Origin of the sequence: Pseudomonas sp. Q11 (assembly GCF_024494355.1) — a bacterium.
Lineage (GTDB): Bacteria > Pseudomonadota > Gammaproteobacteria > Pseudomonadales > Pseudomonadaceae > Aquipseudomonas > Aquipseudomonas hefeiensis.
Genome location: NZ_JAKNQY010000026.1, coordinates 1 through 55,972, shown reverse-complemented (window position 1 = coordinate 55,972; position 55,972 = coordinate 1). Strand labels below are relative to the sequence as shown.

Below are 55,972 nucleotides of genomic sequence, written 5' to 3'. Positions count from 1 at the left end.
CAGCGGGCTTTTACCGGTCTGCACCAATGTCAGGACTTCCAGCGCTTCATCGAGGGTGCCGAAACCACCCGGACAGAGCACCAGGGCGTCGGCCTCCTTGACGAAGAACAGCTTGCGAGTGAAGAAGAAGTGGAACGGCAGCAGGTTTTGCGTGCCTTCAACGGTCGGATTCGCATGCTGTTCGAAAGGCAAGGTAATGTTGAAGCCCAGGCTGTGGTCCCGGCCAGCGCCTTCATGGGCGGCGGCCATGATGCCACCGCCGGCGCCGGTGATGACCATCATGTCCGAGCGGGCCAACTCAGCGCCCAGCTCTCGGGCCAAGCCGTACAGCGGGTGTTCGATGGGCGTGCGGGCCGAGCCGAAAACGGTAACCTTGCGTCGCCCCTTGAATTGTTCGAGCGTGCGGAACGCGTGCTCCAGCTCCCGCAGTGCCTGCAGCGTGATCTTGGCATTCCAGCGATTGTGATCTTCCTGGGCCATGCGCAGGACGGTCAGGATCATGTCGCGGTAGATGGGGAGGTTCGGGCTGTTGGGTGATACCAGGTTGAGTTGCTCTTCGACCTTGCGGGTGAGGTCGTGGCCATGGCTCTCAAAATGACGGCTCAGCAGGTCATTCGGTTTATAAGGCATTCAGCTTCTCCTTCTTGACAGAACCCTGGCCCGAACGAGAGATTCGTCAGGGCCACGACACTCCGTGTGTCGTCGTCAGTCCAGGGCAGTGCCTGGACGTTCGGCCTGGCTCGGCGCGGTGTACGACAGGCGATCAAGCCATCCCGCGGGTTCTGCGTTTCCCTTGTATGAAAGAACTATCACACGCAAGGTATCGGCAGGGCAGCCTCGTTCTGCCCAAAGCAAGAGAGATACTTTTGAATCTAGACCCTCGCGCGGATTTTCGCTGCCTCTGATCATGGCGCTCAAAAAACAACGTTGGCAACCGCTCAAATGCCTTGCCGCTCGTCAGATTACCTACCTGGTGCGTGACGCTCTGATTTACTGATTAGCAAGGATTCAATGCAATGGGTCGTCCAGGACTGGGCGCCACTCGACGGATTGAAGCGGATCGGGCATGGAGGCGGGACTGATGAACAGGGTAACGTTGGAACTCGACAAGCAGCTGTACATGACGCTGTTGGAAGCGGCTCAGGCTAATCGAGTAAGCCTCGAGGAGGAGTGCTGTCGCCGGCTGGAAGGCCGGGCGTGGCGCTCACGCTACCTGCAGGCGCTGGTGGCGGAACTGCGCGCCGACGATGAGCAGCGGCGCGCAAGCTCGGGTTGATTATTTCTTGGTCTTGGCCGGTTTCGGGCAGTCCGATTCCCGGAAGCGCTCGGACGCGATAGGGCGATTGGTCTTCACTTCGGTGAATTCGTAGCGCATGGTCGCACCTTGGGCCATCAACTTGCGCAAGCCTGGGTTGGTGCACACCGTGGCGCCCAGTTGGAAATAGACGGCCTTGGGGTCGGCGCGCATTTTCTGGGCGTGGCTGCTTTGCACGCTCAGGTGATTGATCAGCTCAGTGCCTTCTACGGTATAGCCCTGGTCGAGAATGTCCTCGTTGATTGCCCGGGGCGTGCCGGCGCTGCTTTGCGCGGCTACATTGCGCAGCATCTTGTTCAGTTCGAGTTCTTTCAGCGAAGCGGCCTGTGCGCTGACGGACGTCGCCAGCAGCACGGCAACGGTGGGGACGATAAGGCGCAGCATGAAACTCTCCTGGTTCAGTGACTGGTGGTTCGACCGGTCACATGGCTGTGCGTTCAGTGGCGGCGAATTATAGGGCAGGCCGGGTGGACGGTACAGGTTTGCGGGCTCTGGTAGACTGCCGGCCTTTATCCTGCCGAGTCTTGTACGTGTCTAGTTTTCCTGTCTGGCGGCGTCACCTGCGATGAACCATGCCCCTAACGCAGTAGCCCGTCTGCGCGACCAGCGCATCGATGAAGGTATCAAGCCGATTCAGGCCCGTGGCTGGCGCGCGCCCCGTTGCAGTGCCTGCCGGGTGATAGAGAGTCATTGCCTGTGCGCCTGGCGTCCGAGTGTCGAGGCTCGCTCGGGTGTCTGCCTGATCATGACCAACAAGGAAGTGTTCAAACCGAGCAACACGGGTTGGCTGATTGCCGACGTGGTGCGGGACAATCACGCTTTTATCTGGTCACGCACCGACGTCGACGAGCAACTGCTGGCGCTGCTCAACGACCCGCAATGGCAGCCGTATCTGGTGTTTCCCGGTGAGTACGTCGAACCCTCTCGGGTCACACATACTGTCAACCTCGATCATGGCAAGCGTCCCTTATTCATTCTGCTGGATGCGACCTGGACCGAGGCGCGCAAGATTTTCCGCAAAAGCCCGTATTTCGACCGTTTGCCGATTCTGAGCCTGCTGCCCGACAGGCTGTCGCGCTATCGCTTGCGCCGCTCGACTCGCAGCGAGCATCTGTGCACCGCCGAAGTGGCGGCCTTGTGCCTGGAACTGGCTGGAGACAGTGGCGCTGCGTCGGCCCTGGATGCCTATTTCGATGTGTTCAGCCAGCATTACCTGGGCGCGAAACGACAGCAGGAGGTGGATGTGTCCACTGCGGCCCATGCCGAGTTGCAGCCCTTTATTCGTACCGCGCCGCCAGTGTTGGTTTAATAGTGGCCCATACTGAACACGGCAGTGGCCGTGCTGCTTGACCACCCCGGTTTCGCTGGGCATGCTTGGCGCCGATTAGGGTACGGCCAAGGTTTGAAACGCCGTGTTGCTACGTGTTGGCGTTGAACGTACCCCTTTGATGCCGCTGCATGACGGTATCTTGAGTTGCTTGGACGAGGCGCGAGCTCATCGGGTCTACCATAAAAACAGGATCATTTGAAAAATGGCCACATACGAAATCCTGATAGCCGATGACCATCCGCTCTTTCGCAGCGCGTTACATCAGGCAGTGACCTTGGGACTTGGCCCGGATGTTCGTCTGACGGAGGTGGCCAGTATTGCGGAACTGGAGGCCAGACTGACTGAAAAGGCCGACTGGGATCTTGTGCTACTGGATCTGAATATGCCGGGCGCCTATGGTTTTTCCGGGCTGGTGTTGCTACGCGGCCAATACCCGCAAATTCCCGTGGTGATGGTCTCGGCCCAGGAAGAGGCCTCGGTGATGGTCAAGGCCCGGGAGTTCGGGGCCAGTGGTTTCATTCCTAAATCCAGTTCCCTTGAGATGATTCAGGTTGCCGTCAAGGCCGTCCTGGATGGCGATGTGTCCTGGCCTCCCCAGGCGTTCGAAGCGGTCAGCGTATCCGACGAAGCCAAGGCCGCCAGCGAGGGGCTTGCCAGCCTCACCCCGCAGCAGTTCCGCGTGTTGACCATGGTCTGCGAAGGTTTGCTGAACAAGCAGATTGCCTATGAGTTGAGCGTGTCGGAAGCCACCATCAAGGCCCATGTCACTGCAATCTTTCGTAAACTGAATGTGCGCACCCGGACCCAGGCGGCCTTGCTGCTGCAGCAACTTGAGTCTATTTCACCGCAATCGTAGCGTCTTGTTCACGCTTTTTTGACCGGGTTTGAATTAGCTTCTCCACTTCTTTTGATCAGTTGCCCACTCTATGTCGCCTTTTAAAGGCCAAACCGGCCTGAAACGCATCCTCAACGCCTCCGGCTACTCTCTGGATGGCCTGCGCGCGGCTTTCGTCGGTGAGGCCGCGTTTCGTCAGTTGGTCTTGCTCAACGTCATCCTGATTCCGTTGTCGTTCTTCTTGAATGTCAGTCGTGTCGAGCAGGCGCTGCTGATTGCTGTCTGCCTGCTGGCGTTGATCGTGGAGTTGCTCAACTCGGCGGTGGAGGCGGCCATCGACCGCATTTCCCTGGAGCAGCACCCGTTGTCGAAAAATGCCAAGGACATGGGCAGTGCCGCTCAGTTTGTTGCTTTGACAATGATTGCGTTGGTGTGGGGCCTGGTGCTGTTCTAGTGTCTTCAGGCGATGGCCGGCAGCACGATTTCGTCGCTGCGCTGCACACCCGCGGTGAATGCCCGGCACAGCTCGAGGAATTCGCGCATGGCCGAGGTCTGGTATTTCTGTTTATGCCAGATGAAATAAAACTGCCGGGCCAGGTCCATGTCCGGGGTTTCCACTGCTACGAGGCTGCCGCGCCGGAAGGCGTCACGCAGGGCCAGGCGTGAGATGCAGCCAATCCCCAGGCCCGACTCCACGGCTCGCTTGATGGCTTCGGTGTGTTCCAGTTCCAGACGCACGTTCAGCGCACTGCGATGGTGACGCATGGCCTGGTCGAAGGTCAGGCGGGTGCCGGAACCTTGCTCTCGCAGAATCCACGCTTCATGCGTCAGCTCCTCCATGGTCGCTTGGCCGCGTTTGGCCAACGGATGTTGAGGGGCGCAAAACACCACCAGTTCATCCTCGACCCAGCTCTGGACCTCGATGTCCGGATGGCTGCAGTCGCCTTCGATTAGACCCAGATCAATTTCATAGTGGGCAACCTGGTGCACGATATTGGCAGTGTTTTGCACGTGCAGCTTCACCTGGCTTTCGGGATGGCGCTGCATGAAGCTGCCGATCAGCAAGGTCGCCAGATAATTGCCGATGGTCAGGGTCGCGCCGACTGCCAGTGAGCCGAAACCGGACTTGCCGTTGAGCAGGTCTTCGATCTCCTTGGACTGGTCCAGCAGCGCCACCGCCTGGGGCAGCAGTTGTTTGCCCAAGGCGTTGAGACTCAGGCGTTTGCCGGCGCGGTCGAATAATTGGCAGCTGGATTGGCGCTCCAGTTCGGTGATGGAGGTGCTGGCCGCCGACTGCGAGAGGTTGAGCAGGCCCGCAGCACGGGACACGCTCTCTTGCTGGGCAACGGCGACGAAGACTTGAAGTTGACGGAGAGTAAATCGCATATCGATATAACCGATAACCCTTATCTTAATAATTCATTTAACAGATATTGTCGCCGCCATTAGAATGCGATGCAATTGCGCAAATTAACGACGCAGGCATCATTCCCAGGAGTCCCCGTACATGAGCAACATGAACCACGAGCGTGTCCTCAGTGTTCATCACTGGAACGACACTCTGTTCAGCTTCAAGTGCACCCGTGATCCGGGCCTGCGCTTCGAGAACGGTCAGTTCGTGATGATCGGCCTGCAACAGCCCAACGGCCGCCCGCTTATGCGCGCTTACTCGATCGCCAGTCCGAACTGGGAAGAGCATCTCGAATTTTTCAGCATCAAGGTGCCTGACGGCCCGTTGACTTCCCAGTTGCAGCATCTGAAGGAAGGCGACGAGATCATCATCAGCAAGAAGCCCACCGGCACCCTGGTGCTGGACGATCTCAAGCCTGGCAAGCATTTGTACCTGCTCAGCACCGGCACCGGCCTGGCGCCGTTCATGAGCGTGATCCAGGATCCGGAAACCTACGAGCGTTTCGAAAAAGTGATCCTGTGCCACGGCGTACGTTACGTCAATGAGGTTGCCTACCGCGAGTTCATCACCGAACACCTGCCGCAGAACGAATTCTTCGGCGAAGCGTTGCGGGACAAGCTGATCTACTACCCGACCGTGACCCGCGAGCCGTTCGAGAACGAAGGCCGCCTGACCGACCTGATGCGTAGCGGCAAGCTGTTCCGCGACATCGGCCTGCCGCCGATCAACCCGCAGGACGACCGCGCCATGCTGTGCGGCAGCCCAAGCATGCTCGACGAGACCAGCGAAGTGCTCAACAGCTTCGGCCTGACCGTTTCGCCGCGCATGCGTGAGCCGGGTGATTACCTGATCGAGCGGGCGTTTGTAGAGAAGTAAGCCTCGATTTACGCGGTGGTTGATCGATCGTCATCGCGAGCAGGCTCGCTCCCACAATGGAATATGTGTAAACACAAATCTTGTGTCCACTGCAGTTCAAATGTGGGAGCGAGCCTGCTCGCGATAGCAGCAACCCGGTCTGCAGTAACCATGAAAAAGCCCGCGCCGCCTGTAAGGGCAGCGCGGGCTTTTGCGTTTCCGGCGCTTATCCCGCTGCGGGTATAACTTCCAGCACCTTGATCACCCCCGTCTGCGGATAATGCCAACGCACGTCCAGATCCCAGAACTGCGCGCCATATTCCCGCTCTGGCGTAGGAATCTGGTATGCCGGACGTGGGTCTTGGGCCAGGCACTGTTCAATCAGCTCTACCAGGGGTTCTTCCAGGCGCTTGGCGTGGTCGCGGGCCTGATGCAGGGCAGAGCTGGCCCATCGCACCGCAATCAGCTCAGGCGCTGCGCTGGCGATGTTGTTGTGCGCCGAGCCGATGATGTCTGCGTAGGGCACGTAGGGTTTGATATCCAGCACCGGGGTGCCGTCCAGCAGGTCGATGCCCGATAGCCACAGTCGACCGGCTTCGACCCGTTCCAGCTTCACCACCGATTGGCCGATGCCATTGGGGCGATGGGTGGCGCGGGTGGCGAATACGCCCATGGACTTGTTGCCGCCCAGACGCGGCGGGCGCACCTTCAGTCGTGGCTTGTTTTCCAGGGCCTGGTGGAACAGGAACAGCAGCCAGACATGGCTGACCTGCTCCAGGCCCTGCACGGCATCGCCTTGATCAAATGGCGCCACCAACTCCAGCACACCGCGCGCGGCCGGGGCCAGTTGCGGTTGGCGGGGAATGGCGAACTTCTCCTTGAAGCAGGAGCGGACGTAGCCGATGGGGGAGACGTTGTAGGCCATTTCAAGCGCTTCAAGTTGCAAGCTGCAAGCTGTAAGTTTTGAACTTGTCGCTTGAAGCTTTTAGCCGTTGTTTAAGCTCTGACGCGCAGCGTCAGTCCCTTGAGGAAGTTGCGCAGCAACTGGTCGCCGCACGGGCGGTAGTTGGTGTGGCCGAACTTGCGAAACAATGCGCTCAGTTCCGGCTTGGACACCGGGAACTCCGCCGCCTTGAGAATGGCGTGCATGTCGTCTTCCTTCAGTTCGAAGGCCACCCGCAGTTTCTTGAGGATGATGTTGTTGGTGACCGGTACTTCGATTGGCTGCGGCGGACGACTTTCGTCCTTGCCGCGCTTGAAGATCACCAGGCCGTCGAGAAAATGCGCCATGACTTCGTCAGGGCAGAACACGAAGCCTTCTTCCTCGTCTTTCTTGAGGTAACCCACCAGATCCGCCATGGGCACTTCCAGGCCGCCCAGCTTGATGATCTCGATGACTTTCTTGTCGCTGATGTCGAGCATGTAGCGCACGCTGCGAAGTACGTCGTTGTGAACCATGTGTGCAATCCTGATCAATCGGCAGTGGGCGCCCCAGCTCAGTGCGGCGCCGGAAAAAGAAACTAGAACTTCTCTTTGGTGGACAGGTAACGCCACTGGCCCGGCGGCACCTTACCGATGGACACGCCGCCAATGCGGATGCGACGAATGGCCACCACCTTGAGGCCGACCGCCTGGCAAAACAGCGCGATCACCCCCGGTTGCGGGTTTTTCATGGCAAAGCGCAAGCGGTTCTCGTTCTGCCAACTGGCCTTGACCGCCGGCAACTCCTTGCCTTTATAGGTCAGGCCATGGTTCAGGCGATTGAGGCCATGGGCGACCATCTCACCTTCGACTTCCACCACGTATTCTTGCTCGATCTTGGCGGCGTCGGCGGTGAGCTTGCGCAGGATCTTCCAGTCCTGGGTGAACACCAGCAACCCACTGGCGGTGGCCTGCAGGTCGGCGCTGGCGGTCAAGCGCAGAAAATGGCCCTTGAGGGGGCGCTTGCCGAAACGGTGTTCTTCGCTCAGGGTCTGTGGTCCAAGGGAGGCCATCGCTGTGTCTGCATCCATGCCCGCCGGGGCGTTCAACAGGAGGGTCACCGGCTCTGGCGCGGTGGCCTTGGCTTCGGGGTCGAGTTCGACTTTCTGGGTGGTGACCTTGAACTGCGGCTCGTCGATCACTTCGCCATCCACGGTGACCCAGCCGCCCTCGATGAACAACTCAGCCTCCCGACGGGAACAGCCGACGAGTTCGATGAGGCGTTTGGAGAGACGAGTCGGGTCAGTCATGACGGGGGCCGTAACAAAAAGAGGGTGGGCATTGTACCTGCCTGGGACCGGTTAATCGCGGGTCCATTTGCCTCATGCAGCTTTTAGCCGCGTCCGGCCTTCAGGTCAGGCTGCTTGTAGCGCATGTGCAGCAGTGGGTAGGGCTGGTTCATGCCATCTTTTGCTGAACGCCCGACCACTTCGAAGCCTTGCTTGAGGTAAAAGCCCAAGGCTTGCGGGTTCTGTTCATTGACATCCAGTTGATCGGCGTTCATGTGCTCCATGGCATAGCGCAATAGCTGTTTGCCCAGGCCCTGGCCACGGTGTTGCGGGTCGATGAAAAGCATCTCGATCTTGCCGGCCGCGACACCGGCGAAACCGGTAATACGCTGGCGAGCGTCCCGGGTGCAGATGAGCATGACCGCGTCCAGGTAACGGGTGAGCACCAGGTTCTTCAACAGTTCGATGTAGCTGTCCGGCAGAAAGTCGTGGGTGGCGCGTACCGAGGCCTCCCAGACCCGGGTCAGTTCCTGGTAATCGCTCGGTTTCGGTGTGTGGATGACCGAATGCTGGCGCATGTCCGCCTGTTCCTTGTGCTGGATGTCTTGGGTTTCTCCATACGATAGCCGTAAAAAAGCCCCGTATCTTGTCGCAAGAGCGGGGCTTCATGATTTTTTTGGGGGCTGATAGGTGAGTGGCTGAAAAACAACCTGTGGCGAGCTTGCTCCTGCTGGGGTGCACTGTAGGAGCTGCCGAAGGCTGCGATCTTTTGATCTTTCGCTTGAGATTCAAGTAGGAGGGGAAAGATCGCAGCCTCGCTTCGCTCGTCAGCTCCTACAGGCCCAGCGGGAGCAAGCTCCCTCGCCACAACAGCGGCCCCGCTTTGTGTGGATCAACCGATCTGTTCAGCCCACAGATCGTACTCGTCGGCGTCGGTCACCTTGCACCAGACCTTGTCGCCCGGCTTGAGGTTGCTGCCGTTGTCGATGAATACGTTGCCATCGATTTCCGGGGCGTCGAAGAAGCAGCGGCCCACGGCGCCTTGTTCATCCACTTCATCCACCAGCACTTCGATTTCACGGCCGATGCGCATTTGCAGGCGCGCCGAGCTGATGGCCTGCTGGTGCGCCATGAAACGCTCCCAACGGTCCTGCTTGACGTCGTCCGGTACGATGTCCAGGTCCAGGTCATTGGCCGGTGCGCCTTCGACGGGCGAATACTGGAAGCAACCGACGCGGTCGAGTTGGGCTTCGGTCAGCCAATCCAGCAGGTACTGGAAGTCTTCCTCGGTTTCGCCAGGGAAGCCGACGATAAAGGTCGAACGGATGATCAGGTCCGGGCAGATCTGGCGCCAGTTCTTGATGCGGGCCAGGGTCTTGTCTTCGAAAGCCGGGCGCTTCATGGCCTTGAGGACTTTCGGGCTGGCGTGCTGGAACGGGATGTCCAGGTACGGGAGGATCTTGCCGGCGGCCATCAGCGGGATCAGTTCGTCGACATGCGGATACGGGTAAACGTAATGCAGACGGACCCACACGCCGAGGGTGCTGAGGGCTTCGCACAGTTCGGTCATGCGGGTTTTCACCGGCGCGCCGTTCCAGAAACCGGTGCGGTATTTCACGTCGACGCCGTAGGCGCTGGTGTCCTGAGAGATCACCAGCAGCTCCTTGACGCCGGCCTTGACCAGGCGTTGGGCCTCGTCGAGCACATCACCCACCGGGCGGCTCACCAGTTTGCCGCGCATCGAGGGGATGATGCAGAAGCTGCAACTGTGGTTGCAGCCTTCGGAAATCTTCAGGTAAGCGTAGTGGCGCGGGGTCAGCTTGATGCCTTGCGGCGGCACCAGGTCGATCAGCGGGTTGTGGTCCTGGCGGGGCGGCACTACGTCGTGCACGGCATTGACCACCTGCTCGTATTGCTGCGGGCCGGTCACGGCCAGCACGCTGGGGTGCACGTTGCGGATATTGCCTTCTTCCACACCCATGCAGCCGGTGACGATGACCTTGCCGTTTTCCTTGATGGCTTCGCCGATCACTTCCAGGGATTCGGCCTTGGCCGAATCGATGAAGCCGCAGGTGTTGACCACTACCACGTCGGCGTCCTGGTACGTGGATACGACGTCATAACCTTCCATGCGCAGTTGGGTCAGGATGCGCTCGGAGTCGACCAGAGCCTTCGGGCAACCCAGGGATACGAAGCCAACCTTGGGGTTGGCCGGCGCGGTAGTGGTGGACATGTCTAACCTCGGTGTAGGGGAGATCGTCTCTTGTGGAGACAGGACGCTTGACGCGCCTCTGATCAAAAAGTGCGCAATTCTAGCGGTGCTCGAAGCGCTTGACCAGCTTTATACGGGGAAAAACGACGAGTGCTGCGCTATGCTTCGCGCCGTCAAGCGCAACTTAGTCTCTACAGTCAATCGTTCGTCTGTAACAAGAAGTAAAGCGGCGCGGGTGCAAGGTCAATCAGAGTGCTTCTTTCCAGCAACGCGGATCAGGCAGTGGGAGTGTTGGATGGAGCAGGCAGAGAGTCAGGTGTCGGGTGCCGGGCGTGCAGCGGCCAGACCCGTGGGGATGTTGGTGGCCGCCGCAGGGGTAGTCTATGGCGATATCGGCACCAGCCCCTTGTACACCATCAAGGAAGTGTTCTCCGGTCAATACGGTGTGCAGGTCAACCATGACGGAGTGTTCGGGATTCTGGCGCTGATCTTCTGGTCGCTGGTCTGGGTCGTCTCGATCAAGTACGTACTGTTTATCCTGCGCGCCGACAATCAGGGCGAAGGCGGCATCATGTCGCTGACGGCGCTGGCCCGGCGGGCGTCTTCCCCTTATCCCCGGTTGCGCTCAGTGCTGGTGATCCTCGGGTTGATCGGCGCCTCGTTGTTTTACGGTGACAGCATGATCACCCCGGCCATTTCCGTGTTATCGGCCGTGGAGGGCCTGGAGGTGGCCTTTGATGGCCTGGATCACTGGGTTGTGCCGATGGCGTTGGTGATTCTGGTGGCACTTTTTCTGATCCAGAAACACGGTACCGACCGGATCGGTAAATTGTTCGGGCCGGTCATGGTGCTGTGGTTCGTGGTCCTTGGCGGTCTGGGCATTCATGGCATCGTCCAGCATCCGCAGGTGCTCCAGGCGTTGAACCCGGCCTGGGGCGTGCGCTTTTTCATGGTGCATCCGGGTGTTGGCGTTGCGATCCTGGGGGCCGTGGTCCTGGCCTTGACCGGTGCCGAAGCCTTGTATGCGGACATGGGGCATTTCGGCCGCAAACCGATTGCCCGGGCCTGGTTCGCCCTGGTGTTGCCAGGGCTGGTGCTCAACTATTTCGGTCAGGGCGCCTTGTTGTTGGAGAACCCGGAGGCCGCTCGCAACCCGTTTTATTTGCTGGCCCCAGCCTGGGCGCTGGTGCCGCTGGTGGTGCTCTCGACCCTCGCCACGGTGATCGCTTCCCAAGCGGTGATTTCCGGTGCGTTTTCCCTCACACGCCAAGCCATCCAGCTCGGTTATATCCCGCGCATGTACATCCAGCACACCTCCAGCGCCGAACAAGGGCAGATCTACATCGGCGCGGTGAACTGGGCGTTGATGGTTGGCGTGATCCTGCTGGTGCTTGGCTTCGAGTCGTCCGGCGCGTTGGCCTCAGCCTATGGCGTGGCAGTGACCGGCACTATGCTGATCACCAGCATCCTGGTGTCGGCGGTGGCGTTGTTGTTGTGGAAATGGCCGCCCCTGCTGACGGTGCCGTTGCTGGTCGGTTTTCTATTGGTGGACGGCCTGTTCTTTGCCGCCAATGTCCCGAAAATCCTACAGGGCGGCGCATTTCCGGTATTGGCGGGAATCGTGTTGTTCATTCTGATGACCACGTGGAAGCGCGGGAAGGAACTGCTGGTGGATCGGTTGGATGAAGGCGCTCTGCCGTTGCCGGTATTTATCAGCAGCATCCGCGTCGAACCTCCTCATCGGGTCAAGGGCACGGCGGTTTTCCTCACCGCCCGCCCGGATGCCGTGCCTCATGCGCTGCTCCACAACCTGCTGCACAACCAGGTGCTGCACGAGCAAGTGGTGCTGCTGACGGTGGTGTACGAAGACATCCCCCGGGTGCCGTCGCAACGGCGCTTCGAGGTGGACGCCTACGGCGAAGGTTTCTTTCGGGTGATCCTGCACTTTGGTTTTACCGACGAACCGGACGTGCCGCAGGCGCTCAGGCTGTGTCATCTGGATGAGCTGGACTTCAGCCCGATGCGCACCACCTACTTCCTCAGTCGCGAGACGGTCATCGCGTCCAAGCTCGAAGGCATGGCCCGTTGGCGCGAAGGGTTATTCGCCTTCATGCTGAAAAACGCCAACGGCAATTTGCGTTTTTTCAATCTGCCGCTGAACCGGGTGATTGAGCTGGGGACTCAGGTGGAGATGTAGCCGAAACAAAAAGCCCCCGTTGCCTTGTGGCAGCGGGGGCTTTTTGGTGGATTACGGAATACCGATACCTAAGCTAAACCCTTGTGGGAGCGAGCCTGCTCGCGATAGCGGTGAATCAGTTGATGGCGATGTTGACTGTGCTGTTGTTATCGCGAGCAGGCTCGCTCCCACATGGGGGGACCAAATAGGCCCATCTGCTCACGGTTGGGACGCCTTGTTCTGACGTTTGTTGATTTCGTCCACCAGGCGCTTGGCCAGCGCCGGGTAGTTCTCGTCGAAATGATGGCCGCCAGGTAGCTGGATGGCTTCGCCCACCGCCGTCTTGTCAGTGCAGCCACTTTCAGCCGCTTCTTCTACGCCATAGATGCACACCACTTTGTCGGCGGGCAGCTTGGCCATTTCCGGGCCGGTGGCGGCTTCGGTGCCGGCGTTGCCGAGCCAGCCTTCGACTTCGATCTCGAAACTGCCAGTGCGCGCGAAGGCCAGCAGGATGATTGCGTCGACCCCTTGCTGCTCGCTGGCCGGCAGGCGATTGTAGATTGCGGGCAGTACGTCGGCGCCAAAGGAATAACCGGTCAGGATAAAGCGCTTGGTGCCCCAGACCTGACGGTAATGCTGCATCAGTTCGGTGAGGTCCAGGGCGCTTTGTTCCGGGCTCTTGTGCTGCCAGTAGTAGCGCAGGGTGTCGATGCCGACGACCGGGTAGCCGATCTTGGCCATTTCTTCGGCCACGTCCCGGTCCAGGTCCCGCCAGCCGCCGTCTCCGGAGAGAAACAGTGTCACGGTGTCCCGGGCCTGGCTGGCGGGCACTTCCACCACGGGGATGCTCAGGCTGCCCTTGTCCGTGCCCACCAGGATCTTGTGCAATTCGTTGTTCAGCACTTGCGGCAGGTTGATGTCGTAGTTGCTGATGCTGGTTTCGGCGTTCGGTTGATCCCGGACGAAACCGGCGCTGGTGTCGTCAGGGTTGTCATTCCAGGCCACCAGCCAGTGGCCGTGGGCCGCGCTTTTAGGCAGCAGGTGGGTGCAGCCGGGTTTTTCCAGGGCCAGGTCCACCGACACGGCCTGGGCCTTATCGTTCTTCTGCTCGGCCAGCCAACGCCAGGCCAGCACGGCACCGGGGCCGATACCGCTGACCAGCGTCGCTGGCCCCTGAAGCTGCTTCAGGCCGGCCTGCAGAGCGCGGCCTTGCAGCACACAGTCCTTGGGCAGGATCACCTGGACGATCTGCGCCGAGCCGCTGCGGCTGAGGGCCAGCAATTGCGTGTCGCTTAGTTTCTGCTCTTCAGTGACCGCCACCAGCACCTGGGCGCGGGGCGGGGTGCCGGGAGTGATCCGGGTCATCGGCGCACCGTCGACCGGCGTCAGTTGTTCAAGGATCGGTTGCGGGGCAGGGCGGTTCCAGTACCAGTAACCGCCGCCGAGAATCACTGCCAACACCAACAGGGTGGCCACTACATATCGCCAGGAACGTTGCATCATCAGCGTTTCACCAATCCAGTCAGGCCGCCTGCAATCAGGGCGGCGGTGTCGGCCAGGGCTACCAGCGGATCGAGTCCGGCGGGCACGGCCATGTAACGAGGTTCCCAGTCAGGCTGGAATTTATCTTTGAAACGGCGCAGGCCCTGGAAGTTGTAGAGCTGTTCGCCACGGCGGAACACCATCGAGCCCAGACGCTGGGTCAACGGAGCGCCGCGTCGCGGTTGCAGGCCCGACAGGGGCACCATTCCGAGGCTGAAGCGGGCGTAGCCATGGGTTTTATAATGCTGAATCAGCCCGACCATCATGAATTCCATGGTCAGTTTCGGGGCGTCGGGATGGGCGCGCATCAGGTCGAGGCTGGCCAGTTCATGGTTGTAGGTCTCCAGCAGGTTGGCGAACGCCACCGGACGGCCCTCGAAGCGGATCACTGCGATGCGAAAATGCTTGAGGTAGTCCTCACTGAAGCGACCGAGCGAGAAGCCTTTCTCCCGCACGTTCTTGCCGGTCAGCCAGGCCTCGGAAATGACCTTTAGCTCATCCATCGGCGCCTGGCCCGGTTCGTGGATCTCCAGCGACAGGCCGTCCCGGGTGCCGCGGTTCCAGGTGTAGCGTAAGTCCTTCATCTCTTTGCCCTTGGCTTCGAGATCGAACTGCTTGAGGTCGACCCGTGCTTCTTCACCCAACTTGATCGCCGTCAGGCCGATGTCCATGTAATACGGCAGGTTCTCGGCGCGTACCTGATAGAACACCGGACGCGCATGATGGGTATCGCACAGGTCGCGGAACTGCCAGATCATCTCGGCTCGTTGCTGAGTGGGGCCGATCGGGTCGTACAGCGCCACCAGGCTGCGGCCACGGCGGGCATACATCAGAAACGCTTCGTCGTTGGGGTGAAACAGCAGTGCCTTGTCACCGGTCAGGGCCAGGCCGCCGTCGGGTTGCGAAGAAGCCATGAGAATCTTTTTGGCTCGCTCCAGTTCTTCTGCCGCCGGCAACTGGATCACCGGCCGCGCGGTGCGCAGCAACCAGGTCAGGGACACCACCACCAGCAGCACCGCCGCGCCGAGCAGCGAGCGCAGACCGCGAGGGGCATCGGCATCGAGGGTGAATTGCCACCACAGTTCATGGCTGTAGGGCACATCCTGGTAAGCAAACAGCAGTAGCCAAATCGATGCGCCGAGCACGCACACGCTGGCGATCAGATACAGCGGAGAAAAGGGCAGCTCGGTCAGGCGACTCGGACGATAGAAGGAACGCCGGAACACCGCCAGCAAGCTGGCCGTCAGCGTCAGCAGCGTGGCCTCTTCCCAATCGAAACCCTTGAGCAGCGAGAGCAGGGCACCGACCAGAAGTAAAACGGTGGTCAGCATCCAGGCGGCGGACAAGCGCCGGCGCAGGCCCTGAGCAAGCAACAGGCATAGCACGCCCACGAGGCTGGCGCCGAAGTGCGAAGCGTCCACCAGCCGATGAGGGATCAGGAAGCCAATGTGTTCCAGGCGAGTATCGATCTCCGGGGTCACGCCGGAAAACAGCAGCACCACGCCCGACAGGAACACCAGCACCGCCAGGATCGGCGCCGCCAGGCCCGAGGCTACCCGCAGGGATTGGCGGGTCTGGAACAGTCTTTGCGCTTCATTGATCAGCAACAACACACAAGCCACCAGCATCGGCAGCAGCACGTAGATCAGGCGATACAAAAGCAGGGCAGCGGCCAAAGGTGCGGCCCCCAATTTGTCGGCGAAGGCCGCCAGCAAAATTGCTTCGAACACCCCGACCCCGCCGGGTACATGACTGAGCACGCCGGCGGCCAACGCCAGCAGATACACCAGCAGGAATGCGCCGAACGGTGGTGCTTCGGGTAACAACAAGTACAGCACCGTGGCGGCTGCCGCGACATCCAGCGTGGTGATGATCAGTTGCAGAAGCGTCAGGCGTCGGCCGGGCAGGCGTAGGGTGTGGCGACCGGCCTTGACCAGCAGGCTGTCCCGATAGGGCTGTTCTGGCAGACGTCGACGATAGATGCCGATAGCCAGCACACACGTAAGCAGGAGCACCGCGACGCAGATTGCTCCCAGCCATGTGGCCGGCAGGTGCAGGGCGGCGGCAGCGGAGGGAAGATCGCTGAGGGTCGCCAGGGCCGCCAGCGGTGGCAGTGCGCAGCCCAGGGACAGGCTGGCGAACAGGGTCATGTGGGCGACATCTGTCGCGCCCAGGCCATGGCGGGCATATAGCCGGTAGCGAACCGAGCCTCCCGACAATAACGAGAGCCCGATGGCGTTGCCGATGGCAAAAGCGCTGAAACCGCCCAGGATCAGGGTTTGCGCTGGCAGTTTCACACCGGCATAACGGCTGGCGGACCATTCATAGCCCAGCAAAATGACGAAACCGAACACCGTCGCGGCGATTGCCCCGAGCAGGGCCGGCCGAGGCACTTGCACAATTGAGTCGTGCAGGGCGTACAGATCGAGCTCGCTCAGCAGGTGGCGACAGGCAATCAATGCGATCGCGAACAACAACAGTGTGACGGCGAGGCCGATAGGTTGACGGTACTGACTGATACGGTCCAGCCAGCGTAGTCGCTCGGCCTTGATCGGTTGTGTCGCAGTAACAGTGTCTTGCGGGGCAGACGAGTGGGCGCGCATCAATCACCTCTTGAACTATGCGCGACAGGATGGGGGCATCCAGCCCAGTTACCAATCCCTGCTGAAAAAAATAATTACAAAATATTTTTAATGGAAGCTTTTTCGACAGGCACAAAAAAGGCCACTCTTTCGAGTAGCCTTTTTTGATGTTTGGTTGCGGGAGCCGGATTTGAACCGACGACCTTCGGGTTATGAGCCCGACGAGCTACCAGACTGCTCCATCCCGCGTCTGTGTGGCGGCATTCTACAGGCGAACGCCAGGGTGTCAACCGTTAAAAGGTCGTGGGGTCAAATAAACGGCCAATCCGTCGCCAACCCAGCTAAATGCGCGAAATCAAAAGGAAATTGTCCTACAAGCTGTAGCGTGCATTGTGCCGCCATGCGCTTGCGCCATGTTCGAATGGCTTCTCTTCAGCGGACGATTGCGCAAAAACAAGCGGCCACAAAAAAGGCCACTCTTTCGAGTAGCCTTTTTTGATGTTTGGTTGCGGGAGCCGGATTTGAACCGACGACCTTCGGGTTATGAGCCCGACGAGCTACCAGACTGCTCCATCCCGCGTCTGTGTGGCGGCATTCTACAGAGGATCGGCTGGCTGTCAACCCTGGGGCGAGAAAAATCTGTTCAGCTTCAATTGCTTAGCCTAGGTCGTGGGCATTGTGACAGCGCTGTGACACACGGCTGGCAAGGGCTGGCGCTCTATTGGACGCTTTGCGGCGATTGAAAATATAAATTCTTGTAGGTTTTTTCCAGTCACAGTGAGGGATCTTTCCAACTACTGGTGCTATATACAGTTGTCGGTGCGATACTGGCAACCCGACTTGTCGCACATCCGCTTCTCTCATGACGCAACGCAAAATCATCCACGTCGACTGTGATTGCTTCTATGCCGCTATCGAGATGCGCGATGACCCGCGGCTGGCCGGCAAACCCCTGGCGGTCGGTGGTTCGGCGGACCGGCGTGGGGTAATCGCGACCTGTAACTACGAGGCTCGGGCTTACGGTGTGCGCTCGGCCATGTCATCCGGGCACGCCTTGAAGCTTTGCCCTGACCTGACCATCGTCAAGCCACGGATGGAGGCCTACAGGGAGGCGTCGAAGGAAATTCATACGATTTTCAGCGATTACACTGACCTGATCGAGCCATTGTCCCTGGACGAGGCCTACCTGGATGTCTCCGCCAGCGCCCAGTTCGGCGGTAGTGCCACCCGCATTGCCCAGGACATTCGCCGGCGAGTTTCCAATCAGTTGCACATCACGGTGTCCGCTGGCGTTGCCCCCAACAAGTTTCTGGCCAAGATCGCCAGCGACTGGAAAAAGCCCAACGGCTTGTTCGTCATCACCCCGGATCAGGTAGAGGACTTCGTCTCGGCTCTGCCGGTGAGCAAGCTGCATGGCGTTGGCAAAGTGACCGCCGACAAGCTGAACAGGCTCGGCATTGTCGACTGTCTGCAGTTGCGTCAATGGGACAAGCTGGTGCTGGTGCGCGAATTCGGCAGTTTCGGTGAGCGACTCTGGAGCCTGGCTCGTGGGATTGATGAGCGTCTGGTACACAATGACAGCCGGCGGCAGTCCATCAGTGTGGAAAATACCTACGATGTCGACCTGCCCGACCTGGTGAGTTGCCTCGACAAACTGCCGGAACTCATGGAGGCCCTCAGCGGGCGCATGGCGCGGATCGACAGCAGTTATCGGCCGGGCAAGCCGTTCGTCAAAGTGAAATTCCACGACTTTACCCAGACCACCCTGGAGCAAGCCGGGGCAGGGCGGGACCTGGGCAGTTACCAGTTGCTATTGACCCAGGCGTTCAACCGCGGCGGCAAGCCGGTGCGGTTGTTGGGGATAGGGGTACGGCTGGAGGATCTGCGAGGTGGGTTTGAGCAGTTGGAATTGTTTGAGCGGTGAGGCTGCCACTTACATGAAGGCTTTGCCGGCTCTTGTGGCGAGGGAGCTTGCTCCCGCTGGGCTGCGCAGCAGCCCCAGAAGCAGTTGATTCAACTTATCTGACACACCGAGGTGGCAGGTTTGAGGGCCGCTGCGCGCCCCAGCGGGAGCAAGCTCCCTCGCCACAAGGTTATGCTGCTAGTTCGCCCCCGGATCCGCCACCAAGCGCCCGCCATCCTTGGTCAGGGCTTTGAGGAATTCGGTCTGCAACTCCGGATCATTGCGGGTCAGTTCGATCAGGCTTTGTTCCAGCTCGCTGGCCTCTTCTTCAAGTCCCAGCTCCGACAGGCGCTTGACCCGGTGAACCCACTGGCTCACCTCGTCATCTTCCAGGTCGTCATAAATCAATGCGTGGGCCTCTACCAGCTTGCCGCGCAAGGTGCTGCTGATGCTCAAGGACGAGTCGGTATGCACCTCGTCCAAAGTGTCCGTCACGCTGATCTGCAATTTGCCGAAGTGGCTCAGGTCATGCTCGGCGAACGGGCTTTCCAGCAGGTTCACGCGCAACACGCCATTGCGGTCGGTGCTCAGTTCGAAGGTCTGTCGGGCAGCCTTGACCTGTACCGGGCGTTCGCTCCAGGGCAGGCTTGAGTGTTCGACCCGTTTGTCGCGTTGCACTTCATCGATTCGGGCCAGGTTCTGCTGGGCGCGGCCATGGGATGGCACGTTCATGAATGGGTTGAGCCCGGCGAAACCGTAACTGATCCAGTCCCTGGTCGCACTCTCCGGGAGGTTGCCGAGGGCGAACACATTGACCACATTAGCGCCGACCCCGGCCACCACCGCCACCGCGCCCAGCGGGATTTCGTAAACCTCCCGCCAAGGCTGATATGGCGTGTAGCGATCATAATGGCGGGTCACTTCGAACTCGGTGACTTCGAAGGTCTTCTGCTCATTGATCCGTACACGACGCTGGGGCAGGTCGAGCACCTTGGGCTGACCCACATCGATTTGCAGGTTATGGTCGAGCAGTTTGCGCTCGACCCGCTCTTCGTGCTCGCTGCGTTGCGACATTTGGTTGGCACAGCCGCTGACCAGCAGGGCGCCGCACAGCGCGGCGCCCCCGAGGCCTAAGGTGTTTCGCTTGAACATGACGTCTCTATCTGGTGTCAGCGGCGGATACGGGCCTGGAGGAATGACAGCACGTCGGCGACCGGCAGCGCTTGCGGCTCGGCCTCGGTGCGACTTTTGTATTCCAGGTTGCCTTCGGCCAGGCTGCGGTCACTGACCACGATCCGGTGCGGGATGCCGATCAGTTCCATGTCCGCGAACTTGATGCCGGGGCTGGTTTTCTTGTCGCGGTCGTCCAGCAGCACTTCGAAGCCGGCGGCCGTCAGTTCGGCGTAGAGCTTGTCGGTGGCTTCGCGAACCAGCTCGGTCTCGTAGCGCAGCGGCACCAGGGCAATCTGGAACGGCGCCAGGGTATCGCTCCAGATGATCCCCTTCTCGTCGTTGTTCTGCTCGATGGCAGCCGCCACCACGCGGGACACGCCGATGCCGTAGCAGCCCATTTCCAGGGTCACCGGCTTGCCGTTTTCGCCCAGCACTTCGCACTTCATTGCCTTGCTGTACTTGTTGCCCAGCTGGAAGATGTGCCCGACTTCGATTCCGCGCTTGATTTCCAGGACGCCTTTGCCGTCCGGGCTCGGATCGCCTGCCACAACGTTGCGTAGGTCGGCCACGGTTGGAACCGGCAGGTCGCGCTCCCAGTTCACGCCGAAGTAGTGCTTGTCGTCGATGTTGGCACCGATGGCGAAATCGCTCATCAACTCCACCGAGCGGTCGATGATGATCGGCAGCGGCAGGTTCAACGGGCCGAGGGAGCCGGCACCGGCGCCGATGGCGTCGCGCAGGTCGGCATCGGTGGCCATGACCAAGGGGCTGGCGACGCCAGGCTGGTTGCCAGCTTTGATTTCGTTCAGCTCATGATCGCCGCGGATGATCAGGGCGATCAGCTTGCCTTCTTCTTCGGCACGCACGATCAGGGTCTTGATGGTGCGTTCGATCGGCAGGTTGTAGCCTTCCACCAGTTGGGCGATGGTCTTGGCGTTTGGTGTGTCCACCAGGCGCAGTTCTTCGGTCGGTGCAGGGCGGGAAGTTTCCCGTGGCACGGCCTCGGCTTTTTCGATGTTGGCGGCGTAGTCGGAACCGTTGCTGAAGACGATGTCGTCTTCGCCGGACTCGGCCAATACGTGGAACTCGTGGGAGCCGGCGCCACCGATGGAGCCGTTGTCGGCTTCAACCGGGCGGAACTTCAGGCCCAGGCGGGTGAAAATGTTGCAGTACGCCTGGTGCATGCGGTCGTAGGTGACTTGCAGCGAGGCCAGGTCGGTGTGGAAGGAGTACGAATCCTTCATGATGAATTCGCGGCCACGCATCAGGCCGAAGCGTGGGCGGATCTCATCACGGAATTTGATCTGGATCTGATACAGGTTGATAGGCAGCTGTTTGTAGCTGCTCAACTCGTTGCGCATCAGATCGGTGATCACTTCTTCGTGAGTCGGGCCTGCGCAGAAGTCGCGACCATGACGGTCTTTGATGCGCAGCAACTCCGGGCCGTATTCTTCCCAACGTCCCGACTCCTGCCACAGCTCGGCCGGCTGGGTACCCGGCATCAACACTTCCAGAGAACCGGCGGCGTTCATCTCTTCGCGAACGATAGCTTCTACCTTGCGCATCACTCGCAGGCCCATCGGCAGCCAGGTGTAAAGGCCCGAGGCGAGTTTGCGGATCATGCCGGCACGCAGCATCAGCTGGTGGCTGATCACGACGGCGTCGGAAGGCGTTTCTTTCTGTGTGGCGAGCAAAAATTGACTGGTGCGCATGGTTGGCCGTTGTCGGTTGCTGATGACGAGAAGTGACGGAGCATTGTACGGGCGAGATGCCCTGGCGTACAGGCGCGTGGCCGGTCGCCAGGCAGGAACGCCGTTTCGCCGGCGCTTGCTGAAGTTTCCTACGATTCTTCCGCAGGTCGCGTGGGTGTCGGTTCCTCGTCCGAAGCCGAGCCCGAATCCTGGCGGCGGTTTTCCTGATACCAGTGCAAGGCAATCAGCAACAGGGTCGGAACGCCGAGCAGGGCGGTGATCAGGAAGAAGTCGTGATAGCCGAATTTCTCCACCATCACCCCTGAATATCCACCGATCAAGCGCGGCAGCAATAGCATGATCGAGCTGAGCAGGGCGTATTGGGTGGCCGAGAACTTCAGGTTGGTCAGGCTCGACAGGTAGGCGACGAACGCCGAAGTGGCCAGGCCGGAGCTGAAGTTGTCCAGAGAGATGGTGACAATCAGCATCTGCAGGTTGGCGCCCATGTCGGCGAGCATCAAAAACAGGATATTGGTGCCGGCGGAGGCAACGCCGCCGATAAACAGGATCGGCAGGATGCCGAAACGCACGATCAACAAGCCGCCCATGCCGGCGCCGACGAGTGTCATGATCAGCCCGAAAATCTTGCTGACGCTGGCGATCTGGTCCTTGGTGAAACCTTGGTCGATGTAGAACACGTTGGCCATGACGCCCATGACCGTGTCGGACATTCGGTAGGTGGCAATCAGCCCAAGCAACAACAGGGCCTGCCAGCGGTAGCGCAGAATGAAATCGTTGACCGGGGTCAGTACTGGCGCCAGCCCGCGGCGCCCCATGGCTGAAAGGCATAGGGCCGTCAGGGTGATATAGAGGATGGCCCGCAGAAAGGCGCGGTCTTCGAGCAGCAGATCCAGCAGGCTGACGCCTTCGAAGAGGACGCTGGCGAAGTCGGTGTTATAGAGCTGGGTGAACATCGCCGGTACCGACACCAGCAGTACGATGAGTACGAACACCGAGGTCAACTGGTGGGCGAAGCTATAGCGGCCGGCCTGCAACTGGGTGCGCAACGGTACCGGCGGTTCGCGCATGAACAGCGAGGTGAGCAGCGCCGGGACCATCAGTACGCCGAACAACAGGTAGGTGCCTGCCCAGGCCGAGTGTTTATAGCTGAAACCGGTGGAGCCGAACCCTTCGGCAAAGAACAGTGCGCCGGCGGTGGCCAGCAATGCCGCGATTCGGTACCCGGACATGTAGCTGGCGGCGAGGGCCGCCTGGCGGGTGTCGTCGGCGATTTCCAGGCGGTAGGCGTCGACGGCGATGTCCTGGGTGGCCGAGGCGAAAGCCACGATCACCGCGATAGCGATCAACCAGGACAGGTGTTTTTGCGGATCGCAGAAGCCCATGCCGATCAGGCCGAGGATCACCAGGGCCTGGGAGAGCACCAGCCATGAACGCCGACGGCCGAGTTTGCCCAGCAGTGGCAGGCGCCATTGGTCGAGCAGTGGCGACCAGACCCATTTGAAGGCATATGCCAGGCCGATGAGGCTCGCGTAACCAATGGTCTCACGGGCCACGCCGGCTTCACGCAACCAGACTGAAAGCGTGGAAAACACCAGCATGTAGGGCAAGCCGGCGGCGAAGCCAAGCAGCAACAGCACGAGCGTCGAGGGACTGGCATAGGCGGCGAGGGCGGCGCGCCAGGTTTTACGGGGCATGGGCTGGAGTCTGCCTCAAAAATTGCGAAAACAAAGCGCGCACTCTAACCGCTGTGCTCTACCGGGCGCCAGCCATGGCGCTGAATATCAACACGATTATTCAGGACACTTACCCCTTCCATGCGCAGGCGCGCGCGTTGTTCATCCCCTGAAGCGCTGCCGACCGGCAGGCTGATCCGACCGCCGGCGCCCAACACGCGATGCCATGGCAGCTTTGTGTCGTTTGGCAGTTGGCTGAGGGTCCGTCCCACCCAGCGTGCCGCGCGGCCCAGGCCGGCCATTTCGGCGAGCTGGCCATAGGTCACTACCTTGCCGGCCGGCACCTGTGCCAGGGTCAGGTACAGGGTGGTGCGGCGAATCTGGGCGGCGCTCTCTGCGTCCGCGGGAGCATCAGTCACGTTCAGGCGTCCTGAAGAAGGGCGTATTGCCGTTGGTAGATTAAGTCCCGCAAGGTTGGTTGAGAAATGAACTCATCACAATTACTTCGGTCAGTCCTTGCTAAGGTGTCGTCCCGGGGGATAATGCCGCCTTTTTACCGCAAACTTGAGCTCTTTATACGCTTATGTTGTCTAGAACCCTGCTATGCCTAGCTGTCACCAGCGCCTCCATGCCATTGCTTGCCGATACCGTCTGGTTGAAGAACGGCGACAAGCTCAGTGGCAAGATCACCGTTTTCGATGGCGGCAAGTTGCTGATCCAGACCGATTACGCTGGCGCGATTCCCATCGACTGGAAACAGGTCAAGACCCTTGAGAGCGACCAGCAATTGCTGGTCAAGCAGGATGCCTACACTGGCGAGAAAGCCAAGGCGCTGCAGGCGGCCGAGGACGGCAAGGTGACCCTGGCCAACGGCGACGGACCCAAAACCGTCGAGCTGGCCAGTATCCAGCAAATCCTCAAACCCAAGCCGGTGGTCGAGGATCTGGTGTGGAAGGGCAATATCGATGCCGCACTGGATTATCAGCGCGCGGAAAACGATACCGACGACTACGACATCGACTTCAAGACTTCGGCACGCCATGGCAGATGGCGGCACACCGCCGAAGGCGAATACAACCGTGAATTCCAGGATGATGTGGTTTCCACCGACAACTGGAGGCTGGAGTACTCCCTCGACCGGTTCCTCACGGAAAAATGGTTCTGGCAAGGGCGTTTGAATTACAAGCGCGACAAGGTCGAAGAGCTGGCTCGCCAGCGCGTGGTGGGCACCGGTCCGGGTTATCAGTTCTGGGATGACGAGTTGGGGGCTTTCTCGTTGGGCTCGCTGCTCAACCGCACCGATTATGAATACCGCGACGGTGGAACGGACAACTTCTATTCCGTCGCCATGAAGTGGGACTACAACCGCTACCTGATCGGCAAGCGTGTCGAGTTCTTCACCAATGGTGAAGTCGGCAAGCCGCTGTCCAGCGTCGCCGAGTACGCCTACGACGCTGAGGTGGGGCTGCGCTACAAGGTTACCGACTGGGCTTCGCTCAACCTCAAGGCCGAGAAAGATGTCATCGAGGGCACCGAAGACAGCGACTTGAGCAAGACGCGCTACACCGCAGGGTTTGGCGTGACCTGGTAATCTCGGGCTAGCAACGCAACCAACCCGTGTGGGAGCGAGCCTGCTCGCGATAGCGGCGGATCAGCAACATCAACGTTGACTGACACGCCGCTATCGCGAGCAGGCTCGCTCCCACATTTTTTTGTGCGTGGGCAAAAACACACAGGCACAAAAAAGCCCCGCTTTTCAGGGCGGGGCTTTTTACTAAAGCAAGGACAAGTTAGATAACTTGAACTTCTTCAGCTTGCATGCCTTTCTGACCGCGGGTAGCGATGAAAGAGACCTGCTGGCCTTCTTTCAGGCTTTTGAAGCCGTCGGATTGGATTGCTTTGAAGTGAACAAACAGGTCGTCACCGGATTGTGGGGTGATGAAGCCGAAGCCTTTTTCATCGTTGAACCACTTAACGGTACCAGTTTGGCGATTAGACATGGTGTAACTCCTTGAACAAAGATAACTGCGACTCAGGAAGAACCCTGGCCGAGACTGAGTGCAAAGAGCAGGAAAAATTCTTGTAGATGGTTGGATCGAAATTCAACATATCGTGTAGAGATTCTCAGTGACACAAGCAGCACAGTGGCGCCACCTTAACCCTTTTTCCGGTACGTGCCAATGGTCTTTGCGAAGGTTTCTCGGTTTTGGTGACTGACGGCGGGCGATATTGCCGTCAGGGCCAGGAAATCAAGGCGGATCGGCGAGATTTGCGTCCCGCGCTTTGAACCCGGCCCCGTGCCCCGGTAAGATGCCGGACGTATTTTTTCCACCTCGCTATTCAGGACACCCGCCATGAGCATCAAATCGGACAAGTGGATTCGCCGCATGGCGCAAGAGCAGGGCATGATCGAGCCTTTCGTAGAGCGCCAGATGCGTGGCGAAGGCGCCGACCGGCTGATTTCCTTCGGCGTCTCCAGCTACGGCTACGATGTGCGTTGCGCCGATGAATTCAAGGTGTTCACCAACATCAACTCGGCCACCGTCGACCCGAAGAACTTCGATGAGAAGAGCTTCGTCGACGTCAAGAGCGACGTCTGCATCATTCCGCCGAACTCCTTTGCCCTGGCCCGCACCGTTGAGTATTTCCGTATCCCGCGCAACGTGCTGACCATCTGCCTGGGTAAAAGCACGTACGCGCGCTGCGGTATCATCGTCAACGTCACGCCGCTGGAGCCTGAATGGGAAGGCCATGTGACCCTGGAGTTCTCCAACACCACGACCTTGCCGGCCAAAATCTATGCCAACGAAGGTGTGGCGCAGATGCTGTTCCTTGAGTCCGATGAAGAATGTGAAGTGTCCTACAAGGATCGTGGTGGCAAATATCAGGGCCAGCGCGGCGTGACGCTGCCGCGTACCTGATTCTGACGAACAGTTTGAATTCCTGGGCGGGCAGGCACTCTATGGGGTGTACTGCCCGTTTTTTTGCCTCAGCGCAGCGGGCCTTCGCCCAGGAGTTGCTCTATGAAGATCGATCCGCGAATCAGTGCCGAACTGGCCAGGCTTGAGCCCAATCAGATCGGTGTCATGGCTTGGTCATTGCTGGCCCACCCTGCCGAAGTGGCGGGCGGTATTCCAGGCCAGCCTGATCCCGATACCCCCAACGAACAGCCCTTCGAACCCACCGAACCCGGCGAACCCACCCTGCCGGATGAGCCGCCTCCTGCGCCTGTTGCCTGACCTCAGTTAGAAGCTACCAGCGGCAAGCTGCAAGTGGGCACGTTGCTTGCCTCCACGCTTGCCGCTTGCCGCTGTCAGCTGATCGGCCATATTTCGTTATCCCCAATGACAAAGATCCGGCAGTCATTGTCCTGTTCCACGCGATGCCCACCTGTGAATGCACCGAAGGCCGGTAGCAGGCTGATTTCGCTGCCGAGCCGGAAGCAGGCCAGGCGCAGCCGCTGCCGGCCTTTGCCGCTCAGGTGGTAGACGGGATGAACGTGACCGGCCAGCACATGGCGGCTGGGATGCGGATCGGGCTCATGTTGTACGGCGAAAGGACCGAGCAACAATGGCTCCGGCACGACCCGGATGTTCAGGGCTGGCGGCGGGTCGCCGGCGCGTTTGTCGTGGTTGCCGCGAATCAGCGTCATGGCCAGGAGCTGATGTCGTTCACGCCAGCTGCAAAGGGCCTTCAAGGTGCCCGGGGCGTGGGAACCTGGACCGTGGAGAAAGTCCCCTAGAAAGATCAGTTGGCGACATGGCAGGCTCGCCAGGAGCCTGTCCAGCACGGCGATGTTGCTGGCCGTCGTGCCATGGGGCACCGGTTGGCCAAGGCTGCGATAAGCAGCGGCCTTGCCAAAATGCACATCGGCGACCATCAAGGTTTGCTGGGCCGGCCAGTAAAGAGCCTTTTCCGGCAATAGCCAGAGCTCTTCGCCGGCGAGGCTGACGGGGTAGGGCGCGGGCATCAGGCGTCACCACGATCGGCGGTCTTTTCCAGTTCGCTGACCATCCGCCGGATGCGATCGGCGAGCTTCTCCGAACTCATGCTTTCCCTGAATCGCTCTACCAGCAACGGGAACCCCAGTGGGGTGGGGCGTTTGATGACATGCAGGTCGAGTTTTAAGGTATTGAGGCGTTCCAAGGTCTGCTCCAGTCGACGTATATCCAGTTCTTCACGCAAGACTTCTTCCCCGGCCTGTGCCAGCAAGAGGTTGTCGGCGTCGTATTGCTTGAACACCTGAAAGAACAAGCCGCTGGAGGCCTGGACTTGACGGGTACTTTTTGGCGCGCCGGGATAGCCGGCAAAGACCAGTCCGGCGATCCGGGCGATTTCGCGAAAGCGTCGAAGTGCCAGCTCTCCGGCGTTCAGGCTCGCCAGCACATCGCCCAGCAGGTTGTCGACGCTCAGGAGTTCCGGCCCCAGGTGCTGTGTCCAGTCCAGTGCCGTGGCGCTGAGCAGTTCCAGGCCGTAATCGTTGACGGCGATGGAAAACGTCACCGGCTGTTGTCGGCTGACGCGCCAGGCCAGCAGGCTCGCCAACCCCAGATGAACCTGGCGCCCGGCAAAGGGATATAGAAACAAATGCCAGCCTTCGCGGGATTTGAGCGTCTCGGCCAACAATGTTTCTTGCGTAGGCAAACCGGACCAGCGTTGTTGAGTCGATAATAAGGGCCGCATGGCGCTCATCTCCGGACCATCGAAGTGGCCCGTGGCCGCCTCGCTCAGGCGGGCCACGACGGCGGCCGCCAATTCGCTGGAAAGCGGCATACGCCCGCCGTTCCAGCGCGGCACGGCGGCTTTTTTGGCTTGGCTGCGCCGCACGTAAGCGGTCATGTCCTCAACCCGGACCAATTCCAGCAAGCGCCCGGCAAACAGGAAACCGTCACCGGGCCGCAGGCGAGCGATGAAGCCTTCTTCCACGCTGCCCAAGGTCTTGCCGCCCCCGCCTTTGCTCCAGAACTTCAATTGCAGGCTGGCGTCGCTGACAATGGTGCCAATGCTCATGCGATGTCGTCGGGCCAGTCGCGCATCGGGGACTCGCCACACTCCGTGTTCGTCCGGCTCGACCCGCCGGTAGTCGGGATAGGCGGTCAATGACAGCCCCCCATGGCGCACGAAGGCCAGGGCCCAGGCCCATTCGGCTGCATTGAGGTCGCGGTAGGCCCAGGCGCCGCGCACTTCCTCAAACAACTCATCAGGCACGAAACCGCCGCCCAAGGCCATGCTGACCAGATGCTGGACCAACACATCCAGGGGTTTTTGGGGCGACTCCCGGGCTTCGATGCGCCGTTGGGCCACGGCGTCTTGCGCGGCGGCGGCTTCGATGAGTTCCAGGCTGTGGGTCGGCACCAGCGTGACCCGCGAGGTCCGTCCCGGTGCATGACCGGAGCGCCCGGCGCGTTGCATCAGCCGCGCCACGCCTTTGGCCGAGCCAATTTGCAGGACCCGTTCCACCGGCAAAAAATCCACCCCCAGATCCAGGCTGGATGTGCAGACCACCGCCTTGAGCTGACCTTCCTTGAGGGCCCGCTCCACCCAGTCGCGAGTGTCCCGGGACAATGAACTGTGATGCAGCGCGATCAGCCCGGCCCAGTCCGGCCTGGCTTGGAGAATGGCCTGGTACCAGATTTCCGATTGCGCCCGGGTGTTGGTGAAAACCAGACAGCTGCTGCTGGCGTCGATTTCGGCAATGACCTGGGGCAGCATCTTCAGGCCGATGTGCCCGGCCCACGGAAATCGTTCGAGGGCCGGGGGGAAGCAGCGTATCGACCCGTAGCGCCTTGCCGTTGGCCCCCTGCACGCTGGTGCCGTTGCCTTGCGGGATTAATACCTGCTCGGCGTGGGCCTGGTTACCCAAGGTGGCGGACACGCCCCAGACGATGAGTCGGGGATGCCAGCGCCGCAAGCGTGCCAAAGCCAATTGCAACTGTACCCCCCGTTTGTTGCCGAGCAACTCGTGCCATTCATCCACCACGACCATGCCCAGCGTTGAGGTGGCCGTTTGCGCATCGGCGCGGGCGAGCATCAGGGTCAGGCTTTCAGGCGTGGTGATCAGCGCGGTGGGCAGGCGCCGGCCCTGGCGGGCGCGTTCGCTGGCGCTGGTGTCGCCGGTGCGCAGGCCGACGCTCCATGGAATCTGCAGCTCTGCCAATGGTGTCTCAAGGGCTTTGGCTGTATCGGCGGCCAGCGCGCGCATCGGTGTGATCCACAGGACCGTCAGCGGTTCGGCCACTGGTTTGCGTTTACGGGGTTTATCCGGCGGTGGCGCCGAGCGGGCGAACCGGTTGAGCGCCGCGAACCACACGGCGTAGGTCTTGCCGGCCCCGGTGTTGGCGTGCAACAGCCCGGATTCGCCGCGTTTGACCGCGGCCCAGACTTGTTTTTGAAAGGCGAACGGCTTCCAGCCGCGGGCGCTGAACCATTGGTTTGCGTAATTGCTGGATGTCGCCATACCCGCTGCGTGCGCCCTGAAAGTCTTCTTTCAGTGACCGCGGCGGGATGTGAAAGGTTTTAACGCATCATGTACGAGCTGCCCTGTAGGAACTGCCGAGTGAAACGAGGCTGCGATCCTTTCCACTGCAATTGAGTCCCGAGCGAGGCATCAAGATCAAAAGATCGCAGGCTTCGCCAGCTCCTACGGGTTGCATCGAGGTTTATTTCAGGTTGCCACTGAGAAACTGCTGGAGCCGCTCGCTCTTGGGATTGCCCAGCACGTCTTCCGGCGCGCCTTCTTCTTCCACCAGGCCCTGGTGCAGGAACAGCACCTGATCCGACACCTTGCGGGCGAAGCTCATTTCGTGGGTCACCATGATCATGGTCCGGCCTTCTTCGGCCAGGCCCTGGATCACCTTCAAGACTTCTCCCACCAACTCCGGGTCAAGGGCCGAGGTGGGTTCGTCGAACAGCATCACTTCCGGTTCCATCGCCAGCGCGCGGGCGATGGCCACGCGCTGCTGCTGACCACCGGAAAGGAACGCCGGGTACTGCTCGGCCACTCGCGCCGGCAGGCCGACCTTGTCGAGATAACGACGGGCACGGTCCTCGGCTTCCTGTTGACTGACGCCCAACACCCGGCGCGGCGCCATGGTGATGTTTTCCAGCACGGTCATGTGGCTCCACAGGTTGAAGTGCTGGAAGACCATGGCCAGGCGGGTGCGCAGGCGCTGCAGTTCCTTTTCGTCCGCCACGCGCATGCCGTGGCGGTCGTTGATCATGCGGATCGCCTGGCCGTCCAGGCTCATTGCGCCGTCGTTGGGTTGTTCCAGAAAGTTGATGCAGCGCAAAAAGGTACTTTTGCCCGAGCCGCTGGCGCCGATCAGGCTGATGACGTCGCCGGTCCTGGCCTTGAGCGAAACACCTTTGAGCACCTGATGTTCGCCATAGCTTTTATGCAGGCCTTCAATGGTCAGTTTGTACATGGGGCATGCATCCTCAAGGCGAAAGTAAGTAGCCGCTGCGATAGGCTTCGGCGCCGGCGACATGGGCGATCACCATGCCGGCAGTGGCCATGCGACGCAGCGAGCGAGCGTACAGCAGCCCGGCATTGCGGCAATGAACGGGGGTGACCGTGTCGTTGATCGGGTCGATGATTTGCGCCACCAGCTGCCCGGCCTCCAGGTACTCTCCGGGCACGGCGCTGTAGACCAGCAGGCCGCCGACCGGCGTCGCCACCGGCTCCACGCCGGCCAACGGCGTAGGCGGGTAGGGCAGGTCGGGCAAGGGCATCGGTTCGCCGTCAATGGCGCCGAAGCGGATCAGGTATTCGATCAGGGCCTGGCAGTCGAGACTCGCCAGGTCGTGGGTGACGTCGCCCTGGCCGCGCAGTTCGACGGTGACCGAAAAACTGCCCAGCGGAATCTCGAAGTGTTCGCCGAAGCGTTCTTTGAGTTGCCACCAGAGCAGGGTGAAACATTCATCGAACGATTGACCGCCCGAATCCGTCGCCAGCAGGCTCGCCTCGGCACCGATGTAGCGGGCCAGTGGCTCGACCTGGGGCCAGGCTTCGGGGGTGGTATAGAGGTGGGCGACCGCTTCGAAATCACAATGCAGGTCCAGAACCATATCGGCGTCGCAGGCCAGCCGTTGCAGGACCAGGCGCTGGGATTGCAATTGCGTACTGGCGGTCTGGCGGGCGAGGGCGTCGCGCAGGTGTTTGCGGATCAGCATCAGGTTGTGCTGTGGATCGTCAGTGAGCTGGCCTTCGATCTGGTTGCCGATTTCCTCGCTCAGGTCGACGAACCGGCGGTTGAAATTCTGCCCGCTCTCCATTTCGTAGCGGCCCAGCGGCACATCCATCAGCACTTGTTCCAGGCCGATGGGGTTGGCCACGGGCACCAGCACGATCTCGTGGCGCAGGTGACCGGACACCTCAAGCTCGGTCAGACGCTGCTTGAGGTGCCAGGCCACCAGCATGCCGGGCAACTCATCGGCGTGCAGGGACGACTGGATGTAGATTTTTCCGACGGCTTTTTCCGGGCCGAAGTGGAAGCTGTGGATCTTGCGTGCGGTCCCCGGCAGTGGGGCCAGCAGGTCATGAATCTGGTGGCGCATTTGCGTGTGTGTCCTGAAACAGAAGCCCTAGTGAGTCGGCCCGAGAAAGGCCAGCCAGCGGCGTTCGGCGAGGCGGAAGAGGCCCACCAGTGCAAAGGTGACGGTCAGGTAGATCAGCGCGGCGATACCGAACGACTGGAAGGTCAGGAAGGTGGCCGAGTTGGCGTCCCGGGCGACTTTGAGCACGTCTGGAACGGTAGCGGTGAACGCCACGGTCGTCGAGTGCAACATCAAGATGACTTCGTTGCTGTAGTACGGCAGCGAACGCCGCAGCGCCGAAGGCATGATCACGTAGGCGTACAGCTTCCAGCCCGTCAAGCCATAAGCCTTGGCCGCTTCGACTTCGCCATGGTTCATGCTGCGGATCGCCCCGGCGAAGATTTCCGTGGTGTAGGCGCAGGTGTTCAGGGCGAAGGCCAGGATCGTGCAGTTCATTGCATCGCGAAAGAAACTGTCGAGCAGGGGCTGGGCGCGCACCGCTTCGAGGCTGTAGATGCCGGTGTAGCAGATCAACAGCTGTATGTAGAGTGGTGTGCCGCGGAACAGGTACGTATAGAACTGCACGGGCCAGCGTACGTAGCCCTTGGGTGAAACCCGGGCGATGGACAGCGGGATCGAGACCACGAAACCGATCAACAGCGAGGCGCTGAGCAGCCACATCGTCATGGCCAGGCCAGTGATGTGATTGCCGTCGCTGTAGAGGAACGGTCGCCAGTATTCCTGAAGAAGTTCGATCATCGCACCGCCTCCCGTGCGCCGGCGGCGTAACGGCGTTCAAGCCAGCGCAGGACGACATTGGACACGCTGGTGATCAGCAGGTAGATCAGTGCCGCGAGCACGAGGAAGTAAAACAGTTGGTAGGTGCTTTTGCCGGCATCCTGGGCGGCCTTGACCAAGTCGGCCAGGCCGATGATCGACACCAGCGCGGTGGCCTTGAGCATCACCATCCAGTTATTGCCGATGCCCGGCAGGGCAAAGCGCATCATTTGCGGAAACACCACGAAACGGAAACGCTGGCCACGCTTGAGGCCATACGCCGTGGCGGCTTCGACCTGACCCCGCGGCACCGCGAGAATCGCGCCACGAAAGGTTTCGGTGAAGTACGCGCCATAAATGAAGCCCAGGGTGATGACCCCGGCGCCGAATGGGTTGATCTCGATGTATTCCCATTCCATGAAGTCGGTAAAAGAGGTCAACCAGGTTTGCAGGCTGTAGAAGATCAGCAGCATCAGCACCAGGTCCGGCACGCCGCGAATCAGCGTGGTGTAGAGCTGGGCCGGGATACGCAGCAGTTTGACGCTGGACAGCTTGGCGCTGGCCCCCAGCAGGCCGAGCAAAACGCTCAGTAACAAAGACAGGACCGCCAGCTTGATGGTCATCCAGGTGCCCTGCATCAGCAGCGGGCCAAAGCCCTGCAGGCTGAAGGCGCTGAGCCCCAGATTTTGTAGGAGTTGTTCGAACATGAAAGAGGCCTTAGGCAGAAAAAAAGCGCCCATCCGAGGCCGGATGGGCGCTGCGCATTATTTGCCGCTGTACAGATTCAGATCGCCAAAGTGTTTCTTCTGGATCTCGGCGTACTTGCCGTCCTCGTGTAACGCTTTGATACCTTTATCCAAAAGTGCCTTCAGCTCTTTGTTACCTTTCCTGATACCGATGGCGGTCTTGGAAGGCAGCAGTTCGCTGTCCACGGGTTTGCTGACTTCATAGTCACCACCTTTTGGCGATTTCAAGAAGCCCAGCTCGGCCTGCAGCATGTCCTGGATCGACGCATCGAGACGGCCGGAGGTCAAATCGGCATAAACCTGGTCCTGGTTCTGATAGGCCTGGGTCTTGACGCCGGCCTTGTCCAGCACGGTTTTGGCATAGGTTTCCTGGATGGTGCCTTGCTCGTAACCGACGGTCTTGCCTTTAAGGGACGCGACATCTTCGCTCAGGCCGGAACCCTTCTTGAACACATACGAGGTCGGGCCGGAGAACAGTTCGTTGGAGAAATCGATGACTTTTTCCCGGGCTGGGGTCACGGTCATGGACGAGATCACGCCGTCGAACTTATTGGCCTTCAGGCCCGGGATCATGCCGTCGAAATCGCTTTCGACCCAGCGGCACTTGACCTTCAATTCTTCGCAGATTGCATTGCCCAGGTCGATATCGAAACCTACCAGGCTACCGTCGGCGGCCTTGGATTCAAAAGGGGCATAGGACGGGTCGACACCAAAACGCAGTTCCTTGTATTCCTTGGCCGTGGCGACGCCGGCGGCCATGCACAACGCCAGTGCAGAAAGGGTCAGCAGTGCTTTTTTCATTATTCAATCCCTAAAACCAATATGAGCGCTTGTGGCGCGTAAGTATTGTTACCGGTGAAGGCGAGAACGGTATGACGGCATAAAGGTAGCAATTTCCGAACCAGAGTGCCGAACAAGCGTTTTAAAAACTTTGGCGGCAGCCGGCGGGACGTGATGGTGCGCGGGGATGAGCAGGCTTTAAAAGATGCACCAGGATGGCGCGGACTCTGCTGTTTTTTACGCTTCAGTATCAGGTCTCAAGACCGGACCGCTGTGCGAGGGGGTTTTGCTAAGCGCTCGACCAAGGGATTGCCCGGTCATTTCGACATATCGGTAGGTGAACATCGACACCAGGACTACCGTTCCCGCTACCAGCACAGCGATGAGGTTATTGAGCAGTACATTGCCGAGGTCCAGGTACCGAGTCCCGTCGATCACCGGTGCAATGTCAACGCCAAGCATTTTTTTCGCCACCATGAACGCCGACATTACGCAAAACAGAACGGCCGCGTGGGTCAGGTAGATTGAGTAAGACAACTTGCCGAGAAAACCGAAGCCACGTCCCGCCAACAACCGCGACACGGCGCCGCCATCAAAGGCGAATATCACTACGATGACACCGAACAACGGGCTGGCCCACAATTGCTTGCCTGCAAAATCGTTGATCACGAAAATCAGCGCCGCTGTCACCGCCGCCACTTCAAGCGTTGTCAGCAACCAGGTCTGCGCTCGGCTGGGATGGGGGAGCCTCAGATACACGGCGTAAGCCAGGCAGCCGGTGAAAAAGTAGGCGAGGCCGCGCAGCGACTCGAGGGTGAAGAAGGTATTGCCTGCATGCATCAGCGCCAAGGCCACCAGCACCGTTGTTACCCATACCCACATCCTGACGCCGAATGCGATGCTCACAATCAGGGCGAAGATCATGTAGGTGTAATACTCGATACTGATGCTCCAGGACGGATAGTTGAACGACAGTGGATTAGTCAAATGCGTCCAGGATTGCAACAACAATGCATTCGGCAGGATTTCAGAAGGGGCAAACTTTCCTGAAAAGGGTGCATTGTTGAAGTCCATGCCTTTTTGCGCGGCCATATATCTGCCGCACTCTAACAGTATAAAAATGCCTAGCATAAAGAGGTGCAAGGGGAACAAGCGGAACGACCGTGTTATGAAGAACTTTCGAAAATTAAACTGTGCTGAGCGGCCATAAGCATGTGTCAATACAAAACCGCTCAATACAAAAAAGAAAGATACAAATACTTCGGCGTGACGGAATAACAACCATTCGGTAAAACTACCGCTGACGCGTAAGTGATAGACCATTACTGAAAGGGCCATCAACCCCCTGAAACTGTCCAGTGAAAGAAACCGCTTCTCTGCGCGCATGTCAGGCTCCCTTACTCGTGTGAATGGCACGTCTTGGATTTCACTCCGGTCGCCATGCCATTGGGGGAGCTGCCATGACGGTATCCCCGTCACTGTTGCATGATGGGCCTGGCGCAGGATCTGGACGATTGGAGACACTTAAATAAATGGTGGGTCTGATGTCACGTTAGCATTGCTCTTTAAAAGAGCAAGGCGGTTTTTTCTGGTCGTGATAAATGCCCTGATGACGCAATTACGGCGTCAGAAAAACTGCTAGTGCGCGGGGCATCAATAGTTTTTTTAGCGGTGCGTGAAGCGGCGCCTGGATACAATATTTTTAAATACCGTTCATCGACGATTCACACTATTTTTCTCACGCATGTTACATACCGACTACTGTGTAGAGCGATGATGGCAGAGCGCCAATGCATCTGAGTTAGACCGTAAAAAGGACACTATGAAACGCATCGTCGTGATATTAACTTTGGCGTTCAGCAGCCTGGCCCAGGCCGCGCCAATGCGCTGGGGCGATATTCGTGACGGCAGCCTCTATCTGCAGGTGGGGCGCGACGATACGTTGCGCATCAGTTGGGTGCCGGCCTGGCAAACCGACGCTAATGAAGAACGTATTTACTTGCTGGACGGGCAGGGGCAGTTGCGCGACGAGCGTTTTATTCCCGCCAGCGAAGGGAGCGGCAAACAAAGCTGGGCATTGCCCGCCAGTGCCGCCAGCTACCGCGTCGAAGTCCCGGGCTATAGCTTCAGGCGCTATCGCTTTGAGCACGACGACAAAACCGTCGCCCTGTTCGCGCCGACGAAAGTGCACTTCAGCGTCGAGGCCGCCTCCAACGTCGAGTTGTATTTCAAGGTCCGCGCCGGTGAGCAGGCGATCCTGGCAGGCAAGTATTTCGGCGGCGTCAGGGCTCTGAATGCCGAGCGCCTGGGCGATGGCAAAAAAGTCGAACTGAGACTCAAGCCCTACCAGGACTACCCGAAGTTCGACCAGATTGCCTTACCCGTCAGCGATAGGGATCAAGACTGGCGTCTGCGCCTGCAAGGTAGAGGCAAAGCGGCCTTCTGGCTGGACGGCACCGCCAACCTGTTCGCCCAGCGTGCGCAGCACCTGCAGCCCCTGCGGCAGGACAGCGGTCGGACCGAACTGACCCTGCACCCCGAGGTGCTGGGGCCCACGCCGCGCCTGGGCCTGGCCTTGCCCTACCGGCTTCCACCGCCGGCAAGCTACAGCGCACTCGACGTGCTCAAGCCCCGTGCGGGTAGCTTCTACAGCGCCGTCGACATCATGGCCGCTGACCCCCATTACGAAGATGCCTTCAGGCGTTTTTATCTGGAACGCGGCGGCATCGATACCAACATCACCTTGCTGGCCGGCACTGGACGTAAGGCCGACCTGAAGGCCGACAGCCAGAGCATCGCCGGCCTGAACGCCTGGCTGGCGGCAACCGTGGCCCTGGGTGGCGGCACTCACTACCTCTCGTTTGCCGACGAACCCAACTACAACTACCCCGACTATGCGACGTACAAGCACTTCTTCGACGCCATGTATCGCCAGGTGCTCGACTACCCGGGGGCGCGGGAGGCGGGCGTGCGTATCGCCATGCCTGCCAGCTCGCGCTTCGTCAACGGACCGTTTACGCGCCGAGGCGCCCAGCACCGTGGCATCGACTGGGCTCGGCGCATGCTCGACGAATCGGCAGCGCAAATCGATGCCCTGGCTTGGCACGAGTGGATGATTCGTGACCTGCTGGCCACGCGGGTCTACCGCGACTCCGTGCGCCGGGCTGCTGAAGTCGTCGGCCTGCAAGCCGATGGCCGGCCACGCAAGGCGCTGTTGCTGGACCAGACCAATATCTCCAGTGGTTCAAGCGTGAGCCCCTACGAACAGGAGACGCACTTCGCCTCGCTGTGGTGGGCCTCGGTTGCGATCAACTCAGCCCAGGATGGTTTGCTCGACGTGCTCAATTGGTTCCAGGCCGCTGACGATCCGCACCACCTCAAAGGCATGATCCGCCTGCCAGGACCTGATCGCTTCGAGCTCAAACCGGTAGGCCTGGCGCAGCAATTCATCCAGTCGCACTGGCTCGATCAGGTCCTGCGTATGGACAACAGCGCGTTCGAGGTCGATGCCCTGGCGATGGCCCGCGGCAACGAACGCGGCGTGCTGGGGGTAAACAAGGGCAACCGTCTGCAACGGATCAGCCTGCAGGGCGCAGGCACTGCCTGCCCATCCCTCATCCTTTTCGGCCCTGATAGCCGTCACCGCGATGCGCCTGTCGAGTGCCGGGATGGACGCATTCGTTTTGAAGTACCGGGTGAGAATATTTTCGCCTTGACTTGGAGGGCGTCATGACACGGGCCGAAGCGGGTTCCAGCGGGAGGCGGGCGGTCAACTTTTCAACAGATCCTGAAGCGTCGCCAGCGTGTCCGCCTCGTCGACGCTTTTGTCCTGGCGCCAGCGCAGCATCCGCGGGAAGCGCACGGCGATCCCGCTCTTGTGGCGCTTGGACAAGGCGATCCCCTCGAAGCCCAGCTCAAAAACCAGGGTGGGGGTAACACTGCTCACCGGGCCGAACTTCTCCACGGTGGTCTTGCGCACGATGCTGTCGACCTGGCGCATTTGTTCATCGGTCAGCCCTGAATACGCCTTGGCGAACGGCACCAGTGCGCGTTCGCGGCTGCCCGGGGGGGTGTCCCAGACAGCAAAGGTGTAGTCGCTGTACAAGCTGGCGCGGCGGCCATGCCCGCGTTGAGCGTAGATCAGTACCGCGTCGACACTGAACGGGTCGATCTTCCATTTCCACCACACCCCCATGTCCTTGGTCCGGCCCACGCCGTACAGCGCGTCGCGGGCCTTGAGCATCATGCCTTCGACGCCGAGGCTGCGGGACGCTTCGCGCTGCTGGGCGAGGTCGAACCAATCATCGCCAGTGACGATCGGCGACGGCAGCAGCACCGCGCTGCGGCAGTGGGCAATCAGGGTCTCCAGTTGTTCGCGGCGCTCGGTCTGCGGACGGCTGCGCCAATCCTCGCCCTGCCATTCCAGCAGGTCATAGGCCATTACGACTACCGGGGCATCCTCGAGAATTTTCTTGCCCAGGGTCTTGCGACCGATGCGCTGCTGCAGCAAGGCGAAGGGCTGGACTTTGGGTGCCAGCGGTGTATCCGGGTCGAACGCATCCTCGGTGACCGGTTGAGAGGCTTTCCAGACCACTATTTCGCCATCGATCACCGTGCCGTCGGGCAACGCCTGCGCCAGGGTGTGCAATTCGGGGAAGCGCTCGGTGACCAGCTCTTCGCCCCGGGACCAGACCCACAAATGGCCATCGCGCTTGACCACCTGGGAGCGGATTCCGTCCCACTTCCATTCCACTTGCCAGTCACTGGCCGGGCCCAGTGTTGTGTCGAATTGCTCCACGGGTTGCGATAACGCATGAGCGAGGAAGAACGGATAAGGCTGGCCGCCGCGCTGGGCGTGCTCATCAGCGGATTCGGCAGCGATGAGCTTGAGGTAGCCTGCTTCGGTCGGGCGATGGGACAGGTCGGTATAACCCACCAGACGCTGGGCTACCCGTTTGCTGTCCAGCCCGGCCATGGCCGCCAGCGCGCGCGTGACCAGCAACTTGGACACGCCCACGCGAAAACTGCCGGTGATGAGTTTGATGCATAGCATCAGGCTGGCTCGGTCGAGTTGTGCCCACAACGCCGGCAACTGCACCGCCAGCGCCTCAGGCGATTCACCGCGTAGCGGCAGGAGTTTCTCTTCAATCCACAGCGCCAGGCCTTCGTCGGAACGGTGAGGTGATTCCGGCAGGACCAGTGAGATGGTTTCAGCCAGATCACCCACGGCCTGATAGCTTTCTTCGAACAGCCACGGTGACAAACCGGATATCTGCACCGCCAATTCCCTCAAGGTCTTGACCGGCACCAGTTGTCGCGGGCGCCCGCCGGACAGGAAATACACGGCCCACGCTGCATCCTGGGGCGGCGCCTTGGTGAAGTAATCCTGCATGGCGGCGAGCTTGGCATTGCTGGAGGTGGTGGCGTCCAGTTCGGCATACAACTGGGCGAAGGCTTTCATGACGCGTCCTCGCCAGTGGCGCTGTCCAAGTCTTCTTCATCGTCACCGTATTCGGTGGTGAAACCTTGGGCATCCAGGCCTTGTTCGCACAAATGGCGCACCAGCACGCCCACTGAACCGTGGGTGACCATTACCCGCTCGGCGCCTGTCTGTTCGATGGCCCAGAGCAGGCCGGGCCAGTCGGCGTGGTCGGACAGCACGAAACCCCGATCCACGCCGCGCCGCCGCCGGGTGCCACGCAGGCGCATCCAGCCGCTGGCAAAGGCGTCGCTGTAGTCACCGAAACGGCGCATCCAGGTGCTCCCACCGGCAGAGGGGGGAGCGATGATCAGCGCCTGGTTCATGATCGGGTCGTTCTTTTTGATATCGCCGGCATAGATCGTCGCTGGCAGACGGACCCCGGCTTCGCGGTAGACCCGGTTCAGTGGTTCTACCGCGCCGTGGGCCAGGATCGGTCCCAGGCTCTCGTCGATTCCGTGGAGAATCCGCTGGGCTTTGCCAAAGGAATAGCAGAACAGCACGCTGGCCCGGCCGACGGCAATGTTGCCGCGCCACCACTGGTTGATTTCGTCGAAGATTTGCGCCTGAGGCTGCCAGCGGTAGATCGGCAGGCCGAAGGTGGATTCGGTGATGAACGTATGACACTTCACCGGTTCGAACGGCGCGCAGGTGCCGTCGGGTTCGACCTTGTAGTCCCCTGACGCCACCCAGACCTCGCCTTTGTATTCCAGCCGCACCTGGGCCGAGCCCAGTACGTGGCCGGCAGGGTGAAAACTCAAGGTTACGCCGTGGTGTAGCAGACGGTCGCCGTAGGCCAGGGTTTGCAGATTGATGTCCTGGTCCAGTCGCGAACGCAGGATGCCTTCGCCGGGGGCCGCTGCCAGGTAGTGTTGGTTACCGCCACGGGCGTGATCGCCGTGGGCGTGGGTGATGACTGAACGTTCCACTGGGCGCCAGGGGTCGATGTAGAAATCTCCGGGCGGGCAGTACAGGCCTTCGGGGCGGGCAATGACAAGATCCATGCATTCACCGGGAAGATGGGCTTGTCTGGTAGAGGCGGGGGCGGGAGGAGAAGTTCTATCGGGTTGTGTTGCGCACCAGAGCCGAGGGCCCTGGACTGCACGCTCCGCCTGGGCAGCGTCCTGTAGGAGCTGTCGAGTGCAACGAGGCTGCGATCTTTATCCGTTCCGATTGAGTCCTGAGCGAAAGATCAAAAGATCGCAGCCTTCGGCAGCGTCCTACAGGACGCTGCCCAGAGGGAGCGAGCACCCGGTTATTTACCGGGCACCAGGGTCAAGCGCGCTTTGCCGTACGCCCGCTCAAAGTTCTGCGGCTGCAACGGCAGGTTCTGATAGTGGCCCTTGATCCACGGATCAATGCCATTGATGTAGTTCGGGCTGGCGGGGTTGCCGGACTGGCCGGGGCCGCCCTGGATCATCAACGGTTCGGGCTGGCCGAAGTCGACGATGAACCGCATGGTTGGCGCCAGAGTGGTGTTGAAATCCTCGCCCCAGGCCGATGCCGAGCTGTTGAGCGTGGTGGCGTCGCCGCCGGCAGGTAAGGGGCCGCGCACGATTTGGCCGCTGCTGTTCTGCCATTGGTAGCGATGCAGATTGCCCCACTGCCAGGTCCTGTGGTCACCGCCCAACTGGCTGTCGCCAGCAGTGATGGCCGCTGCCAGGCTACGGGCCAGGATCACGGACTTGTCTTCCTTCTGCGGTGTGCGCACGTCATCCCAGAACGGGCTGTCTTCGCGACCGAGCAGGTGATCGGCCTGAGCCGAGTAGGACAACTGACCGTTGGCCAACAGCGCTTTCCACGCCGGGCTGCTGTCCGGGCCAAGTTCGTCGAGGAAGATCTGCTTCATGCTTTCCTGCAGAAACAGTTCATAAATCGCTGCGTCGGCGGAACCTGGGCTGAGCCGGCCATCGAAAGCCATCAGCCGGGTATAAGCCTCGCGAGCCTTGGCCCGGTCGGCCACCGGCAGCGCTTCAATCGCCTGCTTGAGCGGCTGGGCCATGCCCGGGGCTTCGAAGACTTTCTTGAGCTTGGCGGCAAAGGTCGTGGTCTGGTCATATTGCATGGCAGTCAGGCTGCGACTGTCGTGCTTGCCTGCCCCGGCCAGCTCGGCCATGCGCTCGCCGCGCTCCGGTGCGCCCCAGGAGTTGGACAGCTGCATGCCGTAGCCGTCGGGAATGATGCGCTGGTTGGCGGCGCCGAGCCAGCCCTGGACCGGATCCTGATCGTAGGGGTGCAGCATCGGGTCGGCGTAGCCATCCCAATCGTAGCGACCTTCCCAGCCGGGCGATGGCAACAGGCCTTCGCCTTCGCGGCGGTTCGGATAGCGCCCGGTGACTTGCCAGCCAATGTGGCTGGCGTCGGCAAAGATCATGTTCACCGCAATGGCGCGGATTTCACGGCTGGCGTCGGAGGCTTTCTCGACACTCTGCGCCCGGGACAAATCGAAGAACGCGTCCAGGGTTTTGTCGTCGCTCAAGCTCGGCGTCTGCAAGGCCAGGCCAAGACCGTTGGCCATGGCCAAGCCCTGGACGCTGTTGAGCAGCGGGCCGTGGCGGGTCTCAAACACCGCCTCGCGAATCGGCCTCTGGCCCTTGATGAAGTAGGTTTCGTTGCGCACCATCACCGGCTGCCATTTGCCGTTGACCTCGTAGGACAAGCCATTGCCCTGGCGGCGGATCTTTTCCAGGAACAGGTCCTGGTTGTCGCCCAAGACGTTGCTCATGCTCCAGGCCACTTTGCCGTTGAACCCCGCGAGAATCATCGGGATGCCCGCCACGGAAACTCCGGCCGCCTGGTACTTGGGCGCGCGAATCTGCACGGGGACCCACAATGACGGCACGCTCAACGGTCCATGGCTGTCGCTGGCCAGCAGGCTCTTGCCATTGCGGCTGCGATGCGGGGCGATGGCCCAGTTGCTGGAGGACGCGACATTCAGCAAGTTCAGTTCGAACAACTGAGCGGTGGCCCTGCTGACTTCGTTCAGGCCCGGGACCTGGCCGCTGAGCCGGATGCCCTGCAGCTTGTCGGCCTCGGCCATCGGCAGTTGTTCATCCGGGTACGAGGGGCTCAGCCAGGCCAACTTGTCGTGGGTGACCGTCTGGGCCAGTACCAATGCGGCGATTTCTTCCGGCAGGTTGGCCGACTGGCTGAAATTGAGCAGGCAAAACATCAGCGCCGAATCTTGCGGTTTCCAGTATTCGGGCTTGTAGCCGGTGGCGGCCAGATCCGGCGGTAGCTTGTCGCGGTAACGGAACAAATACGCGTTGACGCCGCGGGCATAGACTTCGAAGAAGCGTTTGAGCCGCGGCGAGGAGGCTTTGTACAGCTCGTCGGCGCTTTTCTTCAGATTGACCGCACGCATATAGCGATCGACGTCCAGTCGCTCGACTCCGGACATTTCCGCCAGACGACCCTGAGCCAGCAGGCGCAGGGTCACCATCTGGTTGATGCGGTCGCTGGCATGGACGTAGCCGAGGCTGAACAGGGCGTCATGGAAATTGTTGCTCTCGATCAGCGGCATGCCCATGGCATTGCGCCGAACCGAGACGTTCTGCGCCAGCCCCTTGAGCGGTTGCACACCGGAGGTCGGAGGGACAGTGTCCTGAGCGTTCCAGGTCTGGCAACCGCTCAGACCGAGCACACTGGCCACTGCGGCGGCAACGCCGAGCCGGGGAAAGGAAAAAATAAAGGCTGGCGAGGCCATGGCAAAGCTCCTGCGGGAGGGGGGCACCAATAAAGGCGCTACGTTAGTGAGCAGGAGGGGGCCGCGCAAGCGGGGGCAAGGGTTATTTGTTGATTTGGCGATGAAAGCCTGCTGTGAGGCTCACCGGCAGTGTGGGAGCAAAGCTTGCTCGCGAAACAGGCGACTCGATCTCTGAAGACCGGCTTCTTCGAGGAACAACGAGATTTTGTGGCCATTGGGCGTGGTCCAGTAATACAGGTCGATCATGGAGGGCTCCAGATAAGACTGCGTGATGGATGGACAAAAAATGACGGCAGGAGGTCGTCCTGACTGCCGAAAGGCTTGCCTGTAGGAAGAGGTGATGCTCAAGTGTGGAAAATTCAATGACCGCGCACGAGAAAACCGGCATGCAGCTACAGGAAAACGCAGCGCTGATTCTGATCGATCAACAAAAAGGCATCCTCCACCCCAGGCTAGGCCCTCGCAACAACCCCGATGCGGAGCAGCGCATGCTCCAGTTGCTCGGTTTTTGGCGACAATCGGCACGGCCGGTGATTCATGTCCACCACCTGTCCCGCTCGCCGGATTCGGTGTTCTGGCCTGGGCAATCGGGTGTGGAGGTTCAGCGGCGGTTCGAGCCGCTGGCTGCAGAATGGCTGGTTCAAAAGCAGGTGCCGGATGCGTTCTGCGGCACGCGCCTGGAGGCAGACCTGCGTCTAGCGGGGATTGGGCAGTTGCTGATCGTGGGCGTGGCGACGAACAACTCGGTGGAGTCCACGGCGCGTACGGCCGGCAATCTTGGATTCGATACCTGGGTGGCCGAAGACGCGTGTTTTACGTTCGACAAGGCTGACTATTTCGGCCATGCCCGTTCGGCTGAAGAGGTGCATGCCATGTCGCTGGGCAACTTGCATGGTGAGTATGCGACGGTGGTCAGTGTGAAGCAGATCCTCGAGGCCGATTGATTAACCGTGGGGGCAACTGTCTTGGATGGTTTATTTAGCCTTCGATTTTCCGGCCACCCATACTTCTTCTGTGGGAGCAAAGCTTGCTCGCGATAGCGGTGGGTCAGCTTGCATCAATTTTGAATGTGCCTCGGTCATCGCGAGCAAGCTTTGCTCCCACAGCGGTCTTGTGGTGGTTCCGGTTTCCCTGCACCCCAAATCCCTGTGGGAGCGAGCCTGCTGGCGAGGACGATTCAACAGGCGAAGATAATTTTCGCCCGGACCATCAAGCCCCGTGGCACTTCTTGAATTTCTTGCCATTGCCGCACGGGCAAGGGTCGTTGCGGCCGACATCCTTCAGGGTGTTGCGCACCGGTTCCTGGTGGGCGTGGCCGCAGTTCGGGCCATGGACATGGCCGTGATCATGATCGTGGTGATGGTCATGCTCGTGGTTGCAGTCAGGGCCATGAACGTGGGGTTGCTGGGTCATCGGGGTTACTCCGCAATAAAATCGGCGGCGATTATCACGCCATTGCGCCTCAGGTGCACGTAGTGAGCGATGAATAAACCGGTTTCCAGCTCACCTTCCAGGCGATAGGGGATCTGCTGGCGAGGTTTCTCGAGCATTTTCACCAGCTTGCGCACCTGCGGCCACAGGTTGGTGCGAATCGGCACCTTGAAGTAGCCGCTACGCTTGGGGCGCACCGTGAACCAGTGTTCATGCTCGCCTTCACTCAGCAGCAGGTCACCCAGATGGATGCGGTAGGTCAGGCCGCGCACGGTCAGGTCGCTGTCGCCGGGGTTGTCCACGCGAAAGTGCAGCATGAACCGCTGTTCCACCAGACGGGCCCGCACCACCTCGACCTTGACCAGATGCACCTGCGGTTCGGGAGCCTCGTCACCTCGCCAGGACACACAGCTGCCAAGCCCGACGAACAGCAGCAGGCAAGTCATGCGCAGCAAAGGGGATGGGTAGCTCATGTCCGTGCCTCTGGTTTATGACCCGTCTAGCCCGCCGGCAAACGGAGTGGCGTCAGACGGTTGCCAGATCAGCGATTGAAGTAACTGGCACAGCATTTCTTGAATTTGTACCCACTGCCGCACGGGCAACTGTCGTTGCGTCCGGCCTTGACCGGCACCGTCGGGTCGATGAAGTACCAGCGGGCGCCGTTCTGCACGAAGGATGACTGTTCGCGGTGGCTGTGTTCCCCCTGGCCGTCGTGCCAGCGTGCGGTGAAGGTGACAAAGGCGTGTTCCGGCTGGCCACCGAACACTTCGCTGCTTTCCACCTCCAGCCCCAGCCAGGTGCTTTTGGCGCTCCAATCGCTGATGGATTGACGATCCAGGCCGTCCTGCTGGGCGGGCAAGGTCGTGGCCACCAGATAGTCCACCAGTCCCAGCACGTAGGCGCTGTAACGCGAACGCATCAAGGCTTCGGCGCAGGGCGCCGGGTGCCCTTCGTGGTAATGGCCGCAGCAGGCCTCCAAAGGGTTGCCACTGCCGCACGGGCAAATGGTTGTGTGCATGCTTGTGTTCACGGCTACCACCAGTATTTTCCAAAGTTTTCCGGGTTGGCCCAAAAGCGTGAGTTGAGCCAGTCAGGGACTTGTTTGTATTCAAGCAGATCGTAGGTAAACAGGGTCAGCACTTGCTCCTCGCGCTGGAATCGTTCGCTGGCCTGCAGGGCCAGGGAAAAGAAGTCTGTCTCTTGCCAGCCGCAGGCGTTGAGATCCGCCAGCACGGCGATACGGCTGGCGTTGAGATTGCGGATGCCACCCAACAGGTTCAGACCGTCGCGTTTGGGCAAATGCTCCAGGCAATCAAGCGCCAGGGCCAGGTCAAAACGCCGCGCTGCCACGTCCGCCGGTAGGGAACCTGGCGCGGCGTGGACCACGTCGGTATCGGGGTGCGCCTGCTGGAACGCCTCAAGTGCAGGAAAGCTGCTGGCACCGATCAACAGCAGTTTTTGCGGGGCGTAGCGGTCCAGCACGGCAGCCAGGGCTTGCTGGGGCGTACGAGAAGAAATGGCAACGGTCATCTAAGTTCCTCAGTCAGAGCCGCCACGATAGCCTGCGCGGATCCCATGGCCTAGAGCGGTTTGTGCTTAAACGTATCGATCTACGGCAAATATGGAGCAAAAACCGCGATAGCGTGATGCTGGCGCGGAAGCGGAGTCGGGTCTTTACTCCCCTGAATCGGCGCAAAAAGCCGATCCCTCAAGGAGAAAACCCAATGAGCATAGTTCGCACAGCGTTACCCTTGGTTCTGCTGACCGGTGTGTTAACTGGTTGCGCAGGTTTGCAGAAAACCGACTGGCCCACCTGCGCGGCGGTCGGTGGCGTGACGGGCGCTGGATTGGGCGCCATCGAAAGCACCTCCTGGGCTGGCGGCGGTGCGTTATTCGTCGGCACCATGGCAGCGGCGTATTGCTGGGTGCATGGCGATGGCGATGAAGATGGCGATGGCGTGCCGGACAGCCGCGACAAGTGCCCGGGCACACCTAAGGGCGTGCAGGTCGATGCCGACGGCTGCCCGCCACCGGCACCGGCGCCGATGGTTGAAGAAGTCGTGGTGGTCCAGGAAGAGACCATTGTGATCCGTGACGTGCATTTCGAATTCGACAAGGCCACCCTGACGGCTGCAGACAGGGAGGTCCTGAGTACGATTGCGACCCGGCTGAAACAGGAAACGTCCACCGCGCAACTGCGTGTCACCGGCCACACCGACAGCGTTGGCAGCGATGCCTATAACCAGCGCCTGTCTGATCAGCGGGCCAACTCGGTGGTGCAATACCTGGTCGAGAGCGGCGTGCCCCGTGCCAGCTTCGTTTCGGTGGAGGGTGCCGGTGAGAGCCAGCCGGTGGCGGACAACAGCACCGCCGATGGCCGGGCCATGAACCGTCGTACGGAAATCAAGATAAATCGCTGAAGCCCCCGTGCGTCGCGGCTTGTACAGTCGCGGATGCGGGTCTTTACTCCTGTGTGACCGGTATGGGCCGGTAACACAGGAGCATTCACCATGAACGTTCTACTCAAGGCCGCCTTACCGGTACTGCTGGCGGGCAGTCTGTTGTCAGGTTGTGCCACTCACAGCGACGGCGGCGCCCCTCTTAATCAACGCACCTGGCCAGTCTGTAGCTTGATCGGCGGTCTGGTTGGCGGCGGCCTGGGGGCCCTCGAAAGCAGCGGTTGGGCGGCGGGCGGTGCTGCATTGGGCCTGCTGACCGGCGGCCTGATCTGCTACGCCCAGGATGGCGACGAGGACGATGACGGCGTGTTCGACCGCCGTGACCGTTGTCCCGACACGCCGGCCAATACTCCGGTTGAACATCACGGCTGCCCGTTGCCGCAATACCCGGCCAGCGCCCCTCCGGTTGAGCCTCAGGCACCGGCCACTGAAGTGATCACCCTCAACGATGCCGGCAAGGTGCTGTTCGACTTCGATAAATCCGATCTCACTCAAGACGCGCGAAGCCAACTCGATGGGCTGATGAGCAAATTGAGTCATGCCAATGTCGCCAGTATCCGCGTGGTGGGGCACACCGACAGCGTCGGCACTGATGCCTACAACCAGGGGCTGTCCGAGCGTCGCGCAAGCAGCGTGGTGGAGTATCTGCTCAGTCAGGGGCTTGCACCGGACAAACTCACCAGTGAGGGCAAGGGTGAAAGCGAACCGGTGGCCGACAATGAGACCGATGAAGGGCGGGCGCAGAACCGTCGGGTTGAGCTGCATATCCAGCGTTGAACCGCGAGCCAGAGCCGTCGGGTCGCCAGTGGGGCGATCCGGTGAGCCGAGGTTTGCGTCAGATTAAATTTGCCCCGGCCTCTGGCTTATTCTGCGCGCAAGCCGTTACTGTGCGTCCAAAGAATAATACTCACCGGGGGATGTATGAAGCTGTTATGGGCGCTGGGGCGCTTGTTGACCTTGCTGTTCTGGCTGGTGGTGCTGGTCAATCTGGTCATGCCGTTCGTTCATCCGCTGCATCTGCTGGTCAATCTCGGCGCAGCGATGTTGCTGGTGATCCATTTGCTGGAACTGGTGTTGTTTCGCGCCAGCTTGCGTGGCCGGCCCGCTTCAGGCCGTGATCGCCTGCGAGTGCTGCTGTTCGGCATCTTTCACCTGCAAACCCTCCCGAACGCCGCCGAGGCTACCCATGCGTAAATTGTGTCTGCTTGTCGCACTCGTGTGCCCATGGGCCAGTGCCCAAGTGATCCAGGTCGAAACCCACTCGTTGATGCGCCTGCCCAATACCACCAGCGCGCTGACTCTGGAGCGGCTGGACGTGGCTGATTACGGCACCTTGCTGGTGCCTTCCAACGTCACTGAATTGTCCATTGGCCAATTGCACCTGGGGCGCGAAGCGCGGATCGCTATCGTGCCTGCGAAGCAGGCACTGCAGATAAAAGTTGTCGAGGGGGAACTGGCTGACGGCAGTCAGATCACTGCTCGGGGCGCACCCGGAACCTATACCAAAGCGGCACGACCGGGGCGTGACCTCAATCTGCGTTTCAATGCCCTGAATGCGCCATTGTTGTCGGTGGATGCCCGTGGTGGAACCGGTGCACCGGGCTACGTGGGCCTCGACGGTGCCAACGGCCAGGCGCCGGGCTGTACGTGGGGGGCGGCCGGTCGCGGTGCCGACGGCAGCAATGGCAGCGATGGCCAGCCGGGTGCGGCGGGTGCGCAGGTGCGTCTCGAACTGCCCCGTGACTATCCGGCCGAGCAGATCAAGGTAGCGGTGGAGGGTGGTGCGGGCGGCGCCGCCGGGCCCGGGGGCAAACCCGGCGCTGGTGGCAAGGCCAAGGGGTGCTTCGTCTATACCGCCGACGGTGGTAAAAGCGGTCGCCCTGGTGCCGATGGTCAGCCAGGGCCAGCCGGAGCCGCGGGGGCGGTGACGGTGCAGCGCTTTTAAAGAGGCTGGACTCTAGACCTGTGGGAGCGAGCCTGCTCGCGATAACGGCGGATCAGTCACATCAAGGTTGACTTGATGCACTGCCATCGCGAGCAGGCTCGCTCCCACAACGGGATACGCTAAGTTCAGAACATCGGCCGCGCCGCGCCAATCGCCACCACCAGCAACCCGATCAACAGATTAACCCCCACCAACTGCCGGATTTTTCCCAGTACCGCCGCGCCCGTCGGCCAGTCCTGGGCTGCTACGGCTTTGCGCAGTGCCGGCAATTGCAATCCCTGGATGCGGATAAACAGCGCCGTCATCACCACATACAAGCCCATCATGATCTGCACATAACGTGGTGCGGATTCGAAGCCGGCGAAGCGCATGTGGATCAGGCCCACGCCACTGATCGGCAAAAGCACCACCGCCACCCAGACCCAAACGAAAAAACGCTGAAACACTTCTGTCCATAACTTGAGCCGGGCCGGGCCCTCAAGGGCCGCGATTGCGGCGGGGCGCAGGATCATCCAGGCGAAGAACATGCCGCCGACCCAGACCAGGGCCGCCAGTAAATGCAGGGTGTAGACGAGGGCAAAGGGTGTCATTGAGTTACTCCGTTCTGCGCAGGATTGATTAGCGGGGTATGATAGCCGCCGATCCGAACCACTGAAAATTTATCCAGCGTTTTTAGCGCCCGACCATTCATGATCAGCACCGAACTCAAAACCACGATCCAGGGCGCCTATTCGCGTTTTCTCGAAGCCAAGAGCCTCAAGCCGCGATATGGCCAGCGCCTGATGATTGCCGAAGTGGCAAAAGTCCTGGGTGACATCGACACCGATGACGAAGGCCGGCGCAGTGGCGAGCCCGCTGTCGTGGCGGTGGAGGCCGGCACCGGTACCGGCAAGACCGTGGCCTACAGCCTGGCGGCGATTCCCACCGCCAAGGCCGCCGGCAAACGCCTGGTGATCGCTACGGCCACGATTGCCCTGCAGGAGCAGATCGTTTTCAAGGACCTGCCCGACCTGATGCGCAACAGCGGGCTGAATTTCAGCTTCGCCCTGGCCAAGGGCCGTGGGCGCTACATGTGCCTGTCCAAGCTCGACATGTTGCTCCAGGAAGGCCAGGCGCAGACCGCCACGGCCCAGTTGTTCGAAGAAGAAGGCTTCAAGATCGAAGTCGACGAGGCCAGTCAGAAGCTGTTTACCAGCATGATCGAGAAACTGGCCGGCAATAAATGGGACGGCGACCGCGACAGCTGGTCCACCGCCCTGGAAGACGCCGACTGGTCACGCCTGACCACCGATCACAGCCAGTGCACCAACCGTCATTGCCCGAACTTCGGCCAGTGTGCCTTCTACAAGGCCCGCGAAGGCATGGGCAAGGTCGATGTCATCGTCACCAACCACGACATGGTCCTGGCCGACCTGGCCCTGGGCGGTGGCGCGGTGCTGCCGGACCCGCGTGACACGATCTACGTATTCGATGAAGGCCACCACCTGCCGGACAAGGCCATCGGCCATTTCGCCCATTACACCCGGCTGCGCTCCACCGCTGACTGGCTGGAAACCACTGCCAAGAACCTTGCCAAACTGTTGGCCCAGCACCCGCTGCCGGGTGACCTGGGCAAGTTCATCGAGCAGGTGCCCGAGCTTGCGCGTGAGATCAAGACGAACCAGCAGTTCATGTTCAGTGCCTGTGAGCAAGTGGCGGATTTCAAGCCCGGCGAAGACGTTGAGGGGCGTGAGCGGCCTCGCCATCGCTTTGTCGGCGGCGTCATCCCTGAGCACATGCGCGAGATGGGCGTCGAGCTAAAGAAAGGCTTTGCCCGCCTGACCGACCTGTTCACCCGTCTGACCGATCTGCTCAAGGAAGGCATGGATGGCGAGGTCAATATCGGTATCGCCAGCAACCAGGCCGAGGAGTGGTACCCGCTGTTCGGCAGTTTGCTGTCCCGCTCCCAGGGCAACTGGGAGTTGTGGAACGCGTTTACAGCTGAAGACCCGGAAGACAACCCGCCGATGGCGCGCTGGTTGACCCTGGCCGAAAGCGGCTCGCTGTTCGATATCGAAGTCAATGCCAGCCCGATCCTGGCCGCGGAAATGCTGCGTCGCAACCTGTGGAATGTGGCCTACGGCGCGCTGGTGACTTCCGCCACGCTGACTGCCCTGGGCACGTTCGAGCGCTTTCGCATGCGCGCCGGCCTGCCGAAAAAAGCCGTGACCGCCGTGGTTCCGAGCCCCTTCCATCATGCCGACGCCGGCGTGCTGCGGGTCCCGGATCTCAAGGCTGATCCACGGGATGCCGCGGCCCACACCGCGGCGATCATTCGCGACCTGCCGGAACTGGTGGAAGGCTCGCGGGGCACCCTGGTGCTGTTTTCCTCGCGCAAACAAATGCAGGACGTATTCGACGGCCTCGACCGTGACTGGCGCAAGCAAGTGTTCATCCAGGGCAACCTGTCGAAGCAGGAAACCCTGAACAAGCACAAGGCCCGCGTCGACGGCGGGGATTCCAGCGTGCTGTTCGGCCTGGCGAGTTTTGCCGAAGGCGTGGATTTGCCCGGTGCTTACTGTGAGCACGTGGTGATCGCCAAGATTCCGTTTTCAGTCCCTGATGACCCGGTGGAAGCCGCGTTGGCCGAATGGATCGAAGCTCGCGGCGGTAACCCGTTCATGGAGATCTCCGTGCCGGACGCCTCGCTGAAACTGGTCCAGGCCTGTGGTCGATTGCTGCGCACCGAAGAAGACCGCGGCACCATCACCTTGCTCGACCGCCGACTGGTGACCCAGCGCTACGGCAAGGCGATCCTCAACGCCTTGCCTCCGTTTCGGCGGGAGATTTCCTGATACGGGTGATGACTTTGCTGTGGCGAGATAGCTTCTGTGGCGAGGGAGCTTGCTCCCGCTGGGCTGCGAAGCAGCCCCAAACCTGGCACTGCGGTGTGCCAGGCCCATCATGTGCGATCTGAATGGGGCTGCTGCGCAGCCCAGCGGGAGCAAGCTCCCTCGCCACAAAGGCCAGTGCCAGGCCGGTCAACCGTCTCCCAGCGGTTCCCAAAAACCTCAATGGCTGAAACAATGCAGGTCACTTCAAAAAAGTGTTTGTTTCAAGGGAGTTGCGGGTGCAGATTCAAGGCCATTATGAGCTTCAATTCGAGGCGGTGCGTGAAGCCTTCGCGGCGCTGTTCGACGATCCTCAGGAGCGCGGCGCGGCGTTGTGCATTCAGGTCGGCGGCCGCACGGTCATCGATCTGTGGGCCGGCACGGCCGACAAGGATGGCAGTGAAGCCTGGCACAGCGACACCATCGCCAATCTGTTTTCCTGCACCAAGACGTTCACCGCCGTCACCGCCCTGCAACTGGTGGCCGAAGGCAAGCTGCAACTGGACGCGCCTGTCGCCCGTTACTGGCCTGAGTTCGCGGCATCCGGCAAACAGTCCATTACGTTACGTCAGTTGCTTTGCCATCAGGCCGGGTTGCCGGCGTTACGTGAATTGCTGGCGCCCGAAGCACTTTACAACTGGCAAACCATGGTCGATGCGCTGGCCGCTGAAACGCCCTGGTGGACGCCGGGTGACGGTCACGGTTACGCAGCGATCACTTACGGCTGGCTGGTCGGCGAACTGTTGCGAAGGGCTGACGGTCGTGGACCGGGAGCGTCCATCGTGGCCCGTGTTGCCAAACCGTTGGGCCTGGATTTCCATGTCGGCCTGGCTGATGAAGAGTTTCATCGCGTGGCCCACATCGCCCGCGGCAAAGGCAACGTCGGCGATGCGGCGGCCCAGCGCCTTTTGCAAGTGACGATGCGCGAACCCACGGCCATGACTACCCGGGCTTTCACCAACCCGCCCTCGATCATGACCAGTACCAACAAGCCAGAGTGGCGGCGCATGGAGCAACCGGCGGCCAACGGCCATGGTAACGCCCGTAGCCTTGCAGGGTTCTATGCCGGCCTGCTGGACGGTAGCCTGCTGGAAGGCGAAATGCTCGACGAACTGACTCGCCAGCACAGCTTCGGCGAGGACAAGACATTGTTGACCCAGACCCGTTTCGGCCTGGGTTGCATGCTCGACCAACCGGATGTGCCGAACGCGACCTACGGCCTCAGCCCTCGGGCATTCGGTCATCCTGGGGCGGGGGGCTCCATGGGTTTTGCCGACCCGGAGCACGATGTGGCTTTTGGCTTTGTGACAAACACCCTCGGACCATACGTTTTGATGGATCCGCGAGCGCAGAACCTTGCGCGGGTACTTGCCACTTGTCTATAAAACGTTAGCAAAGGCGGCGGGCACAGGAACCTCGTGTTCCTTTCAGTTTCCAACCGTCTGTTTATGCGGCCCGAACATGGCCTTTGTTTTTTCTTTTACATCATTTTGTGGATATCCAATGTCATTGAATAAATCTTTCGCTCTGGCGCTGTGCTTCGCTATCACCGGTTGCGCACAAACCCCACAAAATGATGCCGAGGGCGGTAATGGCTGGTGGCCGTTCGGCGCTTCCGACAAGGTCGCGGCCAAAGAACCGACGCCAGCAGCGCCCCTGAAACCGGCTGCTGTCGCGCCACAGGCCAAGGCCGAGGGCGCCACTCACTGGTGGTGGCCGTTCTCTTCCGATGACGCCGCCGACGGCGTCGCCAAAAAAGTCGAATCCAAACCTGACGTCAAGACGCCGGTTACCGTCGCCAAGGCTGAAGCTGAAAGCAACGGTAAATGGTGGTGGCCATTCGGCGGCAAAGATCAGGAAACCGCCAAGACGGTACCGATGCCGGATCCGAAAGTCACCCAGGCCTGGCTCGACGACTACGAGCCGAAATTGCGCACGGCCATCAAGGACAGCAAGCTCGAACTCGAACGCCGCGACGACGTGCTGGTGGTCACCGCACCCGTGGACGGTTCCTTCAACCCGGACCGTCCGGCCATGCTACTGCCGGTGAGCCTCGGCCCGTTTACCCGCGTGGCGAAAATTCTTGAAGCTGATCCGAAAAGTGCCGTGCTGATCCTCGGTCACGCTGACACGTCGGGTGCCGCGCCGGTCAACCTGAAGCTCAGCCAGGAACGCGCCCAATCCGTGGCGGCAATCTTCCGTCTCAGCGGCCTGCAGCGTGATCGCCTGATGCTGCGTGGCATGGGTTCGGTTGCGCCTCGTGCTGCCAATGACAGCGTTGAAGGTCGCGCTTTGAATCGTCGTGTCGAGTTGATGGTCACACCGCAAAACACCATGGTTGCGCTGCTGAGCAAGTACAACATGCCAGCTCCGGCGCCAGTGAGGTTGGTGGCGGTCCAGGACGTGAAGCCTGCGGCTTTGGCACCCGCGCCCGCGCCAGCGGCTAAAAAAGCCAAGGCTGTTGCCACCAAAAAAGCGCCGGTCAAAAAGGCCGCGGCCAAGGCTCCTGCCAAAAAAGCCCCGGCCAAGAAAGCGACGGCGGCGAAGAAACCGCAACCGACCAAAGCCGCTACCGATGCCAAGAAAGTCGCGGCCGCCGATGCATCCAAGCAGTGATGGGCTAACTACAAGGGACACGCCATGACCCAGACGCTGGCTGATATGCGCCGTGACTACACCCGCGACGGCCTGACCGAGGCGCAGGCCCCGGCCGAGCCGTTTGCGCTGTTTCACCAGTGGTTCGCCGACGCGGTGAAAACCGAACAGGCGCCGGTGGAGGCCAACGCCATGACCTTGGCCACCGTGGATGCCCAGGGGCGCCCGCACTGCCGGATCCTGCTGCTCAAGGGTCTCGATGCTCAAGGCTTTACGTTCTTCACCAATTACGACAGTGCCAAGGGCCAGCAACTGGCAGCGAATCCGTTCGCGGCCATGACTTTTTTCTGGCCGACGCTGGAGCGTCAGGTGCGTATCGAGGGCAAAGTGCTGAAGGTCACGGCGCAAGAGTCGGACGCCTATTACCAGGTACGGCCGCTGGGCAGCCGTCTTGGCGCCTGGGCTTCACCTCAGAGCCAGGTGATTGCCGGGCGAGGTGAGCTGGAAGACTTGCTCAAGGTCACCGAGCAACGCTTCAGCGACAACCAGCCTCACTGCCCGGAGCATTGGGGTGGCTATCGTCTGCTGCCCGAGCGTATCGAATTCTGGCAGGGGCGGGCGAGCCGTCTGCATGATCGCCTCAACTACCGCCTGCAAGAGGCGAACTGGGTTCGCGAGCGTCTGGCGCCTTAGCCTGGGGATAATCTGCCGCAGCGGCCTGGAGCCATTGCGGCAGGTCGCGCCGCTTGACCCCTTGCTGATGGGCGTCGGCCAATTGTTGCAGCATGTAAGTTTTTTTCAGCTCATCCTGCCCCGCCAATGACAGCGCCAGATCGCGGTCCATCCAGCGCTTGATCCGCACGTACAGCCACCAATGAAAGTACAAACCGGCTACGGTGGTAGCGGCTATGATGAAGTAATCCATGAGAAACCCTCAGGTCAGTGACGCGGATATCGGAAATTGGCGCTACTGTTTGGGTGAATTTTTCGGGCGAGCCTGTATCCCACCTGAATGAAAACAATTTTATCCCGGCGAGGCCGTGACAGGCGTCAAGCTGCGGAGTTTAATGAATACCTGTCTTTTGGAGTTTGATGCTATGCGTAAGTCTGTTTTGCTGGTTGCTTCCTTTTCCACGATGGCGATGTTGCTCACTGGCTGTCAGTCGAGCCTGACCGGTGACTCCTACTCCCGTGACGAAGCGCGTCGCGTGCAGACGATTCGCATGGGGACCATTGAAGCCTTGCGTCCGGTCAAGATCGAAGGCACCAAGACCCCGATCGGCGGCGCGGCCGGTGCGGTGGTGGGTGGTGTGGGCGGCAGCGCCATCGGCGGTGGCCGTGGCAGCATCGTTGCCGCCGTGATCGGCGCGGTGGCCGGTGGCCTGATCGGCTCCGCGACCGAAGAAGGCCTGACCCGTACCCAGGGTGTGGAAATCACCGTTCGCGAAGACGACGGCAGCATGCGCGCCTATGTGCAACAGGTTCAGGAAAATGAAGTGTTCCGTGTGGGTGAGCGGGTTCGTATTTCCACGGTGGATGGCACGAGTCGCGTATCGCACTAAGCTGGAATCGCTAAGAGAAAATCGCGCTTTTTCCTGAACGGGGAGGCGCGATTTTTTTATGGCTTCGTTTCGGGGGGCGGTGTGTATATCCGTTTCTTCGGTGACGGCCGCTTATGGTTCCGCTCTTACAGCGGCTCACTTTTGAGAAGCGCAAAAGT

Annotated in this window: 52 protein-coding genes, 2 tRNA genes and 2 pseudogenes (1 of these 56 cut by a window edge); 21 read left to right on the top strand and 35 right to left on the bottom strand. The window is 60.5% G+C overall.

Annotation, left to right across the window (positions count from 1 at the left end):
- Window positions 1-630, bottom strand: the 5' portion of a protein-coding gene (locus MA884_RS22655) for a TIGR00730 family Rossman fold protein (RefSeq protein ID WP_256232602.1). 489 nt of this gene lie to the left of the window's left edge; the window shows 630 of its 1,119 coding nt (coding positions 1-630); the start codon lies at window positions 628-630; its stop codon lies beyond the left edge, outside the window.
- A gap of 451 nt (window positions 631-1,081) precedes the next feature.
- Between MA884_RS22655 and MA884_RS22650 the strand changes: the two genes are divergently transcribed.
- Entirely contained in the window at window positions 1,082-1,276 is a 195-nt protein-coding gene (locus MA884_RS22650; RefSeq protein ID WP_256232601.1) for a hypothetical protein, read from the top strand.
- On the opposite strand, the gene MA884_RS22645 is transcribed toward MA884_RS22650, so the two are convergent.
- The gene (locus MA884_RS22645; protein ID WP_256232600.1) at window positions 1,277-1,699 is read right to left on the bottom strand and encodes a PA3611 family quorum-sensing-regulated virulence factor; all 423 of its coding nucleotides are present in this window, start codon (window positions 1,697-1,699) and stop codon (window positions 1,277-1,279) included.
- A gap of 181 nt (window positions 1,700-1,880) precedes the next feature.
- Here MA884_RS22645 and MA884_RS22640 point away from each other — a divergent pair, with 181 nt between their 5' ends.
- From MA884_RS22640 to MA884_RS22630, 3 genes are all read left to right on the top strand, one after another.
- Entirely contained in the window at window positions 1,881-2,624 is a 744-nt protein-coding gene (locus MA884_RS22640) for a tRNA-uridine aminocarboxypropyltransferase (RefSeq protein ID WP_256232599.1), read from the top strand.
- A 223-nt stretch (window positions 2,625-2,847) separates the two neighbouring features.
- Complete coding sequence (gene erdR / locus MA884_RS22635) at window positions 2,848-3,501, top strand: response regulator transcription factor ErdR (protein ID WP_256232598.1); 654 nt, start codon at window positions 2,848-2,850, stop codon at window positions 3,499-3,501.
- Window positions 3,502-3,571: 70 nt separating this feature from the next.
- A complete protein-coding gene (locus MA884_RS22630; protein ID WP_256232597.1) occupies window positions 3,572-3,934 on the top strand; it encodes a diacylglycerol kinase in 363 nt (120 codons plus the stop codon).
- A gap of 5 nt (window positions 3,935-3,939) precedes the next feature.
- On the opposite strand, the gene MA884_RS22625 is transcribed toward MA884_RS22630, so the two are convergent.
- Window positions 3,940-4,866 carry a LysR family transcriptional regulator gene (locus MA884_RS22625; RefSeq protein ID WP_214915496.1) on the bottom strand — a complete coding sequence of 309 codons (927 nt, stop codon included), beginning with the start codon at window positions 4,864-4,866 and terminating at the stop codon, window positions 3,940-3,942.
- Between the two features lie 121 nt (window positions 4,867-4,987).
- On the opposite strand from MA884_RS22625, the gene fpr reads away from it, so the two are divergent.
- Window positions 4,988-5,767 carry a ferredoxin-NADP reductase gene (fpr, locus tag MA884_RS22620; protein WP_003184787.1) on the top strand — a complete coding sequence of 260 codons (780 nt, stop codon included), beginning with the start codon at window positions 4,988-4,990 and terminating at the stop codon, window positions 5,765-5,767.
- 205 nt (window positions 5,768-5,972) lie between these two features.
- Here fpr and tsaA read toward each other — a convergent pair whose 3' ends face one another.
- The 5 genes from tsaA to rimO form a co-directional block, all read right to left on the bottom strand.
- Window positions 5,973-6,671 (bottom strand): tRNA (N6-threonylcarbamoyladenosine(37)-N6)-methyltransferase TrmO, encoded by a 699-nt coding sequence (gene tsaA / locus MA884_RS22615; protein ID WP_256232596.1) that lies wholly within the window; start codon window positions 6,669-6,671, stop codon window positions 5,973-5,975.
- 71 nt (window positions 6,672-6,742) lie between these two features.
- Entirely contained in the window at window positions 6,743-7,204 is a 462-nt protein-coding gene (locus MA884_RS22610; RefSeq protein WP_092401030.1) for a DUF1456 family protein, read from the bottom strand.
- 62 nt (window positions 7,205-7,266) lie between these two features.
- Complete coding sequence (locus tag MA884_RS22605; protein ID WP_256232595.1) at window positions 7,267-7,977, bottom strand: rRNA pseudouridine synthase; 711 nt, start codon at window positions 7,975-7,977, stop codon at window positions 7,267-7,269.
- A gap of 83 nt (window positions 7,978-8,060) precedes the next feature.
- Window positions 8,061-8,534 carry a GNAT family N-acetyltransferase gene (locus MA884_RS22600; RefSeq protein ID WP_256232594.1) on the bottom strand — a complete coding sequence of 158 codons (474 nt, stop codon included), beginning with the start codon at window positions 8,532-8,534 and terminating at the stop codon, window positions 8,061-8,063.
- Window positions 8,535-8,848: 314 nt separating this feature from the next.
- Window positions 8,849-10,189 carry a 30S ribosomal protein S12 methylthiotransferase RimO gene (gene rimO / locus MA884_RS22595; RefSeq protein WP_256232593.1) on the bottom strand — a complete coding sequence of 447 codons (1,341 nt, stop codon included), beginning with the start codon at window positions 10,187-10,189 and terminating at the stop codon, window positions 8,849-8,851.
- 334 nt (window positions 10,190-10,523) lie between these two features.
- On the opposite strand from rimO, the gene MA884_RS22590 reads away from it, so the two are divergent.
- On the top strand, window positions 10,524-12,365 hold the full coding sequence (locus MA884_RS22590; protein WP_371134805.1) for a potassium transporter Kup: 1,842 nt from the start codon (window positions 10,524-10,526) through the stop codon (window positions 12,363-12,365).
- A gap of 198 nt (window positions 12,366-12,563) precedes the next feature.
- Here the strand turns inward: MA884_RS22590 and MA884_RS22585 are convergent, their stop codons facing one another.
- The 4 genes from MA884_RS22585 to MA884_RS22570 form a co-directional block, all read right to left on the bottom strand.
- Window positions 12,564-13,847, bottom strand: a complete 1,284-nt coding sequence (locus tag MA884_RS22585) for a virulence factor family protein (RefSeq protein WP_256232591.1) — start codon at window positions 13,845-13,847, stop codon at window positions 12,564-12,566.
- Window positions 13,847-16,489: a bifunctional lysylphosphatidylglycerol flippase/synthetase MprF gene (mprF, locus tag MA884_RS22580; RefSeq protein ID WP_256232590.1), complete on the bottom strand. Its 2,643-nt coding sequence runs from the start codon at window positions 16,487-16,489 to the stop codon at window positions 13,847-13,849. The genes MA884_RS22585 and mprF overlap by 1 nt, the downstream gene beginning before the upstream one ends.
- Before the next feature lie 151 nt (window positions 16,490-16,640).
- A tRNA-Met gene (locus tag MA884_RS22575) sits at window positions 16,641-16,717 on the bottom strand.
- 254 nt (window positions 16,718-16,971) lie between these two features.
- Window positions 16,972-17,048: transfer RNA gene (locus tag MA884_RS22570), tRNA-Met, on the bottom strand.
- Window positions 17,049-17,330: 282 nt separating this feature from the next.
- Here MA884_RS22570 and dinB point away from each other — a divergent pair.
- Complete coding sequence (gene dinB, locus MA884_RS22565; protein WP_256232589.1) at window positions 17,331-18,392, top strand: DNA polymerase IV; 1,062 nt, start codon at window positions 17,331-17,333, stop codon at window positions 18,390-18,392.
- 177 nt (window positions 18,393-18,569) lie between these two features.
- Here dinB and MA884_RS22560 read toward each other — a convergent pair whose 3' ends face one another.
- The 4 genes from MA884_RS22560 to MA884_RS22545 all read right to left on the bottom strand — a co-directional run bounded on the left by MA884_RS22560 (window position 18,570) and on the right by MA884_RS22545 (window position 23,375).
- The gene (locus MA884_RS22560; RefSeq protein ID WP_256232588.1) at window positions 18,570-19,523 is read right to left on the bottom strand and encodes a hypothetical protein; all 954 of its coding nucleotides are present in this window, start codon (window positions 19,521-19,523) and stop codon (window positions 18,570-18,572) included.
- A 17-nt stretch (window positions 19,524-19,540) separates the two neighbouring features.
- Window positions 19,541-21,256, bottom strand: coding sequence for a proline--tRNA ligase (locus tag MA884_RS22555; RefSeq protein ID WP_256232587.1), 1,716 nt, complete (start codon window positions 21,254-21,256; stop codon window positions 19,541-19,543).
- Between the two features lie 128 nt (window positions 21,257-21,384).
- Window positions 21,385-22,950 (bottom strand): AmpG family muropeptide MFS transporter, encoded by a 1,566-nt coding sequence (locus MA884_RS22550; protein ID WP_256232586.1) that lies wholly within the window; start codon window positions 22,948-22,950, stop codon window positions 21,385-21,387.
- A 44-nt stretch (window positions 22,951-22,994) separates the two neighbouring features.
- Entirely contained in the window at window positions 22,995-23,375 is a 381-nt protein-coding gene (locus tag MA884_RS22545) for an MGMT family protein (RefSeq protein WP_371134804.1), read from the bottom strand.
- 137 nt (window positions 23,376-23,512) lie between these two features.
- Here MA884_RS22545 and MA884_RS22540 point away from each other — a divergent pair, with 137 nt between their 5' ends.
- Window positions 23,513-24,520 carry a DUF481 domain-containing protein gene (locus MA884_RS22540; protein WP_256232584.1) on the top strand — a complete coding sequence of 336 codons (1,008 nt, stop codon included), beginning with the start codon at window positions 23,513-23,515 and terminating at the stop codon, window positions 24,518-24,520.
- A 199-nt stretch (window positions 24,521-24,719) separates the two neighbouring features.
- On the opposite strand, the gene MA884_RS22535 is transcribed toward MA884_RS22540, so the two are convergent.
- Complete coding sequence (locus MA884_RS22535; RefSeq protein ID WP_002554837.1) at window positions 24,720-24,929, bottom strand: cold-shock protein; 210 nt, start codon at window positions 24,927-24,929, stop codon at window positions 24,720-24,722.
- Between the two features lie 354 nt (window positions 24,930-25,283).
- Here MA884_RS22535 and dcd point away from each other — a divergent pair, with 354 nt between their 5' ends.
- Window positions 25,284-25,850 (top strand): dCTP deaminase, encoded by a 567-nt coding sequence (gene dcd / locus MA884_RS22530; RefSeq protein ID WP_214918353.1) that lies wholly within the window; start codon window positions 25,284-25,286, stop codon window positions 25,848-25,850.
- A 102-nt stretch (window positions 25,851-25,952) separates the two neighbouring features.
- Window positions 25,953-26,168 (top strand): hypothetical protein, encoded by a 216-nt coding sequence (locus tag MA884_RS22525; RefSeq protein WP_256232583.1) that lies wholly within the window; start codon window positions 25,953-25,955, stop codon window positions 26,166-26,168.
- Window positions 26,169-26,242: 74 nt separating this feature from the next.
- On the opposite strand, the gene pdeM is transcribed toward MA884_RS22525, so the two are convergent.
- From pdeM to MA884_RS22485, 8 genes and pseudogenes are all read right to left on the bottom strand, one after another.
- A complete protein-coding gene (pdeM, locus tag MA884_RS22520) occupies window positions 26,243-26,899 on the bottom strand; it encodes a ligase-associated DNA damage response endonuclease PdeM (RefSeq protein WP_256232582.1) in 657 nt (218 codons plus the stop codon).
- Window positions 26,899-29,386, bottom strand: a pseudogene (locus MA884_RS22515) (ligase-associated DNA damage response DEXH box helicase). The gene pdeM and the pseudogene MA884_RS22515 overlap by 1 nt, the downstream one beginning before the upstream one ends.
- A gap of 202 nt (window positions 29,387-29,588) precedes the next feature.
- Entirely contained in the window at window positions 29,589-30,353 is a 765-nt protein-coding gene (locus tag MA884_RS22510) for an ABC transporter ATP-binding protein (protein ID WP_256232581.1), read from the bottom strand.
- A gap of 13 nt (window positions 30,354-30,366) precedes the next feature.
- Window positions 30,367-31,485, bottom strand: a complete 1,119-nt coding sequence (locus tag MA884_RS22505) for a succinylglutamate desuccinylase/aspartoacylase family protein (protein WP_256232580.1) — start codon at window positions 31,483-31,485, stop codon at window positions 30,367-30,369.
- 27 nt (window positions 31,486-31,512) lie between these two features.
- Window positions 31,513-32,223, bottom strand: coding sequence for an ABC transporter permease (locus tag MA884_RS22500; RefSeq protein ID WP_256232579.1), 711 nt, complete (start codon window positions 32,221-32,223; stop codon window positions 31,513-31,515).
- A complete protein-coding gene (locus tag MA884_RS22495) occupies window positions 32,220-32,948 on the bottom strand; it encodes an ABC transporter permease (protein WP_092397737.1) in 729 nt (242 codons plus the stop codon). Before MA884_RS22495 ends, MA884_RS22500 begins: the two co-directional genes overlap by 4 nt.
- A gap of 57 nt (window positions 32,949-33,005) precedes the next feature.
- Window positions 33,006-33,788 carry a transporter substrate-binding domain-containing protein gene (locus tag MA884_RS22490; RefSeq protein ID WP_256232578.1) on the bottom strand — a complete coding sequence of 261 codons (783 nt, stop codon included), beginning with the start codon at window positions 33,786-33,788 and terminating at the stop codon, window positions 33,006-33,008.
- Between the two features lie 216 nt (window positions 33,789-34,004).
- A complete protein-coding gene (locus tag MA884_RS22485) occupies window positions 34,005-35,153 on the bottom strand; it encodes an acyltransferase (protein ID WP_256232577.1) in 1,149 nt (382 codons plus the stop codon).
- Between the two features lie 436 nt (window positions 35,154-35,589).
- On the opposite strand from MA884_RS22485, the gene MA884_RS22480 reads away from it, so the two are divergent.
- The gene (locus tag MA884_RS22480) at window positions 35,590-37,500 is read left to right on the top strand and encodes a hypothetical protein (RefSeq protein ID WP_256232576.1); all 1,911 of its coding nucleotides are present in this window, start codon (window positions 35,590-35,592) and stop codon (window positions 37,498-37,500) included.
- 36 nt (window positions 37,501-37,536) lie between these two features.
- Here MA884_RS22480 and MA884_RS22475 read toward each other — a convergent pair whose 3' ends face one another.
- The 4 genes and pseudogenes from MA884_RS22475 to MA884_RS22460 all read right to left on the bottom strand — a co-directional run.
- Window positions 37,537-39,228 carry an ATP-dependent DNA ligase gene (locus MA884_RS22475; RefSeq protein ID WP_256232575.1) on the bottom strand — a complete coding sequence of 564 codons (1,692 nt, stop codon included), beginning with the start codon at window positions 39,226-39,228 and terminating at the stop codon, window positions 37,537-37,539.
- The gene (locus MA884_RS22470; protein ID WP_256232574.1) at window positions 39,225-40,250 is read right to left on the bottom strand and encodes a ligase-associated DNA damage response exonuclease; all 1,026 of its coding nucleotides are present in this window, start codon (window positions 40,248-40,250) and stop codon (window positions 39,225-39,227) included. The genes MA884_RS22475 and MA884_RS22470 overlap by 4 nt, the downstream gene beginning before the upstream one ends.
- Before the next feature lie 251 nt (window positions 40,251-40,501).
- Window positions 40,502-42,952, bottom strand: a complete 2,451-nt coding sequence (locus MA884_RS22465) for a penicillin acylase family protein (protein ID WP_256232573.1) — start codon at window positions 42,950-42,952, stop codon at window positions 40,502-40,504.
- Window positions 42,953-43,126: 174 nt separating this feature from the next.
- Window positions 43,127-43,198: pseudogene (locus MA884_RS22460) on the bottom strand (thiol:disulfide oxidoreductase); the annotation flags it as partial.
- 140 nt (window positions 43,199-43,338) lie between these two features.
- Between MA884_RS22460 and MA884_RS22455 the strand changes: the two are divergent.
- Complete coding sequence (locus tag MA884_RS22455) at window positions 43,339-43,896, top strand: cysteine hydrolase family protein (protein ID WP_256232634.1); 558 nt, start codon at window positions 43,339-43,341, stop codon at window positions 43,894-43,896.
- Between the two features lie 265 nt (window positions 43,897-44,161).
- Here MA884_RS22455 and MA884_RS22450 read toward each other — a convergent pair whose 3' ends face one another.
- The 4 genes from MA884_RS22450 to MA884_RS22435 all read right to left on the bottom strand — a co-directional run bounded on the left by MA884_RS22450 (window position 44,162) and on the right by MA884_RS22435 (window position 45,913).
- Entirely contained in the window at window positions 44,162-44,365 is a 204-nt protein-coding gene (locus tag MA884_RS22450) for an SEC-C metal-binding domain-containing protein (RefSeq protein WP_256232572.1), read from the bottom strand.
- Window positions 44,366-44,370: 5 nt separating this feature from the next.
- Window positions 44,371-44,856, bottom strand: coding sequence for an LEA type 2 family protein (locus tag MA884_RS22445; protein ID WP_256232571.1), 486 nt, complete (start codon window positions 44,854-44,856; stop codon window positions 44,371-44,373).
- A gap of 68 nt (window positions 44,857-44,924) precedes the next feature.
- Window positions 44,925-45,401 (bottom strand): YchJ family protein, encoded by a 477-nt coding sequence (locus tag MA884_RS22440; RefSeq protein WP_256232570.1) that lies wholly within the window; start codon window positions 45,399-45,401, stop codon window positions 44,925-44,927.
- Between the two features lie 14 nt (window positions 45,402-45,415).
- Entirely contained in the window at window positions 45,416-45,913 is a 498-nt protein-coding gene (locus MA884_RS22435) for a DUF6231 family protein (RefSeq protein ID WP_256232569.1), read from the bottom strand.
- Window positions 45,914-46,107: 194 nt separating this feature from the next.
- On the opposite strand from MA884_RS22435, the gene MA884_RS22430 reads away from it, so the two are divergent.
- The 4 genes from MA884_RS22430 to MA884_RS22415 all read left to right on the top strand — a co-directional run bounded on the left by MA884_RS22430 (window position 46,108) and on the right by MA884_RS22415 (window position 48,787).
- A complete protein-coding gene (locus MA884_RS22430) occupies window positions 46,108-46,803 on the top strand; it encodes an OmpA family protein (RefSeq protein ID WP_256232568.1) in 696 nt (231 codons plus the stop codon).
- 90 nt (window positions 46,804-46,893) lie between these two features.
- Window positions 46,894-47,619 (top strand): OmpA family protein, encoded by a 726-nt coding sequence (locus tag MA884_RS22425; RefSeq protein WP_256232567.1) that lies wholly within the window; start codon window positions 46,894-46,896, stop codon window positions 47,617-47,619.
- Between the two features lie 144 nt (window positions 47,620-47,763).
- On the top strand, window positions 47,764-48,036 hold the full coding sequence (locus MA884_RS22420) for a DUF1145 domain-containing protein (RefSeq protein ID WP_256232566.1): 273 nt from the start codon (window positions 47,764-47,766) through the stop codon (window positions 48,034-48,036).
- A complete protein-coding gene (locus tag MA884_RS22415) occupies window positions 48,029-48,787 on the top strand; it encodes a collagen-like protein (RefSeq protein WP_256232565.1) in 759 nt (252 codons plus the stop codon). The genes MA884_RS22420 and MA884_RS22415 overlap by 8 nt, the downstream gene beginning before the upstream one ends.
- 125 nt (window positions 48,788-48,912) lie before the next feature.
- Here the strand turns inward: MA884_RS22415 and MA884_RS22410 are convergent, their stop codons facing one another.
- Window positions 48,913-49,377, bottom strand: coding sequence for a CopD family protein (locus MA884_RS22410; RefSeq protein WP_256232564.1), 465 nt, complete (start codon window positions 49,375-49,377; stop codon window positions 48,913-48,915).
- A gap of 99 nt (window positions 49,378-49,476) precedes the next feature.
- On the opposite strand from MA884_RS22410, the gene dinG reads away from it, so the two are divergent.
- From dinG to pdxH, 4 genes are all read left to right on the top strand, one after another.
- Window positions 49,477-51,621, top strand: coding sequence for an ATP-dependent DNA helicase DinG (dinG, locus tag MA884_RS22405; protein WP_256232563.1), 2,145 nt, complete (start codon window positions 49,477-49,479; stop codon window positions 51,619-51,621).
- Between the two features lie 275 nt (window positions 51,622-51,896).
- Window positions 51,897-53,042, top strand: coding sequence for a serine hydrolase domain-containing protein (locus MA884_RS22400; RefSeq protein ID WP_256232562.1), 1,146 nt, complete (start codon window positions 51,897-51,899; stop codon window positions 53,040-53,042).
- Between the two features lie 118 nt (window positions 53,043-53,160).
- Window positions 53,161-54,273, top strand: coding sequence for an OmpA family protein (locus MA884_RS22395; RefSeq protein WP_256232561.1), 1,113 nt, complete (start codon window positions 53,161-53,163; stop codon window positions 54,271-54,273).
- A 24-nt stretch (window positions 54,274-54,297) separates the two neighbouring features.
- Complete coding sequence (gene pdxH, locus MA884_RS22390; protein WP_256232560.1) at window positions 54,298-54,945, top strand: pyridoxamine 5'-phosphate oxidase; 648 nt, start codon at window positions 54,298-54,300, stop codon at window positions 54,943-54,945.
- On the opposite strand, the gene MA884_RS22385 is transcribed toward pdxH, so the two are convergent.
- Entirely contained in the window at window positions 54,893-55,177 is a 285-nt protein-coding gene (locus MA884_RS22385; protein WP_256232559.1) for a hypothetical protein, read from the bottom strand. The two genes, pdxH and MA884_RS22385, sit on opposite strands and share 53 nt — an antisense overlap.
- A 172-nt stretch (window positions 55,178-55,349) precedes the next feature.
- Here MA884_RS22385 and MA884_RS22380 point away from each other — a divergent pair, with 172 nt between their 5' ends.
- Window positions 55,350-55,814 carry a glycine zipper 2TM domain-containing protein gene (locus tag MA884_RS22380; RefSeq protein WP_047228399.1) on the top strand — a complete coding sequence of 155 codons (465 nt, stop codon included), beginning with the start codon at window positions 55,350-55,352 and terminating at the stop codon, window positions 55,812-55,814.
- The last annotated feature ends 158 nt before the right edge of the window (window positions 55,815-55,972 follow it).

Coding starts and splice junctions, on each gene's coding strand:
- MA884_RS22415 (WP_256232565.1), top strand. CDS start 48,029: ATGCGTAAATTGTGTCTGCTTGTCGCACTCGTGTGCCCATGGGCCAGT.
- MA884_RS22535 (WP_002554837.1), bottom strand. CDS start 24,929: ATGTCTAATCGCCAAACTGGTACCGTTAAGTGGTTCAACGATGAAAAA.
- MA884_RS22480 (WP_256232576.1), top strand. CDS start 35,590: ATGAAACGCATCGTCGTGATATTAACTTTGGCGTTCAGCAGCCTGGCC.
- MA884_RS22435 (WP_256232569.1), bottom strand. CDS start 45,913: ATGACCGTTGCCATTTCTTCTCGTACGCCCCAGCAAGCCCTGGCTGCC.
- pdeM (WP_256232582.1), bottom strand. CDS start 26,899: ATGCCCGCGCCCTACCCCGTCAGCCTCGCCGGCGAAGAGCTCTGGCTA.
- MA884_RS22420 (WP_256232566.1), top strand. CDS start 47,764: ATGAAGCTGTTATGGGCGCTGGGGCGCTTGTTGACCTTGCTGTTCTGG.
- MA884_RS22485 (WP_256232577.1), bottom strand. CDS start 35,153: ATGCGCGCAGAGAAGCGGTTTCTTTCACTGGACAGTTTCAGGGGGTTG.
- erdR (WP_256232598.1), top strand. CDS start 2,848: ATGGCCACATACGAAATCCTGATAGCCGATGACCATCCGCTCTTTCGC.
- MA884_RS22630 (WP_256232597.1), top strand. CDS start 3,572: ATGTCGCCTTTTAAAGGCCAAACCGGCCTGAAACGCATCCTCAACGCC.
- MA884_RS22500 (WP_256232579.1), bottom strand. CDS start 32,223: ATGATCGAACTTCTTCAGGAATACTGGCGACCGTTCCTCTACAGCGAC.
- MA884_RS22550 (WP_256232586.1), bottom strand. CDS start 22,950: ATGCCCCGTAAAACCTGGCGCGCCGCCCTCGCCGCCTATGCCAGTCCC.
- MA884_RS22445 (WP_256232571.1), bottom strand. CDS start 44,856: ATGAGCTACCCATCCCCTTTGCTGCGCATGACTTGCCTGCTGCTGTTC.
- MA884_RS22585 (WP_256232591.1), bottom strand. CDS start 13,847: ATGATGCAACGTTCCTGGCGATATGTAGTGGCCACCCTGTTGGTGTTG.
- MA884_RS22425 (WP_256232567.1), top strand. CDS start 46,894: ATGAACGTTCTACTCAAGGCCGCCTTACCGGTACTGCTGGCGGGCAGT.
- tsaA (WP_256232596.1), bottom strand. CDS start 6,671: ATGGCCTACAACGTCTCCCCCATCGGCTACGTCCGCTCCTGCTTCAAG.
- MA884_RS22610 (WP_092401030.1), bottom strand. CDS start 7,204: ATGGTTCACAACGACGTACTTCGCAGCGTGCGCTACATGCTCGACATC.
- fpr (WP_003184787.1), top strand. CDS start 4,988: ATGAGCAACATGAACCACGAGCGTGTCCTCAGTGTTCATCACTGGAAC.
- MA884_RS22540 (WP_256232584.1), top strand. CDS start 23,513: ATGTTGTCTAGAACCCTGCTATGCCTAGCTGTCACCAGCGCCTCCATG.
- MA884_RS22455 (WP_256232634.1), top strand. CDS start 43,339: ATGCAGCTACAGGAAAACGCAGCGCTGATTCTGATCGATCAACAAAAA.
- pdxH (WP_256232560.1), top strand. CDS start 54,298: ATGACCCAGACGCTGGCTGATATGCGCCGTGACTACACCCGCGACGGC.
- MA884_RS22560 (WP_256232588.1), bottom strand. CDS start 19,523: ATGTTCAAGCGAAACACCTTAGGCCTCGGGGGCGCCGCGCTGTGCGGC.
- MA884_RS22645 (WP_256232600.1), bottom strand. CDS start 1,699: ATGCTGCGCCTTATCGTCCCCACCGTTGCCGTGCTGCTGGCGACGTCC.
- dcd (WP_214918353.1), top strand. CDS start 25,284: ATGAGCATCAAATCGGACAAGTGGATTCGCCGCATGGCGCAAGAGCAG.
- MA884_RS22625 (WP_214915496.1), bottom strand. CDS start 4,866: ATGCGATTTACTCTCCGTCAACTTCAAGTCTTCGTCGCCGTTGCCCAG.
- dinG (WP_256232563.1), top strand. CDS start 49,477: ATGATCAGCACCGAACTCAAAACCACGATCCAGGGCGCCTATTCGCGT.
- rimO (WP_256232593.1), bottom strand. CDS start 10,189: ATGTCCACCACTACCGCGCCGGCCAACCCCAAGGTTGGCTTCGTATCC.
- MA884_RS22505 (WP_256232580.1), bottom strand. CDS start 31,485: ATGCGCCACCAGATTCATGACCTGCTGGCCCCACTGCCGGGGACCGCA.
- MA884_RS22600 (WP_256232594.1), bottom strand. CDS start 8,534: ATGCGCCAGCATTCGGTCATCCACACACCGAAACCGAGCGATTACCAG.
- mprF (WP_256232590.1), bottom strand. CDS start 16,489: ATGCGCGCCCACTCGTCTGCCCCGCAAGACACTGTTACTGCGACACAA.
- MA884_RS22410 (WP_256232564.1), bottom strand. CDS start 49,377: ATGACACCCTTTGCCCTCGTCTACACCCTGCATTTACTGGCGGCCCTG.
- MA884_RS22430 (WP_256232568.1), top strand. CDS start 46,108: ATGAGCATAGTTCGCACAGCGTTACCCTTGGTTCTGCTGACCGGTGTG.
- MA884_RS22640 (WP_256232599.1), top strand. CDS start 1,881: ATGAACCATGCCCCTAACGCAGTAGCCCGTCTGCGCGACCAGCGCATC.
- MA884_RS22650 (WP_256232601.1), top strand. CDS start 1,082: ATGAACAGGGTAACGTTGGAACTCGACAAGCAGCTGTACATGACGCTG.
- MA884_RS22555 (WP_256232587.1), bottom strand. CDS start 21,256: ATGCGCACCAGTCAATTTTTGCTCGCCACACAGAAAGAAACGCCTTCC.
- MA884_RS22395 (WP_256232561.1), top strand. CDS start 53,161: ATGTCATTGAATAAATCTTTCGCTCTGGCGCTGTGCTTCGCTATCACC.
- MA884_RS22465 (WP_256232573.1), bottom strand. CDS start 42,952: ATGGCCTCGCCAGCCTTTATTTTTTCCTTTCCCCGGCTCGGCGTTGCC.
- MA884_RS22450 (WP_256232572.1), bottom strand. CDS start 44,365: ATGACCCAGCAACCCCACGTTCATGGCCCTGACTGCAACCACGAGCAT.
- MA884_RS22380 (WP_047228399.1), top strand. CDS start 55,350: ATGCGTAAGTCTGTTTTGCTGGTTGCTTCCTTTTCCACGATGGCGATG.
- MA884_RS22385 (WP_256232559.1), bottom strand. CDS start 55,177: ATGGATTACTTCATCATAGCCGCTACCACCGTAGCCGGTTTGTACTTT.
- MA884_RS22510 (WP_256232581.1), bottom strand. CDS start 30,353: ATGTACAAACTGACCATTGAAGGCCTGCATAAAAGCTATGGCGAACAT.
- MA884_RS22605 (WP_256232595.1), bottom strand. CDS start 7,977: ATGACTGACCCGACTCGTCTCTCCAAACGCCTCATCGAACTCGTCGGC.
- dinB (WP_256232589.1), top strand. CDS start 17,331: ATGACGCAACGCAAAATCATCCACGTCGACTGTGATTGCTTCTATGCC.
- MA884_RS22490 (WP_256232578.1), bottom strand. CDS start 33,788: ATGAAAAAAGCACTGCTGACCCTTTCTGCACTGGCGTTGTGCATGGCC.
- MA884_RS22470 (WP_256232574.1), bottom strand. CDS start 40,250: ATGGATCTTGTCATTGCCCGCCCCGAAGGCCTGTACTGCCCGCCCGGA.
- MA884_RS22475 (WP_256232575.1), bottom strand. CDS start 39,228: ATGAAAGCCTTCGCCCAGTTGTATGCCGAACTGGACGCCACCACCTCC.
- MA884_RS22590 (WP_371134805.1), top strand. CDS start 10,524: ATGTTGGTGGCCGCCGCAGGGGTAGTCTATGGCGATATCGGCACCAGC.
- MA884_RS22440 (WP_256232570.1), bottom strand. CDS start 45,401: ATGCACACAACCATTTGCCCGTGCGGCAGTGGCAACCCTTTGGAGGCC.
- MA884_RS22525 (WP_256232583.1), top strand. CDS start 25,953: ATGAAGATCGATCCGCGAATCAGTGCCGAACTGGCCAGGCTTGAGCCC.
- MA884_RS22495 (WP_092397737.1), bottom strand. CDS start 32,948: ATGTTCGAACAACTCCTACAAAATCTGGGGCTCAGCGCCTTCAGCCTG.